This window comes from Azospirillum isscasi (assembly GCF_030849505.1).
Classification (GTDB): domain Bacteria; phylum Pseudomonadota; class Alphaproteobacteria; order Azospirillales; family Azospirillaceae; genus Azospirillum; species Azospirillum isscasi.
Genome location: NZ_JAUJFI010000004.1, coordinates 1 through 55,368, shown reverse-complemented (window position 1 = coordinate 55,368; position 55,368 = coordinate 1). Strand labels below are relative to the sequence as shown.

At 69.5% G+C, this 55,368-nt stretch carries 53 protein-coding genes, 1 tRNA gene and 1 pseudogene (1 of these 55 only partly in view); 36 read left to right on the top strand and 19 right to left on the bottom strand.

What is annotated here, in order from left to right; all coding sequences use genetic code 11:
• Positions 1–814: the 3' portion of an EamA family transporter RarD gene (rarD, locus tag QSG27_RS02150; RefSeq protein ID WP_306703508.1), read on the top strand. It extends 146 nt beyond the left edge of the window; only the last 814 of its 960 coding nucleotides appear in the window; the start codon falls outside the window, past its left edge; its stop codon occupies positions 812–814.
• Between the two features lie 9 nt (positions 815–823).
• Here rarD and QSG27_RS02145 read toward each other — a convergent pair whose 3' ends face one another.
• Positions 824–1,495 carry a TetR/AcrR family transcriptional regulator gene (locus tag QSG27_RS02145; RefSeq protein ID WP_306703507.1) on the bottom strand — a complete coding sequence of 224 codons (672 nt, stop codon included), beginning with the start codon at positions 1,493–1,495 and terminating at the stop codon, positions 824–826.
• Positions 1,496–1,686: 191 nt separating this feature from the next.
• On the opposite strand from QSG27_RS02145, the gene QSG27_RS02140 reads away from it, so the two are divergent.
• The 3 genes from QSG27_RS02140 (at position 1,687) to QSG27_RS29230 (ending at position 3,512) form a co-directional block, all read left to right on the top strand.
• Positions 1,687–2,790 carry an alkene reductase gene (locus QSG27_RS02140; protein WP_306703506.1) on the top strand — a complete coding sequence of 368 codons (1,104 nt, stop codon included), beginning with the start codon at positions 1,687–1,689 and terminating at the stop codon, positions 2,788–2,790.
• Positions 2,791–2,946: 156 nt separating this feature from the next.
• The gene (locus QSG27_RS02135) at positions 2,947–3,189 is read left to right on the top strand and encodes a hypothetical protein (RefSeq protein WP_306703505.1); all 243 of its coding nucleotides are present in this window, start codon (positions 2,947–2,949) and stop codon (positions 3,187–3,189) included.
• Complete coding sequence (locus tag QSG27_RS29230) at positions 3,150–3,512, top strand: type II toxin-antitoxin system RelE/ParE family toxin (RefSeq protein WP_407653169.1); 363 nt, start codon at positions 3,150–3,152, stop codon at positions 3,510–3,512. Before QSG27_RS02135 ends, QSG27_RS29230 begins: the two co-directional genes overlap by 40 nt.
• Before the next feature lie 85 nt (positions 3,513–3,597).
• Here the strand turns inward: QSG27_RS29230 and rpsD are convergent, their stop codons facing one another.
• From rpsD to cimA, 6 genes are all read right to left on the bottom strand, one after another.
• Positions 3,598–4,212: a 30S ribosomal protein S4 gene (gene rpsD, locus QSG27_RS02130; RefSeq protein ID WP_306703504.1), complete on the bottom strand. Its 615-nt coding sequence runs from the start codon at positions 4,210–4,212 to the stop codon at positions 3,598–3,600.
• A 221-nt stretch (positions 4,213–4,433) separates the two neighbouring features.
• A complete protein-coding gene (cowN, locus tag QSG27_RS02125) occupies positions 4,434–4,730 on the bottom strand; it encodes a N(2)-fixation sustaining protein CowN (RefSeq protein ID WP_094303160.1) in 297 nt (98 codons plus the stop codon).
• Positions 4,731–4,870: 140 nt separating this feature from the next.
• Complete coding sequence (locus tag QSG27_RS02120; RefSeq protein WP_306703503.1) at positions 4,871–5,083, bottom strand: hypothetical protein; 213 nt, start codon at positions 5,081–5,083, stop codon at positions 4,871–4,873.
• Between the two features lie 157 nt (positions 5,084–5,240).
• Positions 5,241–5,963: a PAS domain-containing transcriptional regulator gene (locus QSG27_RS02115; protein WP_306703502.1), complete on the bottom strand. Its 723-nt coding sequence runs from the start codon at positions 5,961–5,963 to the stop codon at positions 5,241–5,243.
• 42 nt (positions 5,964–6,005) lie between these two features.
• On the bottom strand, positions 6,006–6,776 hold the full coding sequence (locus QSG27_RS02110) for an RNA methyltransferase (protein WP_306703501.1): 771 nt from the start codon (positions 6,774–6,776) through the stop codon (positions 6,006–6,008).
• 364 nt (positions 6,777–7,140) lie between these two features.
• Entirely contained in the window at positions 7,141–8,745 is a 1,605-nt protein-coding gene (gene cimA / locus QSG27_RS02105) for a citramalate synthase (protein ID WP_306703500.1), read from the bottom strand.
• 334 nt (positions 8,746–9,079) lie between these two features.
• Here cimA and QSG27_RS02100 point away from each other — a divergent pair, with 334 nt between their 5' ends.
• Together QSG27_RS02100 and QSG27_RS02095 are read left to right on the top strand one after the other, a co-directional pair.
• Positions 9,080–9,454: a response regulator gene (locus tag QSG27_RS02100; protein WP_306703499.1), complete on the top strand. Its 375-nt coding sequence runs from the start codon at positions 9,080–9,082 to the stop codon at positions 9,452–9,454.
• A 14-nt stretch (positions 9,455–9,468) separates the two neighbouring features.
• Entirely contained in the window at positions 9,469–11,310 is a 1,842-nt protein-coding gene (locus tag QSG27_RS02095) for a CHASE domain-containing protein (RefSeq protein WP_306703498.1), read from the top strand.
• A gap of 149 nt (positions 11,311–11,459) precedes the next feature.
• Here QSG27_RS02095 and QSG27_RS02090 read toward each other — a convergent pair whose 3' ends face one another.
• Positions 11,460–11,924: a preQ0 transporter gene (locus QSG27_RS02090; RefSeq protein WP_306703497.1), complete on the bottom strand. Its 465-nt coding sequence runs from the start codon at positions 11,922–11,924 to the stop codon at positions 11,460–11,462.
• A 289-nt stretch (positions 11,925–12,213) separates the two neighbouring features.
• On the opposite strand from QSG27_RS02090, the gene QSG27_RS02085 reads away from it, so the two are divergent.
• Positions 12,214–13,425, top strand: coding sequence for an acyltransferase family protein (locus QSG27_RS02085; protein WP_306703496.1), 1,212 nt, complete (start codon positions 12,214–12,216; stop codon positions 13,423–13,425).
• Positions 13,426–13,429: 4 nt separating this feature from the next.
• Here the strand turns inward: QSG27_RS02085 and cysS are convergent, their stop codons facing one another.
• From cysS to QSG27_RS02070, 3 genes are all read right to left on the bottom strand, one after another.
• The gene (cysS, locus tag QSG27_RS02080) at positions 13,430–14,803 is read right to left on the bottom strand and encodes a cysteine--tRNA ligase (RefSeq protein ID WP_306703495.1); all 1,374 of its coding nucleotides are present in this window, start codon (positions 14,801–14,803) and stop codon (positions 13,430–13,432) included.
• A gap of 153 nt (positions 14,804–14,956) precedes the next feature.
• Entirely contained in the window at positions 14,957–16,300 is a 1,344-nt protein-coding gene (gene gltX / locus QSG27_RS02075; protein ID WP_306703494.1) for a glutamate--tRNA ligase, read from the bottom strand.
• A gap of 72 nt (positions 16,301–16,372) precedes the next feature.
• Positions 16,373–17,056, bottom strand: a complete 684-nt coding sequence (locus QSG27_RS02070; RefSeq protein ID WP_306703493.1) for a hypothetical protein — start codon at positions 17,054–17,056, stop codon at positions 16,373–16,375.
• A 234-nt stretch (positions 17,057–17,290) separates the two neighbouring features.
• On the opposite strand from QSG27_RS02070, the gene ipdC reads away from it, so the two are divergent.
• The 4 genes from ipdC (at position 17,291) to QSG27_RS02050 (ending at position 20,801) form a co-directional block, all read left to right on the top strand.
• On the top strand, positions 17,291–18,928 hold the full coding sequence (gene ipdC / locus QSG27_RS02065) for an indolepyruvate/phenylpyruvate decarboxylase (RefSeq protein WP_306703492.1): 1,638 nt from the start codon (positions 17,291–17,293) through the stop codon (positions 18,926–18,928).
• 95 nt (positions 18,929–19,023) lie between these two features.
• Positions 19,024–19,692 carry an isoprenoid biosynthesis glyoxalase ElbB gene (elbB, locus tag QSG27_RS02060; RefSeq protein ID WP_306703491.1) on the top strand — a complete coding sequence of 223 codons (669 nt, stop codon included), beginning with the start codon at positions 19,024–19,026 and terminating at the stop codon, positions 19,690–19,692.
• Positions 19,693–19,834: 142 nt separating this feature from the next.
• Positions 19,835–20,404 carry a hypothetical protein gene (locus QSG27_RS02055; RefSeq protein ID WP_306703490.1) on the top strand — a complete coding sequence of 190 codons (570 nt, stop codon included), beginning with the start codon at positions 19,835–19,837 and terminating at the stop codon, positions 20,402–20,404.
• 157 nt (positions 20,405–20,561) lie between these two features.
• Positions 20,562–20,801 carry a hypothetical protein gene (locus QSG27_RS02050; protein ID WP_306703489.1) on the top strand — a complete coding sequence of 80 codons (240 nt, stop codon included), beginning with the start codon at positions 20,562–20,564 and terminating at the stop codon, positions 20,799–20,801.
• A 105-nt stretch (positions 20,802–20,906) separates the two neighbouring features.
• Here the strand turns inward: QSG27_RS02050 and QSG27_RS02045 are convergent, their stop codons facing one another.
• Complete coding sequence (locus QSG27_RS02045; RefSeq protein WP_306703488.1) at positions 20,907–22,571, bottom strand: NAD+ synthase; 1,665 nt, start codon at positions 22,569–22,571, stop codon at positions 20,907–20,909.
• 145 nt (positions 22,572–22,716) lie between these two features.
• Here QSG27_RS02045 and QSG27_RS02040 point away from each other — a divergent pair, with 145 nt between their 5' ends.
• The 3 genes from QSG27_RS02040 (at position 22,717) to QSG27_RS02030 (ending at position 25,933) form a co-directional block, all read left to right on the top strand.
• Positions 22,717–24,273 carry an FAD-dependent oxidoreductase gene (locus QSG27_RS02040; protein ID WP_306703487.1) on the top strand — a complete coding sequence of 519 codons (1,557 nt, stop codon included), beginning with the start codon at positions 22,717–22,719 and terminating at the stop codon, positions 24,271–24,273.
• 127 nt (positions 24,274–24,400) lie between these two features.
• Complete coding sequence (locus tag QSG27_RS02035) at positions 24,401–25,396, top strand: hypothetical protein (protein WP_306703486.1); 996 nt, start codon at positions 24,401–24,403, stop codon at positions 25,394–25,396.
• A 117-nt stretch (positions 25,397–25,513) separates the two neighbouring features.
• Positions 25,514–25,933 (top strand): nuclear transport factor 2 family protein, encoded by a 420-nt coding sequence (locus QSG27_RS02030; RefSeq protein ID WP_306703485.1) that lies wholly within the window; start codon positions 25,514–25,516, stop codon positions 25,931–25,933.
• Positions 25,934–26,003: 70 nt separating this feature from the next.
• Here QSG27_RS02030 and QSG27_RS02025 read toward each other — a convergent pair whose 3' ends face one another.
• The 3 genes from QSG27_RS02025 to QSG27_RS02015 all read right to left on the bottom strand — a co-directional run bounded on the left by QSG27_RS02025 (position 26,004) and on the right by QSG27_RS02015 (position 30,134).
• A complete protein-coding gene (locus QSG27_RS02025; RefSeq protein ID WP_306703484.1) occupies positions 26,004–27,176 on the bottom strand; it encodes a serine hydrolase in 1,173 nt (390 codons plus the stop codon).
• Between the two features lie 166 nt (positions 27,177–27,342).
• Positions 27,343–29,034, bottom strand: a complete 1,692-nt coding sequence (locus tag QSG27_RS02020; protein ID WP_306703483.1) for a glycosyltransferase family 39 protein — start codon at positions 29,032–29,034, stop codon at positions 27,343–27,345.
• Positions 29,031–30,134: a glycosyltransferase family 2 protein gene (locus tag QSG27_RS02015; RefSeq protein WP_306703482.1), complete on the bottom strand. Its 1,104-nt coding sequence runs from the start codon at positions 30,132–30,134 to the stop codon at positions 29,031–29,033. Before QSG27_RS02015 ends, QSG27_RS02020 begins: the two co-directional genes overlap by 4 nt.
• A 401-nt stretch (positions 30,135–30,535) precedes the next feature.
• Here QSG27_RS02015 and QSG27_RS02010 point away from each other — a divergent pair, with 401 nt between their 5' ends.
• The 4 genes from QSG27_RS02010 (at position 30,536) to QSG27_RS01995 (ending at position 35,470) form a co-directional block, all read left to right on the top strand.
• Positions 30,536–32,545: a HAMP domain-containing methyl-accepting chemotaxis protein gene (locus tag QSG27_RS02010; RefSeq protein WP_306703481.1), complete on the top strand. Its 2,010-nt coding sequence runs from the start codon at positions 30,536–30,538 to the stop codon at positions 32,543–32,545.
• 118 nt (positions 32,546–32,663) lie between these two features.
• Positions 32,664–33,302: a hypothetical protein gene (locus tag QSG27_RS02005; RefSeq protein WP_306703480.1), complete on the top strand. Its 639-nt coding sequence runs from the start codon at positions 32,664–32,666 to the stop codon at positions 33,300–33,302.
• A gap of 64 nt (positions 33,303–33,366) precedes the next feature.
• Positions 33,367–34,533: an ABC transporter substrate-binding protein gene (locus tag QSG27_RS02000; protein ID WP_306703479.1), complete on the top strand. Its 1,167-nt coding sequence runs from the start codon at positions 33,367–33,369 to the stop codon at positions 34,531–34,533.
• Positions 34,534–34,555: 22 nt separating this feature from the next.
• On the top strand, positions 34,556–35,470 hold the full coding sequence (locus QSG27_RS01995) for a branched-chain amino acid ABC transporter permease (protein ID WP_306703478.1): 915 nt from the start codon (positions 34,556–34,558) through the stop codon (positions 35,468–35,470).
• A 205-nt stretch (positions 35,471–35,675) separates the two neighbouring features.
• Here the strand turns inward: QSG27_RS01995 and queC are convergent, their stop codons facing one another.
• Entirely contained in the window at positions 35,676–36,374 is a 699-nt protein-coding gene (queC, locus tag QSG27_RS01990; protein ID WP_306703477.1) for a 7-cyano-7-deazaguanine synthase QueC, read from the bottom strand.
• A gap of 271 nt (positions 36,375–36,645) precedes the next feature.
• On the opposite strand from queC, the gene QSG27_RS01985 reads away from it, so the two are divergent.
• From QSG27_RS01985 to QSG27_RS01965, 5 genes are all read left to right on the top strand, one after another.
• Complete coding sequence (locus QSG27_RS01985) at positions 36,646–38,010, top strand: nucleotidyl cyclase domain-containing protein (RefSeq protein ID WP_306703476.1); 1,365 nt, start codon at positions 36,646–36,648, stop codon at positions 38,008–38,010.
• Between the two features lie 112 nt (positions 38,011–38,122).
• Entirely contained in the window at positions 38,123–39,142 is a 1,020-nt protein-coding gene (locus tag QSG27_RS01980) for a branched-chain amino acid ABC transporter permease (RefSeq protein ID WP_306703475.1), read from the top strand.
• Positions 39,139–39,912: an ABC transporter ATP-binding protein gene (locus QSG27_RS01975; protein WP_306703474.1), complete on the top strand. Its 774-nt coding sequence runs from the start codon at positions 39,139–39,141 to the stop codon at positions 39,910–39,912. The genes QSG27_RS01980 and QSG27_RS01975 overlap by 4 nt, the downstream gene beginning before the upstream one ends.
• Positions 39,912–40,613, top strand: a complete 702-nt coding sequence (locus tag QSG27_RS01970) for an ABC transporter ATP-binding protein (protein ID WP_306703473.1) — start codon at positions 39,912–39,914, stop codon at positions 40,611–40,613. Before QSG27_RS01975 ends, QSG27_RS01970 begins: the two co-directional genes overlap by 1 nt.
• Positions 40,603–41,445, top strand: a complete 843-nt coding sequence (locus QSG27_RS01965; RefSeq protein WP_306703472.1) for an alpha/beta hydrolase — start codon at positions 40,603–40,605, stop codon at positions 41,443–41,445. Before QSG27_RS01970 ends, QSG27_RS01965 begins: the two co-directional genes overlap by 11 nt.
• Positions 41,446–41,510: 65 nt before the next feature.
• Here QSG27_RS01965 and QSG27_RS01960 read toward each other — a convergent pair.
• Positions 41,511–41,600, bottom strand: a tRNA-Ser gene (locus QSG27_RS01960).
• Between the two features lie 208 nt (positions 41,601–41,808).
• Between QSG27_RS01960 and rplU the strand changes: the two genes are divergently transcribed.
• The 5 genes from rplU to QSG27_RS01935 all read left to right on the top strand — a co-directional run bounded on the left by rplU (position 41,809) and on the right by QSG27_RS01935 (position 45,640).
• Positions 41,809–42,126 (top strand): 50S ribosomal protein L21, encoded by a 318-nt coding sequence (gene rplU, locus QSG27_RS01955; RefSeq protein WP_149468678.1) that lies wholly within the window; start codon positions 41,809–41,811, stop codon positions 42,124–42,126.
• A 33-nt stretch (positions 42,127–42,159) separates the two neighbouring features.
• Complete coding sequence (rpmA, locus tag QSG27_RS01950) at positions 42,160–42,438, top strand: 50S ribosomal protein L27 (protein ID WP_038526273.1); 279 nt, start codon at positions 42,160–42,162, stop codon at positions 42,436–42,438.
• Between the two features lie 160 nt (positions 42,439–42,598).
• Positions 42,599–43,822: a GTPase ObgE gene (gene obgE / locus QSG27_RS01945; RefSeq protein WP_306703471.1), complete on the top strand. Its 1,224-nt coding sequence runs from the start codon at positions 42,599–42,601 to the stop codon at positions 43,820–43,822.
• Positions 43,785–44,960, top strand: coding sequence for a glutamate 5-kinase (gene proB, locus QSG27_RS01940; protein ID WP_306703470.1), 1,176 nt, complete (start codon positions 43,785–43,787; stop codon positions 44,958–44,960). Before obgE ends, proB begins: the two co-directional genes overlap by 38 nt.
• A complete protein-coding gene (locus QSG27_RS01935) occupies positions 44,957–45,640 on the top strand; it encodes an HAD family hydrolase (protein WP_306703469.1) in 684 nt (227 codons plus the stop codon). Before proB ends, QSG27_RS01935 begins: the two co-directional genes overlap by 4 nt.
• A gap of 19 nt (positions 45,641–45,659) precedes the next feature.
• Here the strand turns inward: QSG27_RS01935 and QSG27_RS01930 are convergent, their stop codons facing one another.
• The gene (locus tag QSG27_RS01930; RefSeq protein ID WP_306703468.1) at positions 45,660–46,403 is read right to left on the bottom strand and encodes a sulfite exporter TauE/SafE family protein; all 744 of its coding nucleotides are present in this window, start codon (positions 46,401–46,403) and stop codon (positions 45,660–45,662) included.
• Positions 46,404–46,514: 111 nt separating this feature from the next.
• Positions 46,515–47,366, bottom strand: coding sequence for a c-type cytochrome (locus tag QSG27_RS01925; RefSeq protein ID WP_306703467.1), 852 nt, complete (start codon positions 47,364–47,366; stop codon positions 46,515–46,517).
• 181 nt (positions 47,367–47,547) lie between these two features.
• On the opposite strand from QSG27_RS01925, the gene QSG27_RS01920 reads away from it, so the two are divergent.
• From QSG27_RS01920 to QSG27_RS01885, 8 genes and pseudogenes are all read left to right on the top strand, one after another.
• Positions 47,548–48,828 carry a glutamate-5-semialdehyde dehydrogenase gene (locus QSG27_RS01920; protein WP_306703466.1) on the top strand — a complete coding sequence of 427 codons (1,281 nt, stop codon included), beginning with the start codon at positions 47,548–47,550 and terminating at the stop codon, positions 48,826–48,828.
• Positions 48,829–48,931: 103 nt separating this feature from the next.
• Positions 48,932–49,549 (top strand): nicotinate-nucleotide adenylyltransferase, encoded by a 618-nt coding sequence (locus QSG27_RS01915; protein WP_306703465.1) that lies wholly within the window; start codon positions 48,932–48,934, stop codon positions 49,547–49,549.
• Positions 49,546–49,986 carry a ribosome silencing factor gene (gene rsfS, locus QSG27_RS01910; RefSeq protein WP_306703464.1) on the top strand — a complete coding sequence of 147 codons (441 nt, stop codon included), beginning with the start codon at positions 49,546–49,548 and terminating at the stop codon, positions 49,984–49,986. The genes QSG27_RS01915 and rsfS overlap by 4 nt, the downstream gene beginning before the upstream one ends.
• 43 nt (positions 49,987–50,029) lie before the next feature.
• Positions 50,030–50,488: a 23S rRNA (pseudouridine(1915)-N(3))-methyltransferase RlmH gene (rlmH, locus tag QSG27_RS01905; RefSeq protein WP_306703463.1), complete on the top strand. Its 459-nt coding sequence runs from the start codon at positions 50,030–50,032 to the stop codon at positions 50,486–50,488.
• A gap of 132 nt (positions 50,489–50,620) precedes the next feature.
• Positions 50,621–52,186 (top strand): 2,3-bisphosphoglycerate-independent phosphoglycerate mutase, encoded by a 1,566-nt coding sequence (gene gpmI / locus QSG27_RS01900; RefSeq protein ID WP_306703462.1) that lies wholly within the window; start codon positions 50,621–50,623, stop codon positions 52,184–52,186.
• A 13-nt stretch (positions 52,187–52,199) separates the two neighbouring features.
• Positions 52,200–53,636 carry a murein hydrolase activator EnvC family protein gene (locus tag QSG27_RS01895; RefSeq protein ID WP_306703461.1) on the top strand — a complete coding sequence of 479 codons (1,437 nt, stop codon included), beginning with the start codon at positions 52,200–52,202 and terminating at the stop codon, positions 53,634–53,636.
• Entirely contained in the window at positions 53,637–55,028 is a 1,392-nt protein-coding gene (locus QSG27_RS01890; protein ID WP_306703460.1) for a S41 family peptidase, read from the top strand. It abuts the gene before it with no gap.
• 16 nt (positions 55,029–55,044) lie between these two features.
• Positions 55,045–55,368 (top strand): annotated as a pseudogene (locus tag QSG27_RS01885) (divergent polysaccharide deacetylase family protein); the annotation flags it as partial.

Genomic DNA, 55,368 nt, shown 5'->3' with positions numbered 1-55,368 from the left:
GGAGATCGTCGCCCACCGGGTGCTGTGGACGGTCGTCCTGGTCGGACTGTGGCTGGTGCCGACGCGCGGCCTGTCCGGCATCATCCGCGGGGTGGGAAGCTGGCGGCGGCTGGGCATCTTCGCGGTGACGACGGCGCTGATCGGCAGCAACTGGACCATCTTCATCTGGGCCGTCGGCGATGGCCGGCTCGTCGAAACGAGCCTCGGCTACTACATCAACCCGATCATCAACGTGCTGCTGGGCATGGCCTTCCTTCAGGAGCGGCTGTCGAAGCGGCAGGGCGTGGCGGTTCTGATCGCGGCGGCGGGCGTGCTCAGCCTCGTCCTGTCCTACGGGTCGGTGCCCTGGGTGGCGCTGTCGCTGGCGCTGACCTTCGGAGTCTACGCGCTGGTGCGCAAGAAGGCGGCCATCGACCCGCTGATCGGGCTGCTGGTGGAAACGGCGCTCCTGGTGCCGCCGGCCATCGCCTACCTGCTGTGGCTGAGCGCCCATGGGGTGGGGAATTTCGGCGTGCACGGCCTCGGCACCGACCTGCTGATCGTTTTGACCGGCCCGGTGACCGCCATCCCGCTGGTTCTGTTCATGGTCGGCGCCGCCCGGCTGAAGCTGTCCACCATCGGCATCCTGCAATACATCGGCCCGACCGGGCAGCTTCTGCTGGGCGTGGCGGTCTATGGGGAGGCGTTCACCTCCTCACACCTCATCGCCTTCGGCTGTATCTGGGTGGCGCTGGCGATCTATTCGGCGGACGCGCTGTTCACCCACCGCGCGGCGCGCGCCGAAGCCCGCGCCGCCGCCTGCCGCGCCGAATGAAGACGTCTTTCAGGCCCGCGGCGCGAGGCCGTGGGCCATGGTGTGGGCCAGCGTGCGCACCACCTCGTTGACCCGGTCCGGGCAGCGCCCGAACACCACCTGATCCAGGAAGCCCAGCCCGAAGCTGAGCGTGGCGATGCCCGCCGCGACATGGGCGAGGTCGGCGTCCGCCGCGATCGCGCCATGCGCCCGGAAGGTCTCCAGCCGGGTGAGCAGGCAGGGGATGCGGCTTTCCGACAGGGTGCGGGCCATCTCGTTCGCGATGTCCGGATCGACCAGCGCGCGGGCCAGCATCACCCGCGTGAAGTCGCGGCACTTCCAGGCGTGGCGGAGCTGGTGCAGCAGGAACGCCGCCAGATCCTCCTCCAGATCGTCGCCGGGCGGCGGCATCGCGCAGCCGCTCCCCTCCTCGCGCCCGTAGCGTTCGACCACGGCCAGCAGCAGGCCGGCCTTCCCCGAGAAATAGCGCTGGATCAACTGCTCGTTCACGCCCGCGCGGCCCGCGATGTCGCGCGTCGTCGCGGCGTCGAACCCACGTTCGGCGAAGACCATCTTCGCCGCGTCCAGCAGGGCGCCCTTGGTCGCCTCGCGGTCCCGCTTGCGGGCGGGCGTGTCGGTGCCGGCGGCGCAACAGCCGCCGTCGGTCGCCGATGCGTCGGTTCTGGGAACGGTGTCATCCACGATAAAGGCCCTCGAACGCGCCGCCGGTCCGTGTGGCGGCTGAAATGATAATAGGTATGCACGCGCATACTTGACAAGCCCGCGTGACGCGGGCAAGTATGTACGCACATACATACCGGGCACCGCCCAGACCGCGGAACCCCGGACCCCCATTTCGGGACCCGATGTCGAATCGAGAGGGCAACCGCATCATGAGCACCGCCGACCTGTTCACGCCGCTGCGCCTTGGCTCCATGGAACTGCCGAACCGCGTCATCATGGCGCCGATGACCCGCAGCCGCGCGGGCGACGGCAACGTCCCCACCCCGCTGATGGCCGAGTATTACGGGCAGCGCGCCTCCGCCGGCCTCATCATCACCGAGGCGACGCAGGTTTCGGCCACCGCGCAGGGCTATCCCAGCACGCCGGGCATCCACACCGACACGCAGACCCTCGCCTGGCGCCGCATCGCCGAGGAGGTCCACGCCAAGGGCGGGCTGATCGCCGCGCAGATCTGGCACGTCGGGCGCATCTCCCACACGGAATTCCAGCCGGGCGGCGCCCTGCCGGTCGCCCCCTCGGCCATCGCCGCCGCCGGCCAGTCCTACACCAGCCAGGGTCTGGCGCCCTTCCCCACCCCGCGCGCCCTCGCGACCGACGAGATCCCCGGTCTGGTCAAGGCCTTCGCCGACGCCGCCAAGCGCGCGGTGTTCGACGCCGGGCTGGACGGCGTGGAGATCCATGGGGCGAACGGCTATCTGATCGACCAGTTCCTGCGCGACCGCAGCAACAAGCGCACCGACCGCTACGGCGGCAGCGTGGAGAACCGGGCGCGCTTCCTTCTGGAGATCGTGGACGCGGTGACCACCGCCGTGGGCGCGGGCCGCGTCGGCGTGCGGCTGTCGCCGACCGGCACCTTCAACGACATGGCGGACAGCGACCCGCGGGCGCTCTACACCCACGTCACGGAGGCGCTGAACCCCTTCGGCCTCGCCTTCCTGCACGTCATCGAGGGCCAGCCCGGCCATCATATGGCCCCGCCGGAAGGCGCCCCGCACCTCGCAGCGGAACTGCGCCGGATCTTCAAGGGTCCCTTCATCATCAACGGCGGCTACAGCAAGGAGCAGGCCGAGGCGGCCATCGCCGCCGGTGCGGCGGACGCGGTGAGCTTCGGCGAGCCCTTCATCGCCAACCCCGACCTGCCGGAGCGCTTCCGCCGCGACGCGGCGCTGAACACGCCGGACAAGGCCAGCTACTACGGCGGCGACGCCCGCGGCTACACCGATTATCCGGCGCTGGAAACGGTGGACGCCTGATCCCTCTCCCCCGCGGGGGTTGCCCCCGACCCCCGCCCCTCAAGGCCGGGACCCGCAAGGGTTCCGGCTTTTTTCTTTCTGCTTCACCACCACCAGCGCAGTGGTTGCCCGTTCCAAGAATCGGCTGTTATCCTGAACCAAGCGAAGGAGATGGGCATGAGCGTGATTCTGCCGCGCAGCATCGAACAGATGGCTGAACGCCGCGCCAGCGAAGCCGGCTTTCGAGATGTTGCCTCCTATCTCGCCCATCTGATCGCTGCCGATGCCCGTGATGCATCCGACAACGCTCTGGAAAGCGCCTTGCTGGAGGGGCTGGAAGGGGACGGCGAAGAGTGGAGTGCCGAGACGATGCGGGCCGAATGCCGGGCTGCGCTGGCTGCCGCTCGAAAGGACGCCTGAGCGCCGTGCGCATCCTTCCAAGCCCACGCGCCCGGAAGGATATTCTTGACCATTTCACATACATCGGTCTTCAGGATGAAGCGGCTGCCGAGCGGTTCCTGACCGCCATAGACCACAGCTTCGCCCGGATCGCCGAACATCCCGACATAGGGTCCACCCGGCTTTGGCGGAATCCGGCGCTCCACGGCATTCGCGCTTGGCCGGTTGCCGGATTCGACCGCCACATAATCTATTACCGCCGCCAGGGGCCGGAAACGCTGAGGGTTTTGCGCATTCTCCATGGGGCGGTCCTGCCCGAAGGGGTTTTGCGGACACCTTGCTGAAGCCGTTTCTCTCAACGGAAAAGGCCGCGCCCGGAGGCGCGGCCTTTCGCGTATCGACTGGTCGCGTGTCGGCTGGGCCGAACGGTCAGCGCGAGTAGAACTCGACGACCAGGTTCGGTTCCATCTGGACCGGGTACGGAATGTCGGCCAGCAGCGGGACGCGGACGAAGCGGCCCTTCAGGGCGCCGGTGTCGACTTCCAGATAGTCCGGGATGTCGCGCTCACCCGAGGCCACGGCCTCCAGGATGAGGGCCATCTGCTTGGACTTGGCGCGCACCTCGATGGTGTCGCCTTCCTTGATCTGGGCCGACGGGATGTTCAGGCGGCGGCCGTTGACCAGGATATGGCCGTGGTTGATGATCTGGCGCGCGGCGAACGGGGTCGGCGCGAGCTTCATGCGGTAGACCACCGCGTCCAGGCGGCGCTCCAGCAGGCCCACCAGGTTCTCGCCGGTGTCGCCCTTGCGGCGCACGGCCTCGGCGTAGATGCGGCGGAACTGCTTCTCGCCGATGTTGCCGTAGTAGCCCTTCAGCTTCTGCTTCGCCATGAGCTGCAGGCCGTAGTCGGACGGCTTCTTGCGGCGCTGGCCGTGCTGGCCCGGGCCATACTCACGCTTGTTGATCGGCGACTTGCCACGGCCCCAGAGGTTGACGCCGAGGCGGCGATCGATCTTGTACTTGGACTGTTGACGCTTGGCCATTTTGGTCCTCGATGAAACACGAGTTGGTTTTGTCCCGGTAGTTCCGCGGAACAGGCCGCAGACGGGGCGCAAACAAGAGGCACGCCCGCTTTCCCAGGAGTGAAGGCGCGCACTATACGGATTCGGCGCGCCTTGTCAAACCATGAGTCGTCAAACCATGAGTCGTCAAACCATGAGTCGTCAAACCATGAGTCGTCAAACGGTGAATCCAAGACGGAGCGTCAGCAGCACTCGTCCTCAAGCTGGCGCAGCATGGCCAGCCCTTCCTCGTCCTCATGCTCCTCGAACAGATCGGAGATGTAATAGACGTTGGCGCAGAGCAGGCACAGCCCGTCCGCCTGACGCTTCAACGGATCGTCGGCCACGGCCAGCTTCGCCCGGAAGCGTTCCCAGAAGGCATTGGTCTTGGCCGGGTCGTCGATGTGCATGTAGAGGCGCTCGATGATGCGGCGGGAATTGCCCTCGCAGTCGATGCCCTTGAAGGAGACGTAGCGGTCGGGAGTGTCGGTTGCGTCCACGGTCGTGTTTCCCAGCAATGAGGCGGCGTTGACCTTTCTCATCGCGGAAGGCGGGTCCAGGGACAAGACCCGCTGCACGAACGGCGGGCGGACGGCGTGAACGGCGGGTGTCCTGCGCGAACGGTTCGCGCCTTCACCGCTCAGGCGGCGTGCGACAGTTCCTCAGCGCTGAATTCCAAAAGCGTGTTCAGCCGCTGCGGGGTCAGCGCCTCGATCCCCTCGTGCCACATCACCTCACCGAACAGGTCATGCAGCGCGGCGAGACGCTCCGGCGCGAGCCCGGCGAGGCGGTCGCCGTAATACTCCACCACGAGCTGGTCCACATAGGCGCGGTCGTCGTCCAGGAAAGCCATGGCCTTTCTCCTCGTCATCGTGGCGCCCGCCCGATGCGGGCGCCGGCCATGGCCCTGTTCTACGCCGATGCCGGAGCGGAGCGATTGAGACGGATCAACCACCGCGGGATGTCACAAGGCGGTGGGAACAACCCTGATGCGCGCAAGGGGAAGAGCTTCAGAGGGCCAGCAGTTTCTTCAGCCGCTCGATCCGCCCGCGGCTGACCGGCACGCGGGGGGAGCCGGGCGCGGCCATGACGAAGGCGGCCCGCCCGTCGCTGCGGTCGATGGCCTGGGCGTGGCGCAGATTGACCAGATAACGGCGGTGCGCCCGCACGAACTGCCGCTTGTCGAGCCGCGCCTCCAGCTCCGACAGGGAGAGGGAGCAGAAGAAGGCCCCATCCACCGTGTGAACCCGCGTGTAATGGCCGTCGGCCTGCACATAGACCGCGTCGGCGGGATCGATCAGCACCACGCCCTGGCGCGTCGTGATCGGCAGCTTGACCAGCGGCGTGACGGGTTCGGGCACCGCATCGGCGGAGGGTGGAGGACCCGGTTCGGGCGGGATGCCGGCCGTCTTCCCGTTCACCTCGAACAGCATCAGGGCCAGCGCGGCGCCGCCGCCCGGCGGCAGGGCGGTGGCCTTCACCACGATGGTCCGCCCCGGCAGCGCCACCATCATGGAGCTGGCCACCGCCGGGGAGTCCGGATCGTGCGCCGCGGCCAGCAGAAGCTCCACCTTCGCGCGGCTTCCCGGCGGGTGCAGGTCGTGCAGGCTGGCGCCCAGCAGCGGACGGTCGCGGCCCAGCATCCGCGCCACGGCGGCGTTGACCGACACCACGCGCCGGTCGCCGTCGAGCAGGACGAGGCCAACGTCCATATGCTGCAGGGTGTATTCCATGAGGGGCAGTATAGGCCGCGTTTCCCCCCGGAAGGAAAGAGGTTACGCTTCGCCCTTGCGGCGTCCGGTCAGCGCGGCGATGACGCCGTGGAAGGTGCGGACCTCCTGTTCGGTCATCTGCATCCGCTCAAGCGCGTTGCGCAGGGTGCGGACCATGGAGGGGCGCTTCTCCGGCGTCGTGAAGAAGCCGGTGCGGTCCAGGTCGCCTTCCAGATGCTCGAAGAAGTTCAGCAGTTCCGCCTTGGTCGCCGGGCGGGTCTGGCCGGTGTGCAGCACGCGGTCCGGCGGGATCTCCCCGGTCTGGAACCACTCGTAGCCGATCAGCAGGACCGCCTGCGCCAGATTGAGCGAGGAGAAGGACGGGTTCAGCGGCACGGTGATCAGCTTTTCCGCCAGCGTCAGGTCGTCGTTGACCAGCCCCGTGCGCTCCGGCCCGAACAGCACGCCCGTCTTGTGCCCGGCGTCGAAATGGGCGCGCAGTTCCCCCGCCGCGACGCGGGGCGTGACGAATTCCTGGATCATGCCGCGGGTGCGCACGGTGGTGGCGAAGACCACGTTCAGGTCGGCCACGGCCTCCGCCGTCGTGTCGTAGAGCTTCGCCCCGTCCAGCACGAGGTCGGCGCCGGACGCCGCGGCCACCGCCTTCTCGTTCGGCCAGCCGTCGCGCGGCTTCACCAGACGCAGCTCGGTCAGGCCGCAATTCAGCATGGCCCGCGCGCAGGCGCCGATGTTCTCGCCAAGCTGGGGCTGCACGAGAATGATGGTCGGGCCGCCCAGGACGGAGGGCCGGTTGGGGTCTTTGCCGGAGGTCATCGGTTCAGGACAGTGCGTGGTGTGTCGGCGGGGTGATAACGCGCCGGGGGCGCCGGCGGATTTTCACCACAAAGACACGAAGGACACAAAGGGTTTCACGGGCGGGCGCCGTTCAGCCCGTTGCACGGGTGTCTTCCCGAAGCCGGTGAACCACAGAGACACAAAGACACAGAGAGCACGTTGGAAACAGCCAGCCAGCCGCACGCATATCTCTTTTTTCTCTGTGTCTTTGTGTCTCTGTGGTGAAAAACGCGGCGGCAAGGCCGAACGCCGCCCCTTCGAAAACCTCTTCGTGAGAATCTTTGTGTCCTTCGTGTCTTCGTGGTTCACCGCCCGCAAAGCGGCACCCCGCAAAGCACCAACGTCACCCCCGCGACACCGCCCCGCCCTTGAACAGCTTGAAGGTGTAGCTGTCCACCAGCGCCTCCATCGACGCTTCGATGATGTTGGTGGAGACGCCCAGCGTGGACCATTCCGACCCGTCGCCGTTGCGCGAGCGGATCAGCACGCGCGGCATGGCGCCGGTGCCGTCCTTGGCCGCCAGGATGCGCACGCGGTAGTCGGACAGCTTCACCCCGTCCAGCAGCGGGTACAGCGGCTCCAGCGCCTTGCGCATCGCGGTGTCCAGCGCGTTCACCGGGCCGTTGCCCGACGCCACCTCGTGATACTCCTTGCCGCCGATCTTCACGCGGACGACGGCCTCGGACTCCACCACCAGTTCGCCCTTGGCGTTGTAGCGGCGCTCGTCGGTGACGTGGAAGCGCTTCAGGGTGAAATAGTCCGGCACCTCGCCCAGCTCGCGGCGGACCAGAAGCTCGAAGCTGGCCTCGGCGGTGTCGTAGGCATAGCCCTCGGTGTCGCGCTGCTTCACGAGGTCGAGCAGGCGGTTCAGCCGCTCGTCCTTCGGGTCCACGGCCATGCCCATCTCGCGCAGCCGCGCGATGACGTTGGAGCGCCCGGCCTGGTCCGACATGACGATCTGCCGGCGGTTGCCCACCGATTCCGGCGCCACATGCTCGTAGGAGGACGGGTCCTTCTCCACGGCGGAGACGTGCAGCCCGCCCTTGTGGGCGAAGGCGCTGGCGCCGACGTAGGGGGCGTGGCGGTTGGGCGCGCGGTTCAGCCGCTCGTCGAACTTGCGGCTGATTTCGGTCAGCAGCGGCAGGTCGGCGGGCTTGATGCCGACGTCATGGCCCATCTTCAGCATCAGCGACGGGATGAGGGAGACGAGGTTGGCGTTGCCGCAGCGCTCGCCCAGCCCGTTGATGGTCCCCTGCACCATCCGCACGCCCGCGCGCACAGCGGCCAGCGAGTTGGCGACGGCGTTCTCGGTGTCGTTGTGGCAATGGATGCCCAGCCGGTCGCCGGGGATGCCATGCTCCCCGATCACCTGGCGGACGATCTCGTCGATCTCGTGCGGCAGCGTGCCGCCGTTGGTGTCGCACAGCACGACCCAGCGGGCGCCCGCCTCGTAGGCGGCCTTGACGCAGGCGGCGGCGTAGGCCGGGTTGCGCTTGTAGCCGTCGAAGAAATGCTCCGCGTCGAACAGCGCCTCGCCCTTCGCGGCCTTCAGGGCGGCGATGCTGTCGGCGATCAGCTCGATGTTCTCCTCGCGCGGGATGGCCAGCGCCACATCGACATGGAAGTCCCAGGTCTTGCCGACGATGCAGACGGCGCGCGCCCTGGACTGGATCAGGGCGGCGAGTTGCGGGTCGTTGGCGGTGCTGCGGCCCGGACGGCGCGTCATGCCGAAGGCGGTGAAGGTGGAGCGGGCGAGATCCGGCGCCTCGGCGAAGAACTGGTCGTCGGTCGGGTTGGCGCCGGGCCAGCCGCCTTCCACATAGTCGATCCCCAGCCGGTCGAGGTCGCGGGCGATGGCGATCTTGTCGGCGACGGAGAAATCCACGTCCTGGGTCTGCGCCCCGTCGCGCAACGTGGTGTCATAGAGATAGATGCGTTCGCCCGTCATTGCCGCCGCCCGAAAGAAGGTCATAGGACTGTCCGAAGGGCCGGAAGAATGGACGATGCGCCCCGGCATCTCAATGCTTTTGATGGGAATCACCATGGATGCGGGGCTTTGCCGCGTCGGCCAGGCGACGCAATGGAGGTAATAGGACAATTGTACTGACCGAATAAACCATTGTCTGTGCTACACGGGCGGCCCTTCGCATGGCGCCCGTCTCACGGGTGCGGTACTCTTTTCTCGCTGGCTGCCGGCTGATCTGTATGATCACCGGCCTTTCCGAACGGATGGATTGGACGCTGTGATTCCTGCGGGTGACGACGACGGGAACAAGCTCGTCATGGTGATCGACGACGAGCGCACGGTTTTGCAGGCCCTCAACCTCCTCCTGGAGATGTGGGGGTACCGGGTCGTCACCGCAGAGAGCGAGGGCGAGGCCGTCGACCGCCTGTCCGCCGCCGGGGAAACACCGCACGCCATCCTGGCCGACTACCGTCTGCGCGAAGGGCGCACCGGCGTGGAAGCCATCGACCGCATCCGGGCGGAGGCCGGAGCGGAGGTGCCGGGCGTCATCATCACCGGCGACACCTCCACCGACGGGCTGCGCGACGCCCGCGCCCGCGGGCTGACCGTCCTGCAGAAGCCGGTGCTGCCGCCCCATCTCCAGGCCGTGCTGACCAAGGTGCTGCGGGAGCGGCCCGCCGGCACGGCGTGAAGGGGCGGACCGGCATGGGCGCTCCCTTACCGCCACCCCGGCCGGCGCCACCGGAGCCCAAACGCGCCCACACCGCCGATCCCGGCGGCCGGCTGTTCCGCTCCTGGGAAAGCTGGCTGGTGTTCGGGCTGGGGCTGCTGCTGACCGGCCTCGCCTGGCTGCTGCTGACCGAACAGAACCAACGGCTGGCGGAAGCGCGCTTCCGCGCCCTGACCCGCGATCTGAACGGCGACATCACGGCACGGCTGGACACCTACGAGCAAATGCTCCAGGGCGCCGTGGCGATGGTGGACGCGGGCGGCGGGCAGGTCAGCCGGACGGAGTGGCGCACCTACGTCACCGGCCTGCATGTGGAGGACCGCTACCCCGGCATCCACGCCATCGGCTACGCCCGGCGCGTGAAGGCCGCCGACCGGGAGCAGCACGAGGCGTCGCTTCACGCCGCCGGCTTCTACAACTACCGCGTGACGCCGGAAGGCGAACGGCCCGAGTATTTTCCCATCGTCTACATCGAGCCTTTCGCCAGCCGCAACCTGCGGGCCTTCGGCTTCGACATGCACGCCGAGCCGACCCGCCGCGCCGCCATGGAACGCGCCCGCGCCAGCGGGGCCGCCGCGGCCACCGCCCGGCTGCGGCTGGTCCAGGAAACCGATCAGGACGTGCAGCCCGGCTTCCTCATCTACGTGCCCGTCTACGACCAGCACCAGCCGCTGACCACCGCCGCCGACCGGCGGGAGGCGCTGCTCGGCTTCGTCTACAGCCCCTTCCGTGCGCACGACCTGATGCGCAGCATCATGAGCCAGGGCGCGTCCGAATTCCTGGACGTCCGCGTCCATGACGGGGGGGAGGCCACGCCGGACTCGCTGATGTTCGATTCCGCGTCCGGCCGGGCGGCGGCCTTTCAGGACGTCCGCCACATCGACGTGTTCGGGCGCCCCTGGACGCTGGTCCTGTCCGGCACCGGCGCCTTCGAGAAGAGCGTGGCCAGCGCCACGCCGCGCGCGGTGCTGTTCGCCGGCCTCATCATCACGCTGCTTCTGGTCGCCACCGTCAATTCGGTGCTTCAGGACCGCGACCGCATGGCGGAGCTGCGCCGCAGCTACGACGCGCTGGCGCTGGCGCGGGCGGAGGCGGAGCAGGCCAACGCCGCCAAATCGCGCTTCCTGGCCGCGGCCAGCCACGACCTGCGCCAGCCGCTCCAAACGCTGGGCATCTATCTGCACATGATCGGCGAACAGGCGGAGGGTCCGGCCCTGCGCAAGCTGGTGGACGCCGCCCGCGACGGGTTCGAGGCGACCCAGCGCCTGCTGAACTCGCTGATGGACATCGCCATGCTGGAGACCGGCGTGATCAGCCCGCAGCTTGCCGAGCTGGACCTGCCGGTCTTCCTGGAGCGCATCTGCGAGGAAGGCCGGCTGGAGGCGGCGGGCAAGGGGCTGGGCTTCCGCGTCACCTGCGGCGGCGCCCGCGTGACGACCGACCCGGCGATGCTGGAACGGATCGTGCGCAACCTGCTGAACAACGCGCTGAAATACACCCACAGCGGCACCATCCGGGTGACCTGCCGGCAGGCGCGCGGCTTCACCGCCATCAAGGTGCAGGACACCGGCCCCGGCATCCCCCAGGACCGGCTGCACCTGATTTTCGAGGATTTCTACCAGATCGGCAATCCGGAGCGCGACCGGCGCAAGGGCCTCGGCCTCGGCCTCGCCACCGTGGCGCGGCTCAGCCGCCTGCTCGGCTACCGGGTGCGGGTGCTGTCGCGTCCGGGCCGGGGCGCCATCTTCCTAGTGGAGATCCCGGACGAGGCCGACGGCCCCAGCCGGACCGGCCAGACGGTGGACACGGCGGCCTGACGCCGGAGGGCTCTTGGCAATCGCCGACGCCGCGGGCATCCGGTTCCATCGGGGAAACGCCGCACGGGTGACGGCGTTTGCCCCAGTCGGCACCCGAGTCGGCGCCCGAGTCGGCGCCCGAGTCGGCGATTGCCAAATCCGGAACCGGATCAGGCTGCCGCCGGCCGTGCCGCCCGCACGCGCATCAGCATCCACACGGCGGACACGCCGGCCAGCTTGGACGCGAGGCTGGCCGCCCAGACGGTCGGGTCCCAGATGTCGAGCATGCCGAAGAACAGCGCCGTGTCCACCGGCACCGACAGGGCGGCGCTGATCCACAGCCGGTCGCGCAGCGGGCGGCGGGTGACGGTGAAGACGCCCCAGTCGATCACCTCCGACACCGCGAAGGCGGTGACGCTGGCCATGGCGACGAAGGGATCGGCCAGCAGGAAGGACAGCACCGTGGCGCCCAGCATGGCGGCGAGCGACCAGTGCCCGTAGCGGACCTGAACCATGTCGCGCAGGACGAAGATCAACCCGGCCCAGCAGGACCACAGCAGGTCCAGATGCGGCGCGAGGCTGAAGGCGTAATTGATGGCGAGTACGCTGCCGATGTAGGCGGCGAGCCAGAGCATGAGCGGAATCCTCCAAAAGCCACCCGCGGAAATACGGGCGCGAACGACGGCGCCACCCGCGTGAATGCGAGCGCTCCGCGACGGTCTTGTAGCAGATGCGGGCCGTTGGCGTGAACCCTCGGCGCTCGATACCCCGGGCACGGCGCATCCGGCGGGAACGGCTTACCCCTTCGTCGGTTCCCCGATTTAGCCGCGGCCCCTAGCGCGTCCGGACGATGCCCCGGCGCGTTCGTTCGGGGAGGCGATGCGAAAGAGACCCCGGAAGGCATAGGCGATGGCGGCGGCAGGCATGACACACGGGTTGGGCGGCGGCGCGCGGGACCATTCCCTGGACGCGGCGCGCAGCCTGCTGATGATCCTGGGCGTGCCCTACCACGCGGCGCTGATCTACACGCCGGGCTACGACTGGGTGATGAATTCGCCCGACGGGATCGTCTGGATCGGGCTGTTCGCCGACCTCATCCACAGCTTCCGCATGCCCGCCTTCTTCCTGATTTCCGGCCTGCTGATCGCCCACAGCCTGCGCCGCCACGGGCCGCGGGCGGTGCTGACCTCGCGGGCCTCAAGGCTGCTGGTCCCGCTGTTCGCCATGGCGGCGACCCTGAACGTCGCGCAATTGTGGATGGAAACCCGCGCGGTCGATCCGGGCCTGACGGCGGCGGAATTCTTCGCCCGGACGGTCCCCGCGGCCTTCCACAGCGGCGGACTCGTCTATCACCTGTGGTTCCTGGTGGAGCTGTCGGTCGGCGTTCTGGCGCTCTGCCTCGCCTATCCGCTGCTGGCCGCGCTGCACCGGCGGATGGCGGAGCGCGCTCCGGGGCTCGCCCGCTGGCTGGCCGACCCGCCGGACTGGCTGCCGCCGCTCCTGCTCAGCCTCGTCATGATCGGGGTGCTGGGGTTCGACAACCTCTCCCCCCTGCTCCTGGCGCCGCTGGTGCCGACCAACTCCACCGCGGTGAGCATCGTCACCTCGGCGGGCTTCTTCACGGTCGGGGTGCTGATCGCCCATTGGCCGGGCGGGGCCGCGCGCTACGCCAAGGCGAGCTGGGGCGTGGCGCTGACCTTCCTGCTGTGCTTCGCCATCCATATCGGGATGGTGGGCGTGGAAAAGCCCATGCCGGTCCGGTTTCTGGACGAGGCGCTGCGCGCCGTCGCCGCCTGGTCGGCCTTCCGCTTCGTCCTCGGCCTGATGCAGGCGTATTTCTCCGCGGAGAGCCGCCGGGTGCGGGCACTGTCGCAGGCGTCCTACACGATCTACCTGCTGCACCATCTGGTGGTCATGGCCCTGGGCTTCGCCCTGCTGGCCGTCCCCGCCCCGCCGCTGCTGGAGTTCGCCGGGATCACCGCGGTGGGGCTGGTCCTGCCGCTGGCGGTCCATCACGGTCTGGTGCGCCGGTCGCCGACGCTGCGCTTCCTGCTGAACGGCGTTCCGCCGGGCCGGAAGAAGGAGCGGACCGGGCCGGCGCGCGACCGCGAGGCGATGGCGCGCCGGCCCGGTTAACGCATCAGGCCCGCTTCCAGGTCGTGCCCTGCGGCCCGTCCTCCAAGAGGATGCCCTGGTCGGCAAGCTCCTTGCGGATGCGGTCGGCCTCCGCGTAGTTCTTGGCCTTGCGGGCGGCCAGACGGTCGTCGATGCGCTGCCGGATGTCGGCGTCCGACAAGTCCGCGGCCCCCTTGGGCGCCCAGCGGAACCACGCCTCCGGGTCCTGCTGGAGCAGGCCCAGCGCCTCGCCCGCGGCGCGCAGCGCGCCCTTGGCGGCGGCCTTCTCCGCCTCGCCCGCCGCCTTGTTCACCGCCGAGGCCAGCTCGTGCAGGTGGGAAATGGCGAGCGGGCTGTTGAGATCGTCCTCCAGCGCGGCCAGCACGTCGAAGGGCAGTTCGGCCGCCGCCGGAGCGGGGTCGCCGCGCAGCGCCTGGTACCAGCGGTCGAGCGTCGCCTTGGAATGCTTCAGCCCTTCGCGGGTGAAGTCCAGCGGCTGGCGGTAATGGGCGCTCATCAGCGTCAGGCGGATGGCCTCGCCGGGGAACTCGTCCAGCAGCTCGTGCACGGTGAAGAAGTTGCCCAAGGACTTGGACATCTTCTCGCCCTCGACGGTCACGAAGCCGTTGTGGACCCAATAGCGGGCCAGCGGCGCGCCGTCATGGGCGCAGCGGCTCTGCGCGATCTCGTTCTCGTGGTGCGGGAAGATCAGGTCCAGCCCGCCGCCGTGGATGTCGAAGGTCACGCCCAGATGCTCCTTCGCCATGGCGGAGCATTCGATGTGCCAGCCGGGCCGCCCGCGGCCCCACGGGCTGTCCCAGCCGGGCTGGCCGTCGGCGCTCGGCTTCCACAGCACGAAGTCGGAGGCGTCGCGCTTGTAGGGGGCGACCTCCACGCGGGCGCCGGCGATCATCTCGTCCAGCGAGCGGCGGGACAACTGCCCGTACTCCGCCATCGACGGCACGGCGAACAGCACATGGCCTTCCGCGGCGTAGGCGTGGCCGCGCTCGATCAGCACCTGGATCAGCGCGATCATGTGGGCGATGTGGTGGGTGGCCCGCGGCTCGATGGTCGGGCGCAGCGCGTTCAGCGCGTCCATGTCGGCGTGGTAGAGGTCGGCGGTGCGCTTGGTCAGCGCCTCGATCGGCTCCCCGCTGTCGCGCGAGCGGTCGATGATCTTGTCGTCCACGTCCGTGATGTTGCGGACGTAGGTGACCGCCGGGTAGAGCCGTTGCAGCAGCCGGAACAGCAGGTCGAACACCACCACCGGGCGGGCGTTGCCGATGTGCGCGGTGTCGTAGACCGTGGGGCCACACACATACATGCCCACCCGGTCCGGGCTCATCGGCTCGAAGCGTTCCTTGCGGCGGGTCAGCGTGTTGTAGAGGTCCAGCGGCACGGCGCCATGTCTCCTGTAAGGGGTCTTCCAATCCCCCTCCCCCCTCCGGGGAGAGGGTCGGGGTGCGGGGGAAACGCCGGCTCCTTGCAGAGCGTGTCCGGCCTCCCGGCCGCCCCCCGTCCTAACCTTCTCCCCAGGGGGGAGAAGGAATTCTCAGGCCGTCTCTCCCGCGAGGCGCTTGCGCGCCCGGGATCGGCCGATCAGGGGTAGCAGGTTCTTCAACTCCGGTCCATGGTCCCGCCCGGTCAGCGCGCGGCGCAGGGGGAGGAACAAATCCTTGCCCTTCCGCCCCGTCTTCGCCTTCACCGCCCCCGTCCAGGCACCCCAGGTGGAGAGGTCCCAGGGTTCTTCCGGAAGCAGGGCCGCCGCCTCGGCCAGGAAGGCGGGGTCGTCCGCCACCGGGGCGACCGGGGCATGGGTCACCGCCCACCAGTCGCGGGCCTCCGCGACGCGCGACAGGTTGGGGCGCACCGCCTCCCAGAAGGCCGCGTCGGCCTCGGCCAATCCCAGCGCGGCCAGTTCCCCGGCCACCCGCTCGAAGGGCAGCAGGTGGAGGATGCGGGCGTTCAGCCGCAGCAGCTCCTCCGGGTCGAATTTCGGGGTGGCGCGGGACACCTTGGCGATCTCGAACTCGGCCACCAGCTCGTCCAGGGTCAGCCGCGGCTCGATGGCGTCGGAGGTGCCGAGCTTGGCGAGCAGGCTGGCCAGCGCCATCGGCTCGATCCCCTCCTCCTCGCGCAAGGACGCCACGGACAGGCTGCCCAGCCGCTTGGACAGGCCCTGCCCCGCCGCATCGGTCAGCAGCGGCAGATGGGCGAAGACCGGGACGGCACCGCCGACAGCCTGGAAAATCTGGATCTGCACCGCGGTGTTGGCGACGTGGTCCTCGCCCCGGATGACGTGGGTGATGGCGAGGTCGGCGTCGTCCACCACGCTGGTCAGGGTGTAGAGCGGGCGCCCGTCCTCGCGGATCAGCACCGGATCGCTGAGCGCGGAGCCTTCGAAATGCACCGGCCCGCGCACGAGATCGGTCCATTCGACCGGCGCGTGCTCCAGCCTGAAGCGCCAGTGCGGCTTGCGCCCTTCCGACTCCAGGCGCGCGCGGTCGGCATCGTTCAGGCGGAGCGCCGCGCGGTCGTAGATCGGCGGACGGCCCTGCGACACGAGGCTGGCGCGCTTGAGGTTCAGCTCCTCCGGCGTCTCGTAGCAGGGGTAGAGCCGCCCGGCGGCCTTCAGCGCCGCGGCGACCTCGTCGTAGCGGCCATAGCGGTCGCTCTCCCGCGCGAAGCGGTCCCAGGTCAGGCCGAGCCAGGTCAGGTCCCGCTCGATCCCCTCCGCGTATTCCGGCTTGGACCGTTCCTCGTCCGTGTCGTCCAGGCGCAGCAGGAAATTGCCGCCCGCCTTGCGCGCGAACAGCCAGTTGACGAGCGCGAGGCGCACATTGCCCACATGCAGGAGGCCGGTCGGGCTGGGGGCGAAACGGACGGCGACGGACATGCGGGCATCATTCGAAAGTCGGACAGGGGGCGGCAGTCGTAGCACGCCCCGCGCCGCTTCGAAAGACGCCCATCAGGGCTTGCAGTAATCCTCCGGGGAGACGATCTCCGTGACCGTCACGACCGTCTTGTCGGGGACGACATATTCCTGCACGCCGCGGATGTCCGCCGCCGCCGGGTCCCAGTTGTAGGTGTAGCCCAGCCGCGTCCAGGGATAGCCGGTGCCGCTCATCGCCGGATCGCGCTTGTAGGAAAAGACCATCTGGTTGGCGAACCAGTCCACATAGGCGCCCTGGCCGTCGGCCACCCTGATCTGGTTGCCGCACTGGGTGGCTGCGGTGTCGGGGTCGGCGCAGGGGCGGAAGATGCCGGCCCGGGTCGGGCCGTTGGCCTGCTTCTCGATGGTGAAGCGGACGAAGCGTTCGTTGCGGTTGGCCTCCGTCGCCGGCTTCAGGCCCAGAAGCTGGTGCAGCTTTTCCAGAACCTGCCCGCGCGGGAAGTTGCGGCAGACCGTCTGAAGCTCCGGCTCCACGGAGATCCACATCCCATAGGAGTTGTCGATGGTCACCGGCTGCCCCTCCTTCCCGTCCGCCCAGGCGGTGTTGCCGGTCAGGGACAGGGCGCGCACGGGATAGGCCAGCGGCGCCAGGGGCCGGACGTTGGCCTCCTGGAAGATGGCGCTGCGGTCGATGGCCTGATCGTACAGCGCACGGTCGCTCGCCGGGTCGCCCGAGACACATCCATAAAGTGCAAACACACAAACGAATGAGAAGATATATGATTTGTTCATGAATTTTCCTCCCCTCCAAGTTGACGTTTCCGTTGTAGCACGACAACCCGCACAGGACGAGCGCACCCGCCTCTCCACAATTTCCAGCGCAAAGGTATGGTTTCGAATGAAACAATTCTTGCGCGGGCCGGTGGGCAGGGCGATGCTGTTCCCATGTGCGGGCCACGGGTCCGCGGAACCAATTGGAACGGGAGAGCGGCCATGAAGCTGGCCGAAGCCCTGCTGCGCGCGCTGAAGGACCGCGGCGCACAGGCCATGTTCGGGATTCCGGGCGATTTCGCCCTGCCCTTCTTCAAAGTGGCGGAGGAAACGCGGATCCTGCCGCTCCACACGCTGAGTCACGAGCCGGCGGTGGGCTTCGCGGCGGACGCGGCGGCGCGCTACAGTTCGACCCTGGGGGTGGCGGCGGTCACCTACGGGGCGGGCGCCTTCAACATGGTCAACGCGGTGGCCGGCGCCTACGCCGAGAAGTCGCCGGTCGTCGTCATCTCCGGCGCGCCGGGCACGACGGAGGGCAACGCCGGCCTGCTGCTGCACCACCAGGGCCGTACGCTGGACACCCAGTTCCAGGTGTTCAAGGAGATCACCGTGGCCCAGGCCCGGCTGGACGACCCGGCCAAGGCCCCGGCGGAGATCGCCCGCGTGCTCGGCGCCGCCCGCGCCCTGTCGCGCCCGGTCTACCTGGAAATCCCCCGCAACATGGTCAATGCCGAGGTCGGGCCGGTGGGGGACGATCCCGTCTGGCCGGTGGACCGCGACGCGCTCGCCGCCTGCGCGGACGAGGTTCTGGCGGCCATCCGGGCGGCCTCGTCGCCGGTGCTGATGGTCTGCGTGGAGGTCCGCCGCTATGGGCTGGAGGCCAAGGTGGCGGAGCTGGCGCAACGGCTGGGCGTGCCGGTGGTGACCACCTTCATGGGCCGCGGCCTGCTGGCCGACGCGCCGACCCCGCCGCTCGGCACCTACATCGGCGTCGCGGGCGACGCGGAGATCACCCGGCTGGTCGAGGAGTCGGACGGGCTGTTCCTGCTCGGCGCCATCCTCAGCGACACCAACTTCGCGGTGTCCCAGCGCAAGATCGACCTGCGCAAGACCATCCACGCCTTCGACCGGGCGGTGACGCTGGGCTATCACACCTACGCGGACATCCCGCTGGACGGGCTGGTGGACGCCCTGCTGGAACGGCTGCCGCCGTCCGACCGGACCACCGGCGGCAAGGCCCCGCACGCCCACCCCACCGGCCTCCAGGCCGACGGCGAGCCGATCGCCCCGATGGACATCGCCCGCGCCGTCAACGACCGCGTCCGCGCCGGGCAGGAGCCGCTGCTGATCGCCGCGGACATGGGCGACTGCCTGTTCACCGCCATGGACATGATCGACGCCGGGCTGATGGCGCCGGGCTATTACGCGGGCATGGGCTTCGGCGTGCCGGCGGGCATCGGGGCGCAGTGCGTGGCGGGCGGCAAGCGCATCCTGACGGTGGTCGGCGACGGCGCGTTCCAGATGACGGGGTGGGAGCTTGGCAATTGCCGACGGCTGGGCATCGACCCCATCGTGATCCTGTTCAACAACGCCAGTTGGGAGATGCTGCGCACCTTCCAGCCCGAATCCGCCTTCAACGACCTGGACGACTGGCGCTTCGCCGACATGGCGGCGGGCATGGGCGGCGACGGGGTGCGGGTGCGCACGCGGGCGGAGCTGAAGGCGGCGCTGGACCGGGCCTTCGCCACCCGCGGGCGCTTCCAGCTGATCGAGGCGATGATCCCGCGCGGCGTGCTGTCCGACACGCTGGCCCGCTTCGTCCAGGGGCAGAAGCGCCTGCACGCCGCGCCCAGGGAATAAGCGCGGGGGGAGTAGGCGCGAACGCTGCCGTGGGGTAGGGTTTCCGGCAACCCTCCCCCACCGGGCGGGACATCGGAACCACGGAGGAAACACCCATGGCGGACAAGCCGTTGCGGATCGCGGTCGTGCTCTCGGGCTGCGGCGTCTATGACGGGGCGGAGATTCACGAGGCGGTGTGCACCCTGCTGGCGATCAGCCGCGCCGGGGCGGAGGCGGCGTGCTTCGCTCCCAACGTCCCGCAGGCCCACGTCGTCAACCACCTGACCGGCGAAGAGGCGGCGGAGACCCGCAACGTCCTGGCCGAATCCGCGCGCATCGCCCGCGGCAAGGTCGCCGACCTCGCCGGTTTCGACGCCGCCGCGGTGGACGCGCTGATCTTCCCCGGCGGCTTCGGCGCCGCCAAGAACCTCTGCGACTTCGCCTTCAAAGGGCCGGACTGCACGGTCAACCCGGACGTGGAGAAGGCCGTGCGCGCCATGCGCGACGCCGGCAAGCCCATCGGCGCCCTGTGCATCGCCCCGGCCATCCTGGCGACGCTGCTCGGCGCGGAGGGGGTGGAACTCACCATCGGCTCTGACGCCGGGACCGCCGCCGCCCTGGAAAGCCTGGGGGCGAAGCACCGCGTCACCGGCCATGGCGCGATCGTCATCGACCAACGCCTGAAGGTCGTCACCTCCCCCTGCTACATGCTGGACGCCAGCCTCGCCCAGATCGCCGAAGGGGCGGAGAACACCGTCCGCGCCCTGATCGAACTGGCCCGCTAAGCTCTTGCCGCGCTTGCGCCTGGGGCAAGGTGCCGAAGCGGGATACCCCCTTCGGCACCGCCGCGGCGCAACAATTCGTTAACCATAAAAGCCCACCCTGTCCCTGCTTTCGGGCAAGATTTATTCAGGGACGAGGACGGCGATGACCTGCATTGTTGGCTTGGTGGACGGCGATCGTGTGTGGATGGGCGGTGACAGCGCGGGCGTGAACGGGCTGGACATCACCGTGCGCGCGGACACCAAGGTGTTCCGCAACGCCGACATGCTGATCGGCTTCACCAGCAGCTTCCGCATGGGCCAGCTTCTTCACTACCGGCTGGAGCCGCCGCACCGCGACGCCGAGTCCGACGTCTTCCGCTACATGGTCGTGGACTTTGTGGACGCCGTGCGCGGCTGCCTGAAGGACGGCGGCTACGCCCACCGCTCCAACGACGTGGAGACGGGCGGCACCTTCATGGTGGGGTACGAGGGGCGGCTGTTCTCCATCCAGTCGGACTATCAGGTGGGCGAGGCCGTGCGCGGCTATCACGCCATCGGCTGCGGGTCCGACTACGCGCTGGGCTCGCTCGCCTCCACGGCCGGCCTGCCGGCGGAGGAGCGGGTGCTGAAGGCGCTGGAATGCGCCGAACTGTTCAGCGGCGGCGTGCGCGCGCCCTTCACCATCCAGTCGATGGTCCGCCGCCCGCATCTGGCGCTCACTGAAGCGGCGTAAAGCCACAATAGAATTCAGGACTTCCCGCGCCGTTTTCGCCATCCGGCAAGACGGCGCGAAGTCATGCCCGCGTTTCACAAAACTGTGCTATAGGGACGCCGCTCCGTCCCATAGAGATGGAGAAGAAGAAAACCATAAATACAGTGGGTGTTAGAGAATGGTTGACCAAACTGTTGGCGATGCTGATCGTTTGATTGGCGAAGAGTCTCGCGCGATTTCCGGCCGGGTCCATGGCCTTCCGGCCTTCTGCAATTCGCCTTATTTCGTGTTCCCGGCGATGATCCTTCTGCTGATCATGCCGCTGTCGATCATTTTCCACCCGTCCTGGATCGTTCCGCTGGCCGAGCTTTACGCGCTCGGCATGATGGTGACGATCATCCGTCTGACGCGCGGGTGAGGAGCAGGTCTTGCCCCCTCCCTGACCCTCCCCCGCCTTTGGCGAGGGAGGGAATCAATCTCCCTCTCCCGCGCAGCGGGGGAGGGCCGGGGAGGGGGCAAAAACTCACGCAATATTCCCGAACCCGTTCGTAATCGGATAGCGCCGCTCGCGGTTGAACAGGCGGCGGGTGATCTTCGGGCCGGGAGGCGCCTGGCGGCGCTTGTATTCGGCCAGATGCAGCATGCGCCAGACCTTGTTCACCACCTCCGGCGCATGGCCGCGGGCGACGATCTCCGGAACGCCCAGGTCCTTTTCGACCAGACACTGCAGGATGTCGTCCAGCTCGTCATAGGGCGGCAGCGTGTCCTGGTCGGTCTGGTTGGGCTTCAGCTCCGCGGTCGGGGCCTTGACCAGCACCCGCTCCGGCACGACGCGGCCCGCCGGGCCAAGCGCGCCCTCCGGCAGATGCGCGTTCCGCCAGCGCGAAATCGCGTAGACCGTCGTCTTGTAGACGTCCTTCAAAACGGCGTAGCCGCCGCACATGTCGCCGTACAGCGTGGCGTAGCCGACCGACATCTCCGACTTGTTGCCGGTGGACAGAACCATGGCGCCGAACTTGTTGGACAGCGCCATCAGCGTGATCCCGCGGGACCGCGACTGGATGTTCTCCTCCGTGATGTCCGGATCGCGCCCCGCGAAGGCGGGCAGCAGCATCCGCTCGAACGCCTCCATCGCCGGGACGATGGGAACGGTGTCCAGCTTGCAGCCCAGCAGTTCCGCCGACTCCGCCGCGTCGTCCAGGCTCTCCTGCGAGGTGTAGGGCGACGGCATCATCACCCCATGCACCCGGTCGGCGCCCAGCGCGTCCACCGCGATGGCCGCGGCCAGCGCCGAGTCGATGCCGCCCGACAGGCCCAGGATCACGCCGGGGAAGCGGTTCTTGTTCACATAGTCGCGCAGGCCCAGCACCAGCGCCCCATAGATGGCCTCAAGCTCCTCCGCCGGGGCGATGCGCTCCGCGTCGGCGCAGTGCCAGACGTCGTCGGCGCCGCGCTCCCAGCGGGTGATCAGCAGATGCTCGGCGAAGGCCGGGGCCTGCGCCACCAGCCGGCAATCGGCGCCCAGCGCGAAGCTGGCGCCGTCGAAGACCAGCTCGTCCTGCCCGCCCACCTGATTCACATAGAGCAGCGGCAGCCCCGACTCGGTGACCCGCTGCACGGCGAGCTGGACGCGCTGGTCGTGCTTGCCCAGCTCGAACGGGCTGCCGTTGGGAACGACCAGGATCTCCGCGCCGCTCTCCGCCAGCGTCTCGATCACGTCGGTGGACCACATGTCCTCGCAGATCGGAACGCCCAGCCGCACGCCGCGGACGTTGATCGGGCCGGGCAGCGGGCCGGGGACGAAGACGCGCTTCTCGTCGAAGACGCCGTAGTTCGGCAGGTCCACCTTGAAGCGGATCGCCGCGACCGTGCCACCGTCGAGCAGCAGCGCGGCGTTGTGGCATTTGCCGCCGTCGCGCCAGGGCGCGCCGACCAGCAGGGCCGGACCGCCGTCCGCCGTCTCCGCCGCGAACTCCCGCACCGCCGTCTCCACCACGTCGAGGAAGAAGGGCTTCAGCACCAGATCCTCCGGCGGGTAGCCGGTCACCACCAGCTCCGGGCAGACCATCAGGTCGGCGCCGCGGGCGGCGGCCTCCGCCCGGGCGTTGCGGATGCGGTCGATGTTGGCGGTGATGTTGCCGACGGTCGGGTTGATCTGGGCCAGCGCGATGGAAAGGCGGTCGGTCATGGCGGCGTCGTCCGGGAAAGCGGCGGGTCGGCGACACCGTAGCAGCCGGAGGACGGGCGCGGAAGCGCCACACGGAATGGGGGAACCGCCCCGCCGGCCCCGGTGTTGCCAGGACGACGGAATGCCAACGGAAGGAGAACCGGTCATGCAGGGTTCCGGCGCGACGACCTCCGTCTGGATGGACCGCGGCGGGGCGGCGATGCCCGCCGGAACCGTCGCCCCCACCGCCGCCGCTCTGGGCGCGCTGCGCCCGGACGTGATCGTCGTCGGGGCGGGCATCGCCGGGGTCACCACGGCCTATCTGCTCCAGCGCTCCGGCAAGTCGGTGCTGCTGCTGGACGACGGGCCGCCCGGCGGCGGGGAGACCGGGCGCACCACGGCGCACCTGTCCAACGTCATCGACGACCGCTTCACCGAGATCGAGCGATTGCACAGCGGATCCGGCGCCCGCATGGCCGCGGACAGCCACGGCGCCGCCATCGACGCTATCGAGCGGATCGCCCGCGAAGAGCGCATCGACTGCGGCTTCGCCCGCGTCGACGGCTATCTGATGCTGGCGCCGGGGCAGGACCCCGCCCTGCTGGACCGCGAGCGCGACGCCGCCCGCCGCGCCGGTCTGGACGATGTGGAGCGGCTGGACCGCCCGCCCATCGGTCATCCCGGCCCCTGCCTGCGCTTTCCCCGGCAGGCGCGCGTCCACGCGCTGGATTATCTGGCCGGGTTGACCCGCGCCTTCCTGGCGCGCGGCGGCGCGCTCGCCACCGGGGCGCACGTCTCCGCGGTCCGGCAGGACGGGGAGCGCGCGCGGATCGAGGCCGGACCGGACCACGCGGCGGTCGAGGCCGCGGCGGTCGTCGTCGCCACCAACTCCCCGATCAGCGACCGCTTCGCCATCCACTCCAAGCAGGCGCCCCACCGCACCTACGCGATTTCCGTCCGGGTGCCCAAGGGCAGCGTGGCCGACGCCCTCTATTGGGACACGCTGGACCCCTATCATTACGTGCGGCTCCAGCCGGAGGCCGACCACGACCGGCTGATCGTCGGCGGCGAGGACCACAAGACCGGCGAGGCCCGCGACATGGCGGAGCGCTGGGCCGCGCTGGAAGGCTGGACCCGCGCCCATTTCCCCCAGGCCGGGGCGGTGGAGCACCGCTGGTCCGGGCAGGTGATGGAGCCCTTCGACGGGCTGGCCTTCATCGGCCCCGACCCGGCCTATGGCGGGCGCGTCTTCGTGGCGACCGGCGACAGCGGCATGGGCATGACCCACGGCACCATCGCCGGGCTGGTCCTGTGCGAGCTGATCCATGGCAGCGGCAGCCCCTGGGCCGCCCTGTACGATCCCGGACGGAAGATGACCAGCACGCTCGGCACCTACCTGCGCGAGAATCTGGATGTGGCGCGCCAGTTCCTGCCCTACGTCCGGGGGCCGGAGGTCGAGGGGGAGGACCGCATCCAACCCGGCCAGGGCGCGGTGCTGAAGTCCGGCGGCTGGCCGGTGGCCGTCTTCCGCGACGAGTCGGGCGCGCTGCACCGCCGCTCCGCCATCTGCCCGCATCTGAAGTGCGTGGTGCGCTGGAATCCGGGCGAGCGGAGCTGGGACTGCCCCTGCCACGGCTCCCGCTTCGCGGTGGACGGGACGGTTCTGAACGGTCCGGCCACCCAGCCCCTCGCGCCCGTTGGGGACTCCGCAAGCAAAAACTGATAAAATCCTGCGAGACCGAAGGGTTTCGACCGGGCGTTGCATGAGGGCTGCGACGAATTAACCTGTGGTAAAGGAGTCCGGTACGATCATACCCTCACGGCGAAACGATCACGCGCGGGAGGCGGCGATGTATTACTCGGAACTGTCCGGGCCGACTGGGACGACCAGCACGGCCCTGCAACAAGCGAACAACGCCAAGAAGGCAGCCGAGAGCAAGGCGGCGGACGGCGGCAAGGCCGCCGCCACCACGACCGACGCCCAGGCCCCCGCCAAGAGCGCCAGCCCGGCCTACACGATCAGCCAGTCCATGGAAAACCTGCTCGACACCCTGTCGGGCAAGAAGGCCCCGGCGGCGGGTGCCGACGGCGCCAGCGCCGGTGCGGCGGGGTCCGACGCCGCCGGCAGCAAGACCGGCGCCCAGGCGATGGCCGACCGCGCCAAGGAAGCCGAAAGGATCATGCAGGACGCGCTGAAGCAGTCCAAGGGTCTCGCCGGTCTGTTCGAAAAGGCCATCGACAACATGTCGGGCGACCTCGGCAGCCTGCTCGGCGGGCTGGGCATGTCGGACGACGACGTGAAGGGCGCCGTCGGCGATTTCGGCAGCGCCATGAAGGACAAGCTGAAGTCCATGGATTTCAGCCAGATGGGCATGAGCATGGAGGAAGCCCGGTCCCAGTGGTCCATCGAATCCCGCGGCATGGAGCTGACCATCCAGGACGGCGACAAGTCGGTCCGCATCTCCTTCGCCAAGTCCACCCTGGACTTCACCCGTGAGGACCGCAGCCTTCAGGCCACGCTGAACGGCGACGGCTCGGGCAGCGCCATGTTCTCCGCCGCCTCGACCAAGGTCTCCGGCAAGGCCACCGGCATGATCGTCCGCGCCGAAGGCTTCAGCGAGGACGAGATCAAGGGCGTGCTGGAGAAGCTGAACACCATGGCTTCGAAGGGCGGGATGAGCGGCCTCGGCGCGCTGACCCCGACCAAGAGCGCCGACGGCGTGATGCACCTGAACCTGGACCTGTCGCAGCCCATCGCCGGCCTGACCGACGGCAGCGGCGCCGGCGCCGCCGCCGCGGGCAGCACCCCGGCGGACACCGCCCAGAAGGTGGACATCAAGGCGTAACGCACACGTCGTGCCCGCATCGCCGTTGCGGTCTGTGATAAATGGACACTGGCCCTTGCCGTCAGGCCGGTTGCCCGTATAGAAGCGAATTCGAATGTTTCGGAGACCCGCTTCCCCATGACCGACCGCAACGCCGTGCTGGCCACGAACCGGGCTTTCTACCGGGCCTTCACCGAGCGTGACTTCCCCGCCATGGACCGGCTGTGGGCCTCCCGCCTGCCCGTGTCCTGCATCCATCCCGGCTGGACCATCCTGTTCGGCCGGGAGGCGGTGGTGTCGAGCTGGCGGGACGTGCTGCGCGCCCCCCGCGGCCCGGCGGTCGAGGCGCGCAACGAGCGCGTCAGCCTGTACGGCGACACCGCGGTCGTGCTGTGCGAGGAGGTTCTCGGGAATGCCGTTCTGGCGGCGACGAACCTGTTCGTGCGCGAGGACGGCGAATGGCGTCTGGCCCACCATCAGGCCGGCCCCGTCGCCGAACCGGCGTCCCAGATCCTGTCCTCCCCCGACCGGCCCCCGCCCGGCGGCCTTCTGCACTGACTGCAAAGGCTGGCCACAAAGGCTGGCCGCAAAGACTGGCCGTGGAGGCTGGCCGCGAAGGCTTCGCCGTTCACCGGCGGTCCGCCGCCGCTCCTTCCAGGTGCCAGATCAGGTCGCCCACCACCCGGTCCGCCGCAATGCGGTCGGGGTCGCTGTTGGTCAGCGCCACCGCGGCCCAGCGATGGGCGCGCGAAAAGGCGATGTAGGCGTTGAAGCCGCCGGTGGACCCGGAATGCCAGAGGATCGGCGTGCCGTCCGCCGCCCAGGCGACGAACCAGCCCAGCGCCATCGCCCCCTGCCCCAGCGCCCCCGGATCGCGCAGCGCCCGCCCATCCACCTGCACCGACTGGGCGAGCGCCAGAGTCGCGGCGGTCGCGGCGTCGCACGCGGATTTCCCGGAACCGGCGCAGTCGCCCAGATTGGCGCGCAGCCAGCGCAGCAGGTCGTCGGCGGTGGAGTAGAGCCCGAAGGAGGGCTGCATGGCCGGCGCCTCCCAATCCGGCACCACCTGCCCGCGGGCATGGCCCACCGCCTTGCGGGCGCGCTGCTCCGCGCCGGGGGCCAGGGTGGTGTCCTTCATCCCGAACCGGTCGGTGACCACCCGCTTGAGCAACGTCTCGTAGGGAATGCCCGACGCGGTGGACAGCGCCTCGCCCAGCACCGCCATGCCGACGTTGGAGTAGCGGAAGCGCGTGCCCGGCGGCACCGGCAGGCTGAAGCCGGACAGCCACGCCGCCACCTCCTCCCGGGTCAGCGGCTTGTAGGGGTTGCGCGGGTCCTCCAGCCGGCTCCAGGAGAAGCGCGGGGTTTCCGGCACGTTGGGCAGCCCCGCCGTGTGGGTGGCGAGGTCGAGCAGGCGGATCGGTCGCCCGTCGAAATCCGGCGCGTGGACCGGCTTGGGCAGGTGGCGGGCCAGCGGGTCGGTCGGGGCGACGCGCCCGGCGCGGATCAGCTCGGCCAGGATGGTTCCGGTGAAAGGCTTGGTCAGCGAGGCGATCTGGAACAGCGTCCGCCCGTCCGGCGGGCCGCCGTCGGGCCGTCCGCTGTCGCCGCGCCCGACCACGATGCTGCGCCCGTCGCGGATCACCCCGACCACGATGCTGCCCGGCCCGGCCTCCGCCAGACGGCGGTCGGCCAGCGCCGTCACCGCCTCTCCCAGACGGTCCGGGCCCAGACGGTCCGGGCCCACCGCATCCGCCGGAGCCGGGGCCGTCGCCCAGACGGTGAGCGCAAGAAACGACACGACACCGAGCACCGGCCTCCGCATCCCCAGCCTCCGTCATCGGCGCGCGGAATGGGTGCGCCGAGGGTGAGAGTGGGAAGCCGCCCCGCCCCCCGGTACGCCCGCGGACGGAGATCACGCCAACGGAGCGGATGCCTCCGGGCGGGTTAGACCGGTGAGGAGCGGTTTACTCGGTCGGAATTTCCGCCTGCGGCGGACGGCGGTCCTTCACGATCGTCAGGGGCACGTCGTCGGCGGCGATCTCGATGATCGGCTGGCCGCCGAGCAGGTTGGGGCACTGCTTCACCTGGGTGAAGGCCATGAAGAAGTCGGCCTTGCGCCAATCCAGCCCGGTGCCGTTGACCAGCTTCAGCCAGGGCGGCAGTTCGAAGCGTACGGCCAGCGTGTTGCCGCAGACCGACAGGGTGTACTGGCGCGGCGGCGGCTTGCCGCCGTTCTCGCGCTCCACCAGCGCAACCAGCTCGGCCAGCGCCTCGTGCTGGGAATTGCCCCAGTAATCCAGCTCGAACCGGCCGTCCGCGCCTTTCAGCCCGCCGGTGAACTGGTTGTAGTAGACGTACTGGTTGGGGTGCAGGCTGCCGAGCTGCCACGCGTACAGCACGGCCACCGCGATCGCGGCGGAGGCGTACGCCTGCCCCGGACGCCGGCCCAGCCCTTCGGCCCCGGTCCACAGCCGGTCGAAGGCGATGCCGGCCATGACGGCCATCGGCGGCGCCACGAACAGGAAATGGCGGATGCCGTTGTAGACGGACGGACGCATCAGCATGAACAGCAGGATCGGCAGGAAGGCCGCCAGGGCCAGCGGCACCCAGCGCACCGCGCCGAACGCCCCGTCCACGCTCCGCCAGCCGCCGCGCAGCACCCACAGGACGGCCAGCACCACCGCGGCCAGGGTGCCCAGCAGCACCGCCTCCGGCAGCTTCACCCCCAGATAGACCGGCAGGTAGAGCGCGGGCGGGGCCGCGGAGCTGACCATCTGCCCCATGAACAGCGTCTGGATGTCGATGGGAAAGTGCGAGACGACGCGCAGCGCCTCCAGCGGGTTCAACGGCTTCTGCACCGCCCAGGGCCAGAACAGCGCCATCAGCCCATAGGCCACGGGGATGGCCGGCAGCAGGGTCGGGACGGTCCGCCGGGTGACGCCCAGCGCCGCGCCCAGCCCGCCGCGCCACGCCACCAGGACCACATAGAGCGCCAGCGCCACCGCGAGGTAGAATCCCGCCAGCACAGCCCCCACCCGGATCGACAGGGTCAGGCCCAGCGCCAAGCCGAACTTCAGCACCGCGCTGCGGCTCGGGGCCGGCATCTGGCCGATGATGCGGGTGGCGAAATAGAGCGTCCACACCATGCCCGCGGCGAAGGGCACGTCCTTGGTGTTGTTGAACATGGCGCCGTAATAGACGCCCGACAGCGCCAGCAGCGCCGCCGCCAGGAAGCCCGCCCGCGGCCCGGCCAGCAGCCGCGCGTAGCGCCAGCAGCCGGCGATGCCCAGCACGCCGACCAGCGCACAGAGCAGGTGGCGCGTCTCGTACTCCTCGAACGGGGAGATCGGGACCAGCAGGGCGGTGACCAGATCGAACAGCCCGCCGTACAGGTACAGGTCCTTGAAATGGAAGGCCGACCGGTCGGTGAAGCCGGACAGGTAGAAGGACAGCAGCTTCTTGCCGTAGATGTGCTGCACCTCCTCGTCCGTGCTGATCCCGTAATTGCGGAAGGTCAGCGCGGCGAGGATGATCAGGCACAGCAGAAGCGCGCGCGCCATGTCGTCCCACAGGGCGCCGGCGCGGCGCTGGGACAGCAGGCCCGCCGGGGGCGCCGCCCCCAGGGGATTCAGGCCGATGGGCGGCATCAGGCTCATGCAGGGCGGTCCTCGGTCCCGGGCCGGCGGTAGGCCCCCGGAGCGGCCGCCGGGGCCGCGGTCTCGTCCTCGAAGCCGTGCGCGGAGCGGACGATGTAGAGGGGGCGCCCCTTCACCTCGTTGAACACGCGGCCCAGATAGTCGCCGATGATCCCAAGCGTGATGAGCTGGATGCCGCCAAGGAACAGCACCGCGGCCAGCAGCGATTCATAGCCGGGCACGTCGATGCCGTGGAACAGCGTGCGCAGAAGGCGGACGATGATATAGATGAAGGCGAAGCCGGAAATCGCCATGCCCACCAGACTCCACACCCGCAAGGGAAAGGTGGAGAAGGCGGTCAACCCGTCGAAGGACAGGCTGAGAAGCTTCAGGAAGCCCCATTTGGTCTCGCCGCCCGCGCGCTCTCCCTGCTCATAGGGGATGCTGGCCTGACGGAAGCCGACCCAGGCGAAGATGCCCTTCATGAAGCGCGTGCGCTCCGGCATCCGGTTGATGACGTCCACCACCCGCCGGTCCATCAGCCGGAAATCGCCGACCTCGCGCGGCAGCCGGATTTCCGACAGGTTGTCGAAGATCCAGTAAAAGGCGCGGGCGAACATCCGGTGCTTCAGGCTCTGCCCAACCCGCGCGTTGCGCACGGCGACGACCACGTCGTAGCCGTCCCGCCATTTGGCGAGGAATTGGGGCAGCAGCTCCGGCGGGTGCTGCAGGTCGGCGTCCATCGGCACCACGGCGTCGCCGGTGACGTGGCGCAGCCCCGCCGACAGGGCCAGCTCCTTGCCGAAATTGCGCGACAGATCGACCACCTTCACCCGCGGGTCGCGGTCGTGCACGTCCAGTAGGCGGTCCAGCGTGTCGTCGCGGCTGCCGTCGTTGACGCAGACCACCTCCCACTCCGCGTCCAGCCGGTCGAGCACCGGCACCAGCCGTTCGAACAGCGCCGCGATGTTGGGGCCTTCGTTGTAGAAGGGGATCACCACCGACAGGCGCCCCCGCTTCATGCGGGCGGAGCGCGACGGCTTCGGTACGGAAACGGCATCGCCGGCACGGTCGCCGGCGAGGGGAGGAGCCACCAGAGTGGGCGCGTCGGTCAGGGACATGGCCGGCCGTTGGGTCAGATCGTCACGAGCCGGGATAACGGGTTCCGGGCAGGCGTCCCCGGCGGGGCGCTTAGCCCTTTGGCATATAGCACGATACATGGGAATGAGCAAAACGCCTCTATTGTGATCATCCACGGCCTAAGCCGTGATCAGCACGCCGCTGGAACCGGCGCCGGAACGATCCGTCGCCGTAGGCAAACACCGCGGGCAGGACAAATATTCCAAGCCCCCGCAAGACCGCCAGAACCCGGAAGGATGAGGGCGTCCCGAACGGCGCAGGGGCGGCCCGCCCCTGCGCTTGCCATGGCGCGGAATGGAGTTGGCACGTTTAATGAATTAGTAAGCCGATACTGTCATGTTTGCTGTCTAAACCATTAGCCTCGTCCGGAGCTTTCCCGACCATGAGCCTGTTCAACCACCTGCGGGTCGGAACCAAGATCACGGCCGCGAACGCCGGGGTTCTCCTTTTCCTGGTCGCCATCGGCGGCGTCGGGGTCTACGCCCTGACGGACGCCAAGAACGGCTTCGCGACCTATGAGACGCTGGCCCGCCAGACGACGGAGGTCGGGCGCATCCAGGCGACCATGCTGGAGGCGCAACTCCAGGCCAAGACCTTCCTGCTGACCGGCAACGAGGACGCGGCCCACGCCGTGGACACGCTGGCCGCCACCACCGGCGAGCGGATCGAGGAGGCCAAGGCGCTGTTCGCCGAGCCCGCGCTGAACCGCACGGTGACCCAGATGGGCGAGGAGTTGAACCGGTACCGGGACGCCTTCGCCCGCATCAGGGAGTTCCAGGCCACCCGCAACGAGGCGGCGGCGGAACTTCTGGACCTTGGGGCCAAGATGGAGAAGGCGCTGAGCGCCGTCATGGACAGCGCCTATGCGGACGGCGACACCGAGGCCGCCTATCAGGCGGGCATGGCCGCGCGCCACTTCCTGGCCGCCCGCAACCACGCCAACCGCTTCCTGACCGAGGGTTCGGCGGAAACCGCCGACCTCTTCCGCAAGGAGCTTCAGAGCGCGCGGGAACGCGGCAACGCGATGCTCGCCAAGCTGAGCGAGCTGGAGCGGCGCAAGGGGGCCTCGTCCTTCCTGGCCTATCAGCGCGTTTTCGCCAACCAGTTCGACAAGGTGGTCACCGCCACCACCAAGCGCGACGAGCTGGTTTCGCAGGTGCTGGAGACGCTCGGCCCGACCGTCAACGCACGGGTGGAGCAGTTGCGCGACGCCAGCGCCCGCCAGCAGGCGGCGCTCGGCACCGCCGCCGACGCGAGCATCGACCGGGCCCGGACCATGACCACCGCCGCCGCCGCCGCCGCCGTCCTGCTGGGGCTGATCTCCGCCCTGCTGATCGGGCGCGGCCTGTCGCGGCCGATCGTGTCGATGACCGACACCATGACCCGTCTGGCCGGCGGCGACCGCCGGGTGGACGTGCCGGGCCTGACCCGCGGCGACGAGATCGGCGGCATGGCCAAAGCCGTGGAGGTCTTCAAGCACAGCCTGATCGAGGCCGACCGTCTGGCCGCCGAACAGGCCGCCGAGCATGAGACCCGCCGCGAGCGGTCGGAGCGGATCGACGCCCTGACCCGCGAGTTCGACCGGCTGGTGATGGACGTGCTGTCCCGCGTCTCCTCCGCCGCCACGCAGCTCAACAGCACGGCCCAGGGCATGTCGGCCACCGCGGAGCAGACCACCCGGCAGGCCAGCGCCGTCGCCGCCGCCTCCACCCAGGCCACCGCCAACGTCGAAACGGTCGCCGCCGCGGCGGAGGAGCTGTCCAGCTCCATCCAGGAGATCAGCCGGCAGGTCGCCCAGAGCAACAGCATCGCCGGGCAGGCGGTCAGCACCGCCGAGCGGACCGACGCCACCGTCCGCGGGCTGGTCGACTCCGCCCAGCGCATCGGCGAGGTGGTGCAGCTCATCAACGACATCGCCAGCCAGACCAACCTGCTGGCGCTGAACGCGACCATCGAGGCCGCCCGCGCCGGCGAGGCCGGCAAGGGCTTCGCCGTCGTGGCGTCGGAGGTCAAGAACCTTGCCAACCAGACCGCCAAGGCGACGGAGGACATCTCCGGCCAGATCGCCGGCATCCAGGAGGTCAGCCGCGAGGCCGCCGGGGCCATCGCCGAGATCGGTCGCGTGATCGGCGAGATCAGCCACATCTCCACCACCATCGCCGCCGCGGTGGAGGAGCAGGGGGCCGCCACCCGGGAAATCAGCCGCAACGTCCAGCAGGCCGCCCGCGGCACGCAGGAGGTGTCCGGCAACATCGCCGGGGTGACCCAGGCGGCGGAGGCCACCGGCGACGCCTCCCGTCAGGTGCTGGACGCCGCCGGCGGCCTGACCGGCGAAGCCGAGGATCTGCGCGGTTTCGTCTCCCGCTTCCTGACCGACATGCGGGCCGCCTGACCGCTTTTTCTTCGCCCCTCTTCCATCCGGCAGCGATGGAAGAGGGGTTTTTCTTGCGCCGCGCCGGCCCTGTTGGGCAAATAGGGGCTGTTGCGCACCCCGGATTGCCTTTCCCATCATGATCCTGACCCCGATCCCGGCCGAGACGATGCCGGAGGCCCTGGCGACCTTCGAGCGCCTGCTGGCCGGCAAGCCCCTGCCCCTCGCCGCCTTCCGGCGGATCGCCGCGACCTGGCCGGTGCCCGGCGGCGTCGACACGCCGGAGCAGCGCGCCGAGGCGGTGCGGCTGGCCCACGCCCACGGCATCGGCACGCTGGACGAGCCGCCCAACGCCTCCTTCATGTGGGACGGCGAGGTCATCCGCACCGACGTGGAGTCCACGGTCATCGTGCACGAGGTCGCGCACTGGCTGGTCGCAGCGCCCGAGCGCCGTCCGCTCTACGACTTCGGCCTGGGGCCGGGGCCGGAGACGACGCTGCGCAAGGAGGCGCGCAGCCAGCAGAAACTGACCTTCGAGGAATGCATGCACGAGGAGCAGCAGACCTCCCTGCTGGGCGTGCTGTGGGAGGCGGAGCTGGGCCAGCCGGCGATCCTGGCCTTCCTGGAACAGAACTGGATGGAAAGCTGGGAGCGGGACAGCACCGCCGCCTTCTTCATCCGCCACGTCGAGGAACTTCTCACCCGCGGCCTGATCGACGCCGAGGGCCGCCCGTCCACGGCGCGGGCCTGGGCGGACGAACGCAAGGCGGCTGCCTGATCCCGGAGCCGCTCCATACTGCCTAAAAATTAATCAGACAATAATCCCTGGAGGCTGGACCGTCATGACCCGCAACCTGCTTACGCTGGCCTCCGCGCTGGCCCTGCTCGCCACCCCGGTGGCGGCGGACACGCTGAAGATCGGCATGATCACCACCCTGTCCGGCCCCGGCGCCGGGCTGGGCATCGACATCCGCGACGGCTTCGCGCTGGCGGTGGAGCATGCGGGCGGCAAGCTGGGCGGTCAGGACACCCAGGTGATCGAGGCCGACGACCAGCAGAAGCCGGACGTCGCCGTGGGCCTCGCCAACCGCATGGTGGAGCGCGACCGCGTGCAGGTGGTGACCGGCGTGGTCTGGTCGAACCTCGCGCTGGCCATGCTGCCGACGCTGGCCGGCGGGCAGACCTTCTTCATCAGCCCGAACGCCGGCCCGTCGCAGCTCGCGGGCGCGCAGTGCAACCCGTACTTCTTCAACGCCGCCTACCAGAACGACCAGATCCACGAGGCCGTGGGCAAGCATGTCCAGGACCAGGGCTTCAAGAAGGTCTATCTGATGGCCCCCAATTACCCGGCGGGCAAGGACGGTCTGGCCGGCTTCAAGCGCTATTACAAGGGCGACGTCGCGGGCGAGGTCTACACCCAGGTCGGGCAGCTCGACTACGCGGCGGAGCTGGCGCAGCTCAAGGCCGCGGCGCCGGACGCCGTCTACGTCTTCTACCCCGGCGGCATGGGCATCAACTTCATCAAGCAGTATGAGCAGGCCGGGCTGAAGGGGGCTGTGCCGCTGTTCGGTCCCGGCTTCTCCTTCGACCAGGACATCCTGGCGGCGGTCGGCGAGTCCGCCCTCGGCGTCAAGAACTCCGCGCAGTGGAGCCCCGACCTCGACAACGCCGCCAACAGGAAGTTCGTCGCCGACTTCAAGGCCAAGTTCGGGCGCATCCCCTCCATGTACGCGGCCCAGGGCTATGACACGGCGCTGCTGATCGACACGGCGGTGAAGGCGGTCGGCGGCGACCTGAAGGACAAGGACAAGCTGCGCGGCGCCCTGGCCTCCGCCAAGCTGCAGAGCCTGCGCGGCGAGGTGGCCTTCAACACCAACCACTACCCGATCCACAACATCTACCTGCGCGAGGTGGTGAAGGCTGCGGACGGTGCGGTGACCAACAGGACCGTCGCCACGGTCTTCACCAACCACGCCGACGCCTACGTCAAAGACTGCCCGATGAAGTGAGCCTGACGCCGGGAACCGGGGCATGGACGCGCTCCTCCTCGCCGAACAGGGGCTGAACGGGCTTCAGCTCGGGGTGATGCTGTTCCTGATGGCCGCCGGGCTGACGCTCGTCTTCGGCATCATGGACCTCATCAACCTCGCCCACGGCACCTTCTACATGGTCGGCGCCTACCTGACGGCGGCGCTGGTGCCGGTGCTGGGCAGCTTCCCGCTGGCGCTGGCGGCGGCGGTGCTGCTGACGGCGCTTCTGGGGCTGGCCGTGGAGGCGGTGGCGCTGCGCACGCTCTACCGCCGCGACCACCTCGATCAGGTGCTGGCGACCTTCGGGCTGATCCTGTTCTTCAACGAGCTGGTGAAGATCGTCTTCGGCCCGGTGCCCATCTTCCTGAACCCGCCCGCGGCGCTGGCCGGGACGGTGGACCTGTTCGGGCTGAAATACCCGGCCTTCCGGCTGGCGATCCTGGCCGTGGGCATCGCGGTGGCGGTGTTCCTGTGGCTGCTGATCGCCCGCACGCGGGTCGGCATGCTGATCCGGGCCGGCGCCACCAACCGCGAGATGGTGATGGCGCTGGGGGTGGACGTCCGGCTGCTGTTCGGGCTGGTCTTCGCGCTGGGCTGCGGGCTGGCCGGGCTGGCCGGCGCCATGGCCGGGCCGGTGCTGGCCGTTCAGGTCGGCATGGGCGAGCAGATCCTGATCCTGACCTTCGTGGTCATCGTGATCGGCGGCATCGGGTCGATCCGCGGGGCGCTGGCCGGCGCCCTGCTGGTCGGCATGGTGGACACGCTGGGCCGCGCCCTGCTGCCCGCCGCCTTCCGTCTGGTGATGGACGCGGCCAACGCCAGCGCCGCGGGGGCCGCGCTCGCCTCCATGGCGATCTACGTGCTGATGGCGGTGGTGCTGGCGATCAAGCCCAAGGGGCTGTTCCCGGCGCATTGAGGGACGGGATTCTCGGCAGACAGCAGAATTCACACGGATGACACGGATTTAAGCACGGATGACACGGATTTCTTCTTGAGCGTGCCCAGCGCACGCTGAACGAGCAGGCACGCGCTGGGCACGCATAGGAAAAATCCGTGAAATCCGTGTCGAAATCCGTGCAATCCGTGAAGACCCTGTTGCCCGCCGAGAATCCCGGAGAACCTTACCGCCGCCCGTAGGCCACCGGATCGGCCAGCCCCGCCTCCGAAAAGCCCTTCAGCCGCAGCAGGCAACTGTCGCAGGACCCGCAGGCCGTGCCGTCCGGCGCCGGGTCGTAGCAGGAGTGGGTCAGGCCGTAGTCCACCCCCAGTTCCAGCCCGCGGCGGATGATGCCCGCCTTGTCGAGCGTCATCAGCGGCGCGTGGATCTTGAACCGGCTGGTCCCCTCGACCCCCGCCTTGGTGGCGAGGTTCGCCATGGTCTCGAAGGCGGCGATGTATTCGGGGCGGCAGTCCGGGTAACCGGAATAGTCCAGCGCGTTCACCCCGATGAAGATGTCCGACGCGTTCAGCGTCTCCGCCCAGGCCAGCGCGAAGGACAGGAACACCGTGTTGCGCGCCGGCACGTAGGTGACGGGGATGCCCGCCCCCAGATCCGCGGCGCTGGCGTGCTTGGGCACGTCGATGGCGTCGGTCAGGGCGGAGCCGCCGAAGGCCCGCAGGTCGATGTCGGCGATGACGTGGCGGTCCACCGCCATGGCCGCGGCGACGCGCCTCGCCGCCTCCAACTCCACCGCGTGGCGCTGGCCGTAGCGGAAGCTCAGCGCGTTCAGCCGGTAGCCCTGCTCCCTGGCGATCGCCAGCACCGTGGTGGAGTCCAGCCCGCCGCTGACCAGCACCACCGCGTTCCTTCCGTTCGGCATGCGTCCTTGCTCCCTCATGCTCATGCTCCCGACCCGGGATCGGCGGCACGGCATAGTACCACCCGCCCGGCATGGTCAACCGGCGAAACCATGCGACCGAACGCATAGAACGTCAGCAAGCGCCACAAGCTTGAATTCGTTAACGCATTGGCAAGAGCGAAAGGATCATCCTGATTCTGCGGCCGAACCGACAATCTTCACACCCATCTTCAGGCGGCTGCCCTGCCTTTGGAGTTGCGCTCCCCACACAACCGGAAAGGGAGGCTCGATCATGTTCATGCACACCCCATCCGGTCGGGACGGCATCGTCCCGGAACATTGCGGCGACTCTGCGCCGTCCCCCGTCCAATCCATCGACGAGTCCTTCAAGGAACGCGCCCGCCAGATCCTTCTGCGCAACCGGGCGGTGACCGCCGGCTCGGTCCACCTGATCGGTCTTGAGGAGATCCGGGAGGAGCTGGGCGAGCGCTGGAGCAGCGTGAAGGAGCGCGTGCACGTCTACACCGAGCGGCTGCTCAAGAAGGTGCTGTCGCCGCGCGACGTCTGGTTCCGCTACGGCGAGGACCACTACATCATCGTGTTCGCCCAGGCTGACCGGAAGTCGGCGCAGCTTCTGTGCAGCAAGGTGGTGGAAAGCCTGCACCAGGCGCTGCTGGGCCACGCCGACACCCGGCGCATCACCGTCAAGACCGCGGTGGTGGACATCGGCGGCGGGGTCGCCCTGGACACCGCGCGGCTGGCCGACCTGCTTCAGGACGCGGCCCACGGGCCGGAGGGCGCGGCGGTCTTCCCCCCGCCGGCGGACGCCCCCATTCCCGCCCCGGCGGCGGAGGCGCGGCGCCCGCCCCGGACCGAGATGCCGGCGGACACCATCACGCCGCAGCTTCGGCCCAAGGTGCTGTTCCGCCCGGTGTTCGACGTGAAGCACAAGGTGGTGTCCACCTATTGCTGCCGCACCGACGCGGACACCGCCCGCACCCTGAACTGCATGGACGCCTTCGCCCCGGAGCGCGAGGAAGCCGTCTTCGACCTGGACATGGAGACGCTGAGCCTTGCGGTGAGCACCTACAACGAGCTGTACGCCAACAAATTCCGCTACGCCCAGACCATTCCCGTGCATTTCGGCACGCTCGCCTCCAGCCGGCGGCGGCGGGAGTACATCCAGGCATGCCGGATGATCCCGCGCGTCCTGATGCCCTTCCTGGCCTTCGAGCTGGACGGGCTGCCGGCGGGCGTTCCCTATGGCCGGCTGGCCGAGATCGTGGCGATGCTGCGCCCCTTCGCCCGCGCCGCCATGGTCATCCTGCACGACGACGCGGGCGACCTGTCCGTCTACGCCACCGCGGGCATCAAGGGCGTCGGGCTGCGGCTGGACGGGCGGGAGGAGGAGACGCGCATCCTGGAACGGGTGCAGACCTTCTGCCCCGGCCCGCGCAAGTTCGGCATGTTCGCCTATGTGGACGGCGTCCGCAGCTCGGTGGAGCTGGAAGCCGCGGAGGCGGCGGGCGCCGCCTATCTGAGCGGTCCCGTCGTCGGCGAGGATTCGGAGGTGCCGGAGCACATGAAGCGCTGCACCGAACGCCAGCTTCTCCAGCGGTCGAAGCGGCGGCGGCCCCACGACACCCCCTGGGGATAGACGGCGGGAGGACCACGGAGCGGGCCGGCGCGACCTTTTGTGTTCAAGCCCGCCCATCTGTGCGAAAAGACGGGCACGCCCATTGGTTGCCCGCCCCCCTTTCCGGCCCTCCATGCCCCCGACAGCGCCCCGCACCGCCCTGCTCACCCGCCCCCGCATCGCCCTGCTGATCCTTCTGGCCGTGGCGCTGGCCCTGCCGACCGTCGCCGCCTGGATGGGGGAGCCCTTCTACGTGCGGCTGGCGACGCGCATCCTGGTCTTCGCCCTGGCCGCGGTCAGCCTGGACCTGATCCTGGGATTCGGCGGGATGGTCAGCTTCGGCCACGCGGCCTTCGTCGGCATCGGCGGCTATGTCGTCGGCATCCTGTTCGCCCACCAGTCGGACGGATCCACCCTGTTCGGGCTGCCCGGCACGGTGAACGGGCTGGTCGTCTGGCCGCTGGCCATGCTGGCGGGGGCGCTGGCGGCGCTTCCGGTGGGGGCGATCTCGCTGCGCACCAGCGGCGTGCCCTTCATCATGATCACGCTGGCCTTCGCCCAGATGCTCTTCTACCTGATGACCGGGCTGAAGGCTTACGGCGGGGACGACGGCATCGCGCTGTGGAGCCGCTCGACCCTGCCCGCCCCGCTGAACATCGCCGACCACACCACCTTCTATTACGTGGTTCTGGGGCTTCTGGTGGCGGCGCTGGTCCTGGGCTGGCGGCTGGTCAACTCCCGCTTCGGGCGGGTGATCCGTGGCGCCAAGGACAACGAGCGGCGGATGGCCGCGCTCGGCTATCCGGTCACCCGCTACAAGCTGGCCGCCTTCGTCATCGCCGGAGCCTTGGCCGGGCTGGCCGGGGCGCTGCTCGCCAACGCGACGATGTTCGTCGGCCCGCAATATCTGCATTGGAGCCGCTCGGGCGACCTGATCGTGATGGTCGTGCTGGGCGGCATCGGAACGCTGATCGGCCCGGTGCTGGGCGCCGCCGCCCTGCTCCTGCTGGAGGAGTTCGTGCCGGAGCTGATGGACCTCGCCCACGCCGGGCTGGGCGAGCACTGGAAGATCGTTCTCGGACCGGTGCTGATCCTTCTGGTGCTGTACGCCCGCAAGGGCCTGTGGGGCGTCGTCGCCGGGAGGCGCCCATGAGCCGCCCCCTGCTGAGCCGCCCCCTGCTCAGCACCGACTCGCTGGTCAAGCGCTTCGGCGGGCTGGCCGCCACCGACGGCCTCTCGCTCTCGGTGGCGGAGGGGGAGCTTCACGCCCTGATCGGCCCGAACGGCGCCGGCAAGACCACCCTGATCGGCCAGTTGTCGGGAGAGCTGACGCCCGATTCGGGCACCATCCTGTTCGACGGGCGCGACGTGACCCGGCTGCCGGTGCACAAGCGGGCGCGGCGCGGTCTGGCGCGCAGCTTCCAGATCACCTCGATCTTTCCCAGCTTCACGGCGCTCGACAACGTGGCGCTGGCGGTGCAGGCCCACGCCGGGCACAGCTTCCGCTTCTGGCGCGACGCCGGGCGCGACCGCCGGCTGGCCGACCCCGCCCGCGCGGTGCTGGAGCGGGTGGGCCTCGGCGCGCGGGCGGACACCCGCGCCGACGCGCTGGCCCATGGCGAAAAGCGGCAATTGGAACTGGCCATGGCCCTGGCGACCGGCCCGAGGCTGCTCCTGCTGGACGAGCCGATGGCCGGCATGGGGCCGGAGGACTCCGCCCGCATGGTGGAGCTTCTGCAGGAGTTGAAGGGCGGCGTGACGATCCTGCTGGTGGAGCACGACATGGACGCGGTGTTCGCGCTGGCCGACCGCATCACCGTTCTGGTGCGCGGCAAGGACCTCGCCAGCGGCACCCCGGCGCAGATCCGCAACGACCCGGCGGTGCGCGAGGCTTATCTGGGCGACGAGATGGAGGTGGCGTGATGCTGCGCGTCGCCAACCTGACCGCCGCCTACGGCAGCAGCCAGGCCCTGTTCGGCATGGACCTCTCCGTCGATGCGGGGGAGGCGGTGACGCTGATGGGCCGCAACGGCATGGGCAAGACCACGACCATCAAGGCCATCATGGGCCTCGTGACGCCGACCGGCGGGTCGATCACGTTCGAGGGCACGGAGATCGCGGGCCGTCCGCCGCACCGCATCGCGCGGGCCGGCATCGCCCTCGTGCCGGAGGGGCGGCAGGTCTTCCCCACCCTGACCGTGCGCGAGAACCTGATCGCCACCGCCGCCAACCGTTTCGGACGGCGCGATCCCTGGACGGTGGAACGGGTCCACGCCCTGTTCCCGCGGCTGGCCGAGCGCGCCGGCAACCTCGCCCGCAACCTGTCGGGCGGGGAGCAGCAGATGCTCGCCGTCGGGCGCGCCCTGATGACCAACCCCAAGCTGCTGATCCTCGACGAGGCGACGGAGGGGCTGGCCCCGCTGGTCCGCCAGGAGATCTGGGACTGCCTCGCCCGCCTGAAGGGCGAGGGGCAGGCGATCCTGGTGGTGGACAAGAACGTCGCCGCTCTGGCGCGATTCGCCGACCGCCATCACGTCATCGAGAAAGGGCGGCTGGTGTGGTCCGGCAACACCGCCGCCCTGCTGGCCGACCCCACCCTGAAGGAGCGCTATCTTGGCGTCTGACCCTCTCCATGGCGGCATGACCGCCGCCGAGATCGATCGCCAGTACAATTTCCGCAAGCTGATACCGGAGCACCCCGCCTATTTCGCCCGCTGGCAGGCGGAGAGCGAGGCGGTGCGCGCCCGGCTCGGCGGACGGTACGACGTCCCGACCGGCCCGCACCCGCGCCAGCGCGCGGACGTCTTCCCCGCCGGGGAGGGCGCGCCGGTGCTGGTCTTCATCCATGGCGGCTACTGGCGGGCCCTGTCGAAGGATCTGCATTCCTTCATCGCCGCCCCTTATGTGGAGCGCGGGGTGGCGGTGGTGCTGCTCGGCTACGGCCTGTGCCCGGACGTGACGATGGACGCGCTGTGCGGCCATGCCCAGGCCGGGCTGGACTGGGTGTTCGCCAACGCGGCGGGCTTCGGCGGCGATCCGCGCCGGGTGGTGGTGTCCGGCCATTCGGCGGGCGGTCACCTGACGGCGAAGCTGGTGTCGGAGAACCGCGAGCGCGTGGCCGGCGGCATTCCGATCAGCGGCCTCTACGACCTGGAGCCGCTGCTGGGCTTCGAGGTGAACGAGCAATTGCGGCTCGATCCCGACTCGGCGCGGCGGCTGAGCCCGATCCATGCCGTTCCCGCCCCCGCCCCGCTGCTGATGCCGGCGCTGGGCGGCGACGAGACCGACGCGATGCACCGCCAGCAGGCCGACTACGCCCTGGCCTGGGCCGCGCAGGGCAACGCGGTGCGGGAGATTGTGGAGCCGGGCGCCAACCATTTCAGCGTGGTGGACCGCTTCGCCGAGCCGGGCAGCGCCCTGTTCGAGGCGGCGCTGGCGATGATCAAGAACACCTGAAGGCGGAAACGAAAAAGCCTCCCCGGCTGGGAAGGCTTTTTCATGAGCGTTCGCTCGAAAGAGAGTGGCGGATGGGGGGAGATTCGAACTCCCGATACCCTTGCGGGTATGCCGCATTTCGAGTGCGGTGCATTCAACCGCTCTGCCACCCATCCGCTGCCCCGTTTCCGGGGTGGCGCGGAACCTACCCAAAAGCCTTGGGCGATGCAAGCCCTTGTTTGCAGGAAAATGAACGCGAAAATGCCACCATCCCTGTTGACTCCCGGTGGCCCATCGGTTAAATCCCCGCTCTCACGAACGGGCTTGCACCTCAAACGGTGGGCGAGCGGCCCTCTGTTTGTTTTGAGATAGGCAGTGACGACGATGTTTGCAGTGATCCGCACCGGCGGCAAGCAGTACAAGGTCGCCAATGGCGACGTGATCCGCGTTGAGAAGCTCGAGGCCGAGGCTGGCGCTTCCATCACGCTCAACGACGTGCTGATGGTCAGCGACGGCGGCAGCGCCACCGTGGGCACCCCGACGGTGGCTGGCGCCGCCGTGACCGCCGAGGTCGTCGCCCAGGATCGCGGTCCGAAGATCATCGTCTTCAAGAAGAAGCGCCGCCAGAACTACCGCCGTAAGAACGGCCACCGCCAGGACCTGACCGTCCTGCGCATCACCGGGATCAACGGCGCCGCCTGAACGGCCGCCGACCAGTCACAGGAGTAACTCCCCATGGCCCATAAAAAAGCAGGCGGCTCCTCGCGCAACGGTCGCGACTCCGCTGGCCGCCGCCTCGGCGTGAAGCGCTTCGGTGGCGAGAACGTCGTCGCCGGCAACATCATCGTCCGCCAGCGCGGCACGAAGTTCCACCCCGGTGAGAACGTCGGCATCGGCAAGGACCACACCCTGTTCGCCAAGACGGACGGCGTGGTGGCCTTCAAGCACAGCGCCCAGGGGCGCACCTACGTCGCCATCGAGGCGGTGGAGGTCCCGGCGGTCGCGGCCGAGTAATCTCGTCCGGCCCGTACGGTGTAAGCGGATAAATCGGGGGTCCGGGCAACCGGCCCCCGATTTTCTTTTGTTGCCATCTTTTGTTGATGGTGTGGTCACCGCCCCCTTCCACGGTTGGAGGACGGTGCGCAAACGGTAGAATGGCCGGCACGGTCCCCCGATGAAGTTCCTCGATCAAGCCAAGGTGTTTCTGAAAAGCGGCGACGGCGGCCCCGGCGCCATCGCCTTCCGCCGCGAGAAGTTCATCGAGTATGGCGGACCGGACGGCGGCACCGGAGGCCGCGGCGGCGACGTCGTGCTGGAGGTCGTGGACGGCCTGAACACGCTGATCGACTACCGCTACAAGCAGCATTTCAAGGCGCAGCGCGGCAACCACGGCATGGGCGCCAACCGCAACGGCGCCAAGGGCAACGACGTGGTCCTGCGCGTGCCGGTCGGCACCCAGATCCTGGACGAGGATCAGGAGACCGTGCTGCTTGACCTGACGGAGCCCGGCCAGCGCGTCGTCTTCCTGAAGGGCGGCGACGGCGGTTTCGGCAACGCCTATTACAAAACCCCGACCAACCGCGCCCCGCGCAAGGCCCATCCCGGCTGGCCGGGCGAGGAGCGCTGGGTCTGGCTGCGGCTGAAGCTGATCGCCGACGCCGGCCTGCTGGGCCTGCCCAACGCCGGCAAGTCCACCTTCCTGGCCGCGACCACGGCGGCGAAGCCGAAGATCGCCGACTATCCCTTCACCACGCTGGCCCCCAACCTGGGGGTCGTCCGCGCGGGCGACGAGGAATTCGTCATCGCCGACATCCCCGGCCTGATCGAAGGCGCGCACGAGGGGCACGGGCTGGGCGACCGCTTCCTCGGCCATGTGGAGCGCACCCGCGTGCTGCTCCACCTGATCGACGGCACGGCGGAGGACGTGGTGCACTCCTACACCACCATCCGCAACGAGCTGATCGCCTATGGCGGCAACCTCGCCGACAAGCCGGAGATCATCGGCCTGAACAAGGCCGACGCCCTGCTGGACGAGGAGGTCGAAGAGAAGAAGGCGGCGCTGGAGGCGGCGTCGGGCGCGGAGGTGATGGTTCTGTCCGGCGCCACCGGCCAGGGCGTGCAGGCCGTGCTTTACCGCTTGCTCACGCTCATCAAAGAGTCCAAGGAAGAGGAGCCCGACGTCATCCACGCCCCCGCCACCCGCTCCATCCCCCGGGCCCCGGTCGGCCAGAAGATGGACGACGAGTATGCGGGCTGGAACGAGGAGACGGGCGAGTACGACGATCTCCCTGAAGAGTCGGACGATGACGGCTCGGATGATGGCGACTCGGGTGATGGCGATTGGGACGATGAAGGCGACGATGACGGCGACCACCACGGCGGCAACCCCAAGGGCTGATACCTCCCTGCTTCCCACCCTGCTCGACGCGCGGCGGCTGGTCGTCAAGATCGGCTCCGCCCTGCTGGTGGACGGCGCGACCGGACAGGTTCGCCGCGACTGGCTGGACGCGCTGGCCGACGACGTGGCCGCCTGCCGCAAACGCGGGCAGGAGGTGGTGATCGTCACCTCCGGCGCCGTCGCCTGCGGACGGGAGCATCTCGGACTCGTCGGGCGCCCGCTGCGGCTGGAGGAGAAGCAGGCTGCCGCCGCGACCGGACAAATCCGGCTGGCCGCCGCCTATCAGGAGACACTGGCCCGCCACGGCCTGACCGTCGCCCAGGTCCTGGTGACCCTGGAGGACACGGAGGAGCGCCGCCGCCACCTGAACGGGCGCGCCACCATCGACACGCTGCTGAAGCTGGGGGCCGTCCCGGTCATCAACGAGAACGACACGGTCGCCACGTCGGAAATCCGCTTCGGCGACAACGACCGTCTGGCCGCCCGCGTCGCCCAGATGATCAGCGCCGACACGCTGGTCCTGCTGTCGGACATCGACGGCCTCTACACCGCCGACCCGCGCAAGGACCCGGCGGCGCAGCACATCCCGGTCGTTCAGGAACTCACCTCCGCCATCGAGAACATGGCGGGGGAGCCGCCGCCCGGCTACAGCTCCGGCGGCATGGTGACCAAGATCGTGGCGGCGCGCGTGGCCCTGGCCGCCGGCTGCCGCATGGTCATCGCCAAGGGCAAGCGCATGAACCCGCTGGCGGCGCTGGAGCGGCGGCCCGAGCAGGGCGGCGCGCTGTGCACCTGGTTCCTCCCCGCGGCCTCCCCCTCCTCCGCCCGCAAGGCGTGGATCGGCGGCAACCTGAACGCCCAGGGCGCGCTGACCGTGGACGCGGGGGCGCTGACGGCGCTCGCCAAGGGGGCCAGCCTGCTGCCCGCCGGCGTGCGCGCCGTGGACGGCGATTTCGAGCGCGGCGACATCGTGGTGGTGAAGGCGCCGGACGGGCGCGAGGTGGCGCGCGGCCTGACCGCCTACGCCGCCGAGGACGCCCGTCGCATCGCCGGCCGCAAGAGCCACGAGATCGAGGAGATCCTCGGCTACCGGGGCCGCGACGAGATGATCCACCGCGACGATCTGGTGGTGCGGTGAGCGGTTCGGCCCTGGCCCGCCCGCCCCTTCAGGCCATCCTGTGGGACATCGACGGCACGCTGCTGGACAGCGAGCCCTGGCACCAGCGCGCCACCATCGCGGTCTGCCGTCTGCACGGCCACGCGATGTCCGAAACGGACTACGCGGCCACGCTGGGCATCGCATTTCCGGATCTCTACGCACGGCTGCACGCCGCCCGCCCCATGGCCCTGACCTTCCGCGAATGGGCGGACGCCATCACCGACCTGTATCTGGAGCGCATCGCCGAGGTGGAGGCGCGGGCCGGCGCCCTGGCGCTGGTGGATGCCTTCGCCACGCGGGGGCTTTTTCAAGCCTGCGTGTCGAACAGCGGGCGCCGGGTGGTGGAGGCGAACCTGCGCCACATCGGCAGCCCGCATTTCCTGTTCGGCCTCAGCCGTGACGACGTGACCAAGGGCAAGCCGGACCCGGAACCCTATCTGGCCGCCGCCTCCCGGCTGGGCGTGCCGCCCGCGGCCTGCGCGGTGATCGAGGACAGCCCGACCGGCGCCCGCTCCGCCAAGGCCGCCGGCATGCTGACCATCGCCTGGCCCCAGCACGCCGACCTGCTGTTCGAAGCCGCCGACCACGTGGTGGAGGACCCGGCGGCGCTGGATTGGGACGCGCTCTGCGGCCTTGCGGAGCGCATGGCGGCGGATTGACCGCCGCCCGTCCCAGCCCTCACCCCTTCGTGAAGAAGAAATAGACCGTCATCGCCACGCCCACCGCGATCACGAACTTGCGCAGGATCGGCGGCGGGATGTGGCGGGCCACGGCGGCCCCGGCGTAGCCGCCGGCCATGGCGGCGACCAGCATGATCAGCGCCTCGTTCCAATAGACAGCGCCGCCGAAGACGAAGGCCACCACCGCCACCGCGTTCAGGCAGCCGGACACCAGAGCCTTCAGCCCGTTCATCGCGTGCAGGTCGGTCAGGCCGAAGACGCCCAGGGTCGCCAGGATCAGGATGCCGATCCCCCCGCCGAAATAGCCGCCGTAGATGGCGATGAAGAACTGCACGATCAGCACCGCGTTGTGCCCGACCTTGAAGTTGCGGCGGATGTAGGCCGACACCTTCGGGCCGAAGGCGAACAGCACCGTCGCGAACAGCAGCAGCCAGGGGATGATCTCCTCGAAGACCCGCTGCGGCGTCCACAGCAGAAGCAAGGCGCCCAGCAGGCCGCCGACCAGGCTGACCCCCAGGAAGGCCGGCAGGTTGACCTCCTTGATCCGGCCCAGTTCCCGTCGGTAGCCGTAGGCGCTGGCCAGCGCGCCGGGCGACACCGCCACGGTGCTGGTCGCGTTGGCGTTCAGCGGCGGCACCCCGGCCATGACGAGCGCGGGGAAGGTCAGGAAGCTGCCGCCACCGGCCACGGCGTTGAGCACGCCCGCAAAGAAGGCGGAAACGATCAGCAGCAAGGTCAGCATGGGGAAGCACGGTCCGGAGGCAGGAAAAAGGCCCGCGGACTATGCCTTTTCGGCGAGGCTTACGGTACTGCGTTTTCGGCGGTGCGGAATTTCACGCTCAAAAGGTGGAGTCTAGCGGGTCGGCGGAAGCGTACGGAGGTAGGCAACCAGGGCGCCCAACTCACCGTCGTCCATGCTCCGGTAATAGTGATAGGCCATGGGCGGGCTCAGCCGGCTGCCGTCGGGACGTACACCCTCGGTGATGGCGGTGCGGATCTGCGCATCGGTCCAGGCGCCCAGCCCGTGCTCCTTGTCCTGCGTGATGTTGCGGGACAGGGCGGTGCCCCATGGCCCCACGAAGGCCCGCCCGCCCACGCCCGCGCGGGTCATGTCGAGCCGGCCGTCCGGCAGCATCGGCGTGTGGCATTCCATGCAATGGCCGAGCGGCCCGGCCATGTACGCGCCGTACGCCACCGGGTCCGTACGCGGCACCTCTGCCACCGCGCCGACCGGCGGGCCGTAGGCGGCGGGCAGCGCCATGCGGTACTCGGATTTCGGGACGGAATGCCGCACCGGCGGAAGGCTGCGCAAATAGGCGACGATGGCGCGCAGGTCGCCGTCCGACAGGCCGCGGTAGAAGCCGAAGGGCATCGGCGGGCCGATCAAACTGCCGTCGGGGCGTTTCCCCTCGCGGATGGCGGCGATCAGTTGCGCGTCGGTCCAGCGCCCGATCCCCGTCTCCGGGTCCGGCGTGATGTTGGAGGCGTAGGCGGTGAAGGGCTCCTCCACGAAGGGCGTGCCGCCGGCCATCTCCATTCCCGCCACCGGACCGCCCGGCCCCTGCGGCGTGTGGCAGTTGCCGCAGGCGACGATCCCGTTGACCAGGGCGCGGCCCCGTTCCAGGGGCGTCTCGGCCCGCGCCGCTCCGCCCAGGCACAACAGCACGACGGCCACGGCGATGCCGCGGCGGACCAGCCCGTTCATGAAAGGCTCCCTCACCGATGTCGCATGAAGGAACGCTAGCCACGCAACAATCCGCGGCCCAGACTGAATGTTGAGTATTCCGCTCGGCTTTTCGGCTTAGCCGGCATGGCTTCCGCGGGAGCGCGGGATCGGCTATGGTTCCGCCCCTTTTCAATTGGCACGCGCCACTGGAGTGAGACCGATGTCCGCCCTGCTTGAGACCACCGACGCCCTGCACGATCAGATGCTCGCCCTCGGCCGCGCCGCCCGCGCCGCCGCGGCGGAGCTGGCGACCGTGCCGAGCCCGTCGAAGGATCAGGCATTGAGAGCCGCAGCCGCCGCGATCCGCGCCCGCAAGGCGGAGATCCAGGCGGCCAACGACGAGGATGTGGCGGCGGCCAAGGAGCGTGGCCTCACCGGTCCCATGATCGAACGCTTGGCCCTGAACGACGCCCGCATCGAGGCGATGGCCAAGGGGCTGGAGGACATCGCCGACTTTCCCGACCCCATCGGCGGCGTCATCGCCGAATGGACCCGCCCCAACGGGCTGGCCATCCAGCGCGTGCGCGTGCCGCTGGGCGTGATCGGCATCATCTATGAGAGCCGCCCCAACGTGACCGCCGACGCCGGCGGCCTCTGCCTGAAGTCGGGCAACGCGGCGATCCTGCGTGGCGGGTCGGAAAGCATCCGCTCCTCGCGCGCCATCGCCGCCTGCTTGGCCGATGGCTTGCGCGCCGCCGGCCTGCCGGAGGCCGCCGTCCAGCTCGTCCCCACCACGGACCGGGCGGCGGTCGGCCACATGCTGACCATGCGCGACTTCATCGACGTGATCGTCCCGCGCGGCGGCAAATCGCTGATCCAGCGCATCGCCGAGGAGAGCCGCATCCCGGTCATCAAGCATCTGGACGGCAACAACACCGTCTATGTCGATGCCGGGGCCGAGCTGGAGAAGGCGCGCAAGGTGGTGATGAACGCCAAGATGCGCCGCACCTCGATCTGCGGCGCCGCCGAAACGCTTCTGGTGGACCGCCGGATCGCCGATGCCGTCCTGCCGGTGCTGGTGAAGGACCTGCTGGACGCCGGCTGCGCCGTCCGCGGCGACGAGGCCGCCCGCACCGCCGACCCGCGCGTGACCCCGGTGACGGCGGAGGACTGGGACACCGAGTATCTGGACGCCATCATCGCCTGCGGCGTGGTGGACGGGGTGGATGGGGCCATCGAGCACATCAACCGCCACGGCTCCCACCACACCGACGCCATCGTGACCGAGGACCCGGCGGCGGCGGAGCGTTTCCTCCAGCGCATCGACAGCGGCATCGTGCTGTGGAACGCCAGCACCCAGTTCGCCGACGGCGGCGAGTTCGGCATGGGGGCGGAGATCGGCATCTCCACCGACAAGTTCCACGCCCGCGGCCCGGTGGGGGCGGAACAGCTCACCAGCTACAAGTACGTCGTGCGCGGCGATGGCCAGACGCGGCCGTAAGCCCCCCTCCACGAGCCCCCCCTCCCAGCCTCCCCCGGCTTCGCAGGGGGAGGAGCCGGTTCCCTCCCCTGCGCAGCGGGGGAGGGTTAGGGTGGGGGCAACCATGGCGACATCCCCCCACCGCTACTCCGGCCCGCTCCACGCCGGCCTGCGCGTCGGGCTGCTCGGCGGGTCCTTCAACCCGGCCCACGCGGGGCACCGGCACATCAGCCTGTACGCGCTGAAGGCGCTGGGGCTCGACCAGGTGTGGTGGCTGGTCAGCCCGCAGAACCCGCTGAAGCCGGTGCGGGGCATGGCGCCGCTGGCCGAGCGGCTGGAGGAGGCCCGGCGCACCGCCCGCCATCCGGCCATCCGGATCACCGCCATCGAGCGGGAGCTTGGCACCCGCTACACCGCCGACACGCTGGCGGAACTGACGCGGCGCTTCCCGAAAACGCGCTTCGTCTGGCTGATGGGGGCGGACAATCTTCGGCAAATCCCCCGCTGGCGGCATTGGACGCGGATCTTCCGGCTGGTGCCGGTTGCAGTTCTCGCCCGTCCAACTTATTCTATAGGAGCGCTTGGTGGCATAGCCGCTCAGCGCTATGCCCGTCGCCGGGTGAGCATGCACAGGGCCAAGGGGTTGGCCGGTTCCGAAACACCGGCCTGGATTTTCCTCCGCAACCCGCTGCATCCGGCTTCGGCGACGGCGATCCGCCGGGCACGCGCCCGCGGGTCGTGACCCTGTATCGCGAGGTGGGTACCATCAACACGTTCATCGAACCGGCCGCGCCCGTTGTGCGGCCCGCGCCCGTTCCCGTTCCCCAGCCGGACGAACTGAAGGCGCTCGTCGAGAAGTCCCTGGACGACGATCAGGCCGAAGACGTCGTCGTCATCGACCTTGCCGGCAAGACCAGCATCGCCGACTACATGATCGTGGCGTCGGGCCGCAACACCCGGCACATCGCCGCCATGGCCGTGAAGCTGGCCGACCGGCTGAAGCAGGCCGGCCTGCGCGGCGTCGAGGTCGAGGGCCTGGGCCAGTGCGACTGGGTGCTGGTCGATGCCGGGGACGTCATCATCCACCTGTTCCGCCCGGAAGTCCGGACCTTCTACAACATCGAGAAGATGTGGGGTCTGGAGACGCCGCGGCCCTCCGCCGAGCGCATGAGCGCCTGACGGCCCCGCGGACGACGGACGACAGGAAGAGGGAGCCGGACCGATGCGTCTGTGGCTTGCCGCCGTGGGGCGGTCACGGACCGGTCCGGCGCGCGACCTTTACGACGAGTATGCGGGCCGCCTGTCCTGGCCGCTGACGCTGCGCGAGGTCGAGGTGAAGAAGCGCCTCGCCTCCGACGAGCTGAAGCGGCAGGAGGCGGAACTGCTTCTGGCCGCCATCCCCGCCGGGGCCATCGTGGTGGCCCTGGACGAGCGCGGCAAGACCATCACCAGCGAAGCCTTCGCCGCGAAGATCGGCGGCTGGCGGGACCAGGGGGCGGGCGACATCGCCTTTCTGATCGGCGGGGCCGACGGCCACGGCTACGCCGTGCGGGCGCGCGCCGATTTCCTTTTGGCCTTGGGCGCCATGACATGGCCGCATATGCTGGTGCGAGGCATGTTGGCGGAGCAAATCTACCGTGCCCAGCAGATTCTGGCCGGACACCCCTATCACCGCGCATGACTCCCATTGTGCGGGTGAGCAGGCGTGCCATTTTCTGATCCGGCCCAAGGCGCATTGCGCGTAAGAAGCAGCGGCGCCAAAAACATCGACCGAGACCCGCAACCCGACCGTGACCGGCGTATGAGGAGCGTGATGACCGAGACCAATCGTCCCCGACCCGTGGTGCTGTGCATCCTGGACGGCTGGGGCTACCGCGAGGAGCGCGAGGACAACGCCATCGCCCAGGGCAACACGCCCAACTGGGACCGGCTGTGGTCGTCGGAGCCGCACGCCTTCCTGGAAGCCAGCGAGGAGGAGGTCGGCCTGCCCAAGGGCCAGATGGGCAACTCCGAGGTCGGTCACATGAATCTGGGCGCCGGCCGCGTCGTCCGCCAGGATCTGGTGATGATCGACCACGCCATCGTCGAGGGCGAGCTGGAGCGCAACGCCGCCCTGAACGACCTCGCCAAGGCCCTGCTGGCCTCCGGCGGGCGCTGCCACATCCTCGGCCTGCTGTCGCCGGGCGGCGTGCATTCGCACCAGGACCACATCGCGGCGCTGGCCGGCGTGCTGTCGCATGAGGGCGTCCCGGTCGAGATCCACGCCTTCACCGACGGGCGCGACGTGCCGCCGCAGAGCGCCAAGGACCAGATGGCCGAGTTCATGGCCGACGTGCACGCCCTGCCCGGCGTCAACGTCGCCACGGTCAGCGGGCGCTACTACGCGATGGACCGCGACAAGCGCTGGGACCGCGTCGCCAAGGCTTACGCCGCGCTGGTGAGCGCCCGGGGCGAAACCGCCGCCGACCCGATCCAGGCCATCGAGCAAAGCTACGCCGCCGGCACCCACGACGAATTCATCCTGCCGACCGTCATCGACGGCTACACCGGCATGAAGGACGGCGACGCCATTCTGATGGCGAATTTCCGCGCCGACCGCGCCCGCGAGATCCTGGCCGCCTTCGTCGATCCGGCCTTCGACGGGTTCGAGCGCGCCGCCGTGCCGAAGCTGGCCGCCGCGGTGGGCATGGTCGAGTACTCGTCCACGCTCGCCAAGCTGATGACGACCATCTTTCCGCCGAAATCCCTGACCAGGGTGCTGGGCGAAGTGGTCAGCGAGGCCGGATTGACCCAGTTGCGCATCGCCGAGACGGAAAAGTACCCGCACGTCACCTTCTTCTTCAACGGTGGCGAGGAGCGCGTGTATCCAGGCGAGGACCGCATCCTGGTGCCGTCGCCGAAGGTCGCCACCTACGATCTCCAGCCGGAGATGTCCGCCGCCGAGGTGACCGACAAGGTCGTGGCCGCCGTGGACAGCGGGAAGTACGATCTGGTCGTCATCAACTACGCCAACCCCGACATGGTCGGGCACAGCGGCATCCTGTCCGCCGCCATCAAGGCGGTGGAGGCCGTGGACGCCAGCCTGGGCCGGCTGGAGGCCGCGGTGCGCGCCCAGGGCGGCGTCATGCTGGTCACCGCCGACCACGGCAATTGCGAGCTGATGAAGGACCCGGAGACCAACGGCCCGCACACCGCCCACACGCTGGACAAGGTGCCGCTGGTGCTGGTGAACGGCCCCGCCGGGGTCGAGGCGATCCGCAGCGGGCGTCTGGCCGACATCGCGCCCACCCTGCTGGACCTGATGAAGCTGCCGCAGCCGGCGGAGATGACCGGCAAGAGCCTGATCGACCGCGCCGCCGCGCGGGCCGCCGCGGAATAAGGCGGAACCGGGCATGGGCGCAGGGCGCAATCATCCGGCGGGTGTTGCTCTGCTCCCCCTCCCCGTCTCCTCTCCGCACGGCGCGGGGGGGAGGCGGGCGCTTCCCTGGCTGCCGGCCTTCCTGGCCATCACCGTCCTTGCCATTCCCGCCGCCATTCCCACCACCGCGGCGGCGCAGACCGAGGCTCCCGGCCAGACGCTGAAGCGGGTGGAGCAGGACATCCAGGCCGACAAGGCCCTGCAAAGGCAGCTCGAACGCCACTCCCAGACGCTCCAGAAGGAGATGGACGAGCTGCGCGACCGGCTGGTCGGTCTGGCCGACCAGGAACGCGCGCAGGAAGGCGAACTTGCCCACCTCGAAGACACGCTGACCGCGCTGGAGGCGCAGGAGCGCAGCCAGTCCGAACGGCTGGAGGGCGAGCGCCAGCAGATCGCCGCCCTTCTGGCCGCCCTGCAGCGCGTCGCCCGCATCCCGCCGGAAGCGGCGCTGGCCCGCCCGGACGGGCCGGTGGACACGCTGCGCTCCGCCCTGCTGCTGCGCGACACGGTGCCGGCGCTGCGCGCCCGCGCCGACGCGCTGGCCCAGGCGCTGACCCGGCTGGCCGAGACGCGCGAGTCGCTGGAGGCCCAGCGCAGCCGCACCTACGCCGCCCGTCTCACCCTGATCGACCGCCAGAAGGACATCGCCCGGCTGGTCGCCCGCCGCGAGGAGCTGTCACGCCAGACCGAGGAGGAGCGGCAACAGGTCGCCCAGCGCACCGCCCGCCTGACCGGCCAGGCCGCCGACCTGCGCCAGTTGATGGACCGCATCGAAGCCGAGCGCCGCGCCGCCGCCGCCGCGGCCGCCAAACGCGAGGCCGAACGTCTGGAGGCGGAGCGCCGGGAGGCCGAACGCAGGGAAGCCGAGCGCAAGCTCGCCGAGCAGAGGGCCGCCGAACAGAAGCTGGCCGAACAGAAACTGGCCGAGCAGCGGCTTGCTGAACAAAGACTTGCGGAGCAACGGGCGGCGGAGCGGCGCACCAGGACGGAGACGGAAGCCGCCCGCGCCGCGCCGCCGCCTCCCGCCGGGGAGCGTCTGCCGGTGGGTGGGCGCGTGACCGTCCGCTATGGCGAGGCCGACCGCTATGGCGCCACCAGCCGGGGCGTCACCATCCAGGCCCGTGCCGGCTCGACGGTGGTGTCCCCGCAGGCCGGAACGATCGTGTTCGCGGGGCCGTTCCGCGGCTATGGCCAAATCTTGATCGTGGAACACAGCCATGGATATCATAGTCTCATCGCTGGATTCGGCCGCATCGACACAGCCGTGGGAAAGCGCGTGGCCACCGGGGAGCCGATTGGCCTGATGCCCACCGACGGCTCACCCGATCTTTACTTCGAGCTTCGACGTCACGGACAGCCGATCAATCCACAGCGCGGTTTCGGCGCCCCGGAGGGGAAAGGACAAGGGTAGATGAGGATAGTCAAGCGTGCCGCCACCGCCGCGGCCCTGGTGTTTCTGGGCGCCGGCGTCGCCACCGTCACCGCGCAGGTGAACAGCAACAACAGCTCCGAGACCTATCGCCAGCTCAACCTGTTCGGCGACGTCTTCGAGCGGGTGCGCGCCGAGTATGTCGAGACGACGACCGACGAGCAGCTCATCGAATCCGCCATCAACGGCATGCTGACCTCGCTCGACCCGCATTCCAGCTACCTGAACCGCAAGAGCTTCCAGGACATGCAGGTTCAGACCCGCGGCGAGTTCGGCGGGCTGGGCATCGAGGTGACGATGGAGAACGGCCTGATCAAGGTCGTGTCCCCCATCGACGACACGCCGGCCTTCCGCGCCGGGCTGCAGCCGGGCGACCTGATCATCCAGCTCAACGGCGAGGCGGTGATGGGCCTGTCGCTGAACGAGGCGGTGGAGAAGATGCGCGGCCCGGTGGGCAGCGACATCAAGGTCACCGTGCGCCGCGGCGAAGCCGGCGAGCCGTTCGAGGTCACCCTGACCCGCGCCGTCATCAAGGTGCAGTCGGTCCGCTTCCGCACCGAGGGGGACATCGGCTACGTCCGCATCACCAGCTTCAACGAGCAGACGCAGCAGGGGCTGGAAAAGGCCATCGCCGCCATCCAGCAGCAGTTGGGCGGCAAGCTGAAGGGCTATGTCCTCGACCTGCGCAACAACCCCGGCGGCCTGCTCGATCAGGCGGTGTCCGTGTCCGACACCTTCCTGGAAAAGGGGGAGATCGTCTCCACCCGCGGCCGCAAGGCGGAGGAAGGCACCCGCTACAACGCCAAGCCCGGCGACCTCGCCAAGGGTCTGCCGGTCGTGGTGCTGGTCAACGGCGGTTCGGCCTCGGCGTCGGAGATCGTCGCCGGCGCCCTGCAGGACCACAAGCGGGCGCTGATCCTGGGCACCCAGTCCTTCGGCAAGGGCTCGGTCCAGACGATCATCCCGCTTCCCGGCCACGGCGCCATGCGCCTGACCACGGCGCGCTACTACACGCCGTCGGGCAAGTCGATCCAGGCGCTGGGCATCACCCCGGACATCGAGGTGCATCCGGCCCGCGTGGAGGAAACCGACCAGGGGCTGATCCGCCGCCGCGAGAGCGACCTGCGCGGCGCGCTGCGCAACCCGGACACCCCGCGTCCGGCCACCACCCAGCCGGCGCCGGGTCCGGGCGCCGGCGCGGCTCCGGCTCCGGGGGGTGCTCCGGGGTCGGCGCCGGCCAACGGCAACGCGCCTGCCGCCCCGTCCGCGGAGAATGGCGAAGGCGCGCCCAACCAGCCGCCCTTCGACTATCAGCTGGCGCGCGCGCTCGACCTGCTGCGGGGCGTCGCCCTGTTCCAGGCCCGCGCGAACTGAGGGGAGTGACGGGTCCGTGAACGCCGCCGCCCTGCTGGGCCGCCTGAAGCCCGCGAAACGGGAACGTTCCGGACCCGGCCTGCTGGCGCGCCTCCGGCGCAAGCGGAAGGGCGGCGACCTTGACGACGCCCCGCCGCGGGCGCGAAAGGAGCGCCGCCCCCTGTCTCCGCTCGCCAAAGGGCTGCTCGGCGCCTACGCCGCGGTGGCGCTTGGGCTGGGCGGGCTGGGCGGCTGGCTGGCGATGAACGCGGAGCACACCACCGAGGCGTGGCAGGCCGCCATTCCCCACATGGCGGTGCCGGTGAAGGGGGCGCAGCCCCCGGCCCCCCCACCCCCGTCC

Excerpts from the sequence above, each read along its gene's own strand:
- queC (WP_306703477.1), bottom strand. The coding sequence starts at position 36,374 with ATGCCGAACGGAAGGAACGCGGTGGTGCTGGTCAGCGGCGGGCTGGAC.
- QSG27_RS01980 (WP_306703475.1), top strand. The coding sequence starts at position 38,123 with ATGCCCCCGACAGCGCCCCGCACCGCCCTGCTCACCCGCCCCCGCATC.
- QSG27_RS02015 (WP_306703482.1), bottom strand. The coding sequence starts at position 30,134 with ATGTCCCTGACCGACGCGCCCACTCTGGTGGCTCCTCCCCTCGCCGGC.
- QSG27_RS02095 (WP_306703498.1), top strand. The coding sequence starts at position 9,469 with ATGGGCGCTCCCTTACCGCCACCCCGGCCGGCGCCACCGGAGCCCAAA.
- obgE (WP_306703471.1), top strand. The coding sequence starts at position 42,599 with ATGAAGTTCCTCGATCAAGCCAAGGTGTTTCTGAAAAGCGGCGACGGC.
- rplU (WP_149468678.1), top strand. The coding sequence starts at position 41,809 with ATGTTTGCAGTGATCCGCACCGGCGGCAAGCAGTACAAGGTCGCCAAT.
- QSG27_RS02035 (WP_306703486.1), top strand. The coding sequence starts at position 24,401 with ATGTATTACTCGGAACTGTCCGGGCCGACTGGGACGACCAGCACGGCC.
- gltX (WP_306703494.1), bottom strand. The coding sequence starts at position 16,300 with ATGTCCGTCGCCGTCCGTTTCGCCCCCAGCCCGACCGGCCTCCTGCAT.
- QSG27_RS29230 (WP_407653169.1), top strand. The coding sequence starts at position 3,150 with ATGCCGGGCTGCGCTGGCTGCCGCTCGAAAGGACGCCTGAGCGCCGTG.
- QSG27_RS02005 (WP_306703480.1), top strand. The coding sequence starts at position 32,664 with ATGATCCTGACCCCGATCCCGGCCGAGACGATGCCGGAGGCCCTGGCG.
- QSG27_RS02085 (WP_306703496.1), top strand. The coding sequence starts at position 12,214 with ATGACACACGGGTTGGGCGGCGGCGCGCGGGACCATTCCCTGGACGCG.
- QSG27_RS02140 (WP_306703506.1), top strand. The coding sequence starts at position 1,687 with ATGAGCACCGCCGACCTGTTCACGCCGCTGCGCCTTGGCTCCATGGAA.
- QSG27_RS01970 (WP_306703473.1), top strand. The coding sequence starts at position 39,912 with ATGCTGCGCGTCGCCAACCTGACCGCCGCCTACGGCAGCAGCCAGGCC.
- QSG27_RS02045 (WP_306703488.1), bottom strand. The coding sequence starts at position 22,571 with ATGACCGACCGCCTTTCCATCGCGCTGGCCCAGATCAACCCGACCGTC.
- QSG27_RS02020 (WP_306703483.1), bottom strand. The coding sequence starts at position 29,034 with ATGAGCCTGATGCCGCCCATCGGCCTGAATCCCCTGGGGGCGGCGCCC.
- QSG27_RS02040 (WP_306703487.1), top strand. The coding sequence starts at position 22,717 with ATGCAGGGTTCCGGCGCGACGACCTCCGTCTGGATGGACCGCGGCGGG.
- QSG27_RS01915 (WP_306703465.1), top strand. The coding sequence starts at position 48,932 with ATGGCGACATCCCCCCACCGCTACTCCGGCCCGCTCCACGCCGGCCTG.
- QSG27_RS01975 (WP_306703474.1), top strand. The coding sequence starts at position 39,139 with ATGAGCCGCCCCCTGCTGAGCCGCCCCCTGCTCAGCACCGACTCGCTG.
- rlmH (WP_306703463.1), top strand. The coding sequence starts at position 50,030 with ATGCGTCTGTGGCTTGCCGCCGTGGGGCGGTCACGGACCGGTCCGGCG.
- QSG27_RS01925 (WP_306703467.1), bottom strand. The coding sequence starts at position 47,366 with ATGAACGGGCTGGTCCGCCGCGGCATCGCCGTGGCCGTCGTGCTGTTG.
- QSG27_RS02030 (WP_306703485.1), top strand. The coding sequence starts at position 25,514 with ATGACCGACCGCAACGCCGTGCTGGCCACGAACCGGGCTTTCTACCGG.
- QSG27_RS01930 (WP_306703468.1), bottom strand. The coding sequence starts at position 46,403 with ATGCTGACCTTGCTGCTGATCGTTTCCGCCTTCTTTGCGGGCGTGCTC.
- QSG27_RS02110 (WP_306703501.1), bottom strand. The coding sequence starts at position 6,776 with ATGACCTCCGGCAAAGACCCCAACCGGCCCTCCGTCCTGGGCGGCCCG.
- QSG27_RS02055 (WP_306703490.1), top strand. The coding sequence starts at position 19,835 with ATGACCTGCATTGTTGGCTTGGTGGACGGCGATCGTGTGTGGATGGGC.
- QSG27_RS02000 (WP_306703479.1), top strand. The coding sequence starts at position 33,367 with ATGACCCGCAACCTGCTTACGCTGGCCTCCGCGCTGGCCCTGCTCGCC.
- elbB (WP_306703491.1), top strand. The coding sequence starts at position 19,024 with ATGGCGGACAAGCCGTTGCGGATCGCGGTCGTGCTCTCGGGCTGCGGC.
- QSG27_RS02050 (WP_306703489.1), top strand. The coding sequence starts at position 20,562 with ATGGTTGACCAAACTGTTGGCGATGCTGATCGTTTGATTGGCGAAGAG.
- QSG27_RS01920 (WP_306703466.1), top strand. The coding sequence starts at position 47,548 with ATGTCCGCCCTGCTTGAGACCACCGACGCCCTGCACGATCAGATGCTC.
- QSG27_RS01995 (WP_306703478.1), top strand. The coding sequence starts at position 34,556 with ATGGACGCGCTCCTCCTCGCCGAACAGGGGCTGAACGGGCTTCAGCTC.
- QSG27_RS02100 (WP_306703499.1), top strand. The coding sequence starts at position 9,080 with ATGGTGATCGACGACGAGCGCACGGTTTTGCAGGCCCTCAACCTCCTC.
- QSG27_RS02135 (WP_306703505.1), top strand. The coding sequence starts at position 2,947 with ATGAGCGTGATTCTGCCGCGCAGCATCGAACAGATGGCTGAACGCCGC.
- QSG27_RS02010 (WP_306703481.1), top strand. The coding sequence starts at position 30,536 with ATGAGCCTGTTCAACCACCTGCGGGTCGGAACCAAGATCACGGCCGCG.
- QSG27_RS01895 (WP_306703461.1), top strand. The coding sequence starts at position 52,200 with ATGGGCGCAGGGCGCAATCATCCGGCGGGTGTTGCTCTGCTCCCCCTC.
- rpmA (WP_038526273.1), top strand. The coding sequence starts at position 42,160 with ATGGCCCATAAAAAAGCAGGCGGCTCCTCGCGCAACGGTCGCGACTCC.
- rpsD (WP_306703504.1), bottom strand. The coding sequence starts at position 4,212 with ATGGCCAAGCGTCAACAGTCCAAGTACAAGATCGATCGCCGCCTCGGC.
- QSG27_RS01890 (WP_306703460.1), top strand. The coding sequence starts at position 53,637 with ATGAGGATAGTCAAGCGTGCCGCCACCGCCGCGGCCCTGGTGTTTCTG.
- QSG27_RS02090 (WP_306703497.1), bottom strand. The coding sequence starts at position 11,924 with ATGCTCTGGCTCGCCGCCTACATCGGCAGCGTACTCGCCATCAATTAC.
- proB (WP_306703470.1), top strand. The coding sequence starts at position 43,785 with ATGACGGCGACCACCACGGCGGCAACCCCAAGGGCTGATACCTCCCTG.
- gpmI (WP_306703462.1), top strand. The coding sequence starts at position 50,621 with ATGACCGAGACCAATCGTCCCCGACCCGTGGTGCTGTGCATCCTGGAC.
- QSG27_RS02115 (WP_306703502.1), bottom strand. The coding sequence starts at position 5,963 with ATGGAATACACCCTGCAGCATATGGACGTTGGCCTCGTCCTGCTCGAC.
- cimA (WP_306703500.1), bottom strand. The coding sequence starts at position 8,745 with ATGACGGGCGAACGCATCTATCTCTATGACACCACGTTGCGCGACGGG.
- QSG27_RS01985 (WP_306703476.1), top strand. The coding sequence starts at position 36,646 with ATGTTCATGCACACCCCATCCGGTCGGGACGGCATCGTCCCGGAACAT.
- QSG27_RS02120 (WP_306703503.1), bottom strand. The coding sequence starts at position 5,083 with ATGGCTTTCCTGGACGACGACCGCGCCTATGTGGACCAGCTCGTGGTG.
- ipdC (WP_306703492.1), top strand. The coding sequence starts at position 17,291 with ATGAAGCTGGCCGAAGCCCTGCTGCGCGCGCTGAAGGACCGCGGCGCA.